Here is a 57,671-nt window from a genome sequence, read left to right on the forward strand (position 1 = left end):
GGTGTTGTGGTCTTTAATACGCTCGTTGCTTTGCGCGAAGGTAGTGGTCTGCAGCAGGGCAGGGCTTGCAAGTGCCCAAACCAGGCACAGGAGTATATAGCGTGCTTTCATACGGCTAAAGTTGGCACACTAATTCTTAAACTTCAACTGGAATACTAATTCAACAAGTGTTATAGGGCTGCACGATTCGGCTTATTAGCGGTGCCTGCCCCGGATACTCAACTGCCTTCCCTTGCCTGCTCATCCGTTACAAAGAGCCGCTGTGCAGGCAGGGCAAATCCTTTGCCCGTCGTATGCACCACCTCCAGTATTCCTAAAATCAGCTCCTCCTTAACCTCCAAGTGCTCGTTAAAATCGCTGGTGAGGATGTAGGTGAAAACATCTACCTGCAGCGCGTCTGTGCCGACCGCCGTCAGGCGTACCCTGTTGCTTGCCTTGTCTAGCTTTGGGTGGGCGGCTAAGAGCTCGCGTAGCGACTGCAGGACAGCCTGTGCCTGCGTCGGCGCAGTGTCGTAGCGCAGCCGGAGGCTTGGGTTAAACAGAAAGCGGTCCCGGTGCGCGTAGTTCTCGATCTTTTGGGAGGAGAAATCGCCGTTAGGAATCGTGACAATAGTGCGTTCTGCGGTTCGGAGGCGGGTGGAGCGCATCCCGATCTGCTCCACTGTGCCGGTTGTGTCGCCTACCTTGCAGAAGTCGCCAACCCGGACAGGCTGGTCGGCAAGCAGGGTGACACTGCCAACAAAGTTCTCCACTGTTTTCTGGGCCCCAAGTGCCAGTGCAATACCACCTATGCCCAGGGCAGCCAGGCCTGTCGTCACATCAAAGCCCAAGGTGCCAAGTACGGCTATCGAACCCAGTACAAGGAGGGCTACCTTTGCCCCCCGGCGCAGGAAGAGCACGATAGAGATACCGGACATGCTGCGGCGCTCCGTCAGGCGGCGCTGGCTAAAGCTAGCGATAACATCCACCAGCCGCCACAGCAGCAGGAGCACGGCAACCAGCCCTATGATTATGGTAAGCTCACTTAAGCGCTGCCGCACAATGATGGAGATGCCCACCCTTTGGCTTAGCGCCACCAGAATCCAAGTGGCCAGGTACAGCCGTATTGGCAGGGAGAATGCCTTGATAATACCGTAAGTAGGCTCCTCGCGGGTTTTGCGCCAGATAAAACGAACCAGCGCAGCAGCGGCTGACGTAATGCCCCAGGCAATAAGGTACGAGGTCACGGCCACTGCCAGCATGGCCAGCCAATGACCTATGGGCACTCCTCCCCACTTGTTTTCCTGCAGTACGGTCGGTAGCAGCCTGTCCGTGATGGTGACGGGGGCTTCCTCGGTTGCGGTAGGTAACTTTTGGATCGTTTGGGAAGAAAACAGCCATATGGGACCCCCGTCAGGGCCTTCTGTCTTCTCTAAAAGTATATCGAACGACTCCCCGTTAACGGTAGCCGTACCCACGCGGTCCAGGTTTTGCCCAAGGTCATCTTTCTGGTAACCTGAGGGATCGTCGCTGATCCAGGCCCTGGGCAGCAGCCTGCTGCTTTGGTCCAGTAGCCGCTGCAAGGCTCTTGCTGTTCCGGCACCGTCTTTTACAGCGCCTGATGGGGTGTTTAGATCCAGATAGAAGGCAGCTTTCGTGTAGTCCTGATCGGCCACGGCCTCAATAAAACCGTTAACCGTGCCACGGGGCGTGCGCCTGCCCAGCGTGTCCTCGGGCCAGGTGGGCGCAGCCGCTTCCACTGAGTCCTGCACTGGCTCCTGCCCGAAAGAGGCAGCAGGGAATGCAACCGCTAACAACAGGATGCCGCAAAGGAGCAGCTGCCGGATGCCACCTGAAAGAGTGGGGTAGATAGTAAGGTTTGGCTGATGGTGCATGGTGATGCTATGGTGCTTAGGCCTGAGATAAGAGCAGGTCGTCTGGTTTAGCGAAGGTGTTTACCGGAGCGGAAGCCTCTGCCAATACCATCAACTGTAACGGCTCCACAGGGATGGGGTTACGCATACAGTGCGCTGGCGCAGGCGCAGGTTCCCTGGAGCAGAGGCAGCCTTGGGTAAAATGCGGCGGGCCAGAGGCAGTACACCTGCTGCCTCTGGCCCGCCGCCCTATCTATCCCTGTTGCGCCACGCTACTGCATCACAAGCACGGCCAAATATGCCACGTATAGCGCCAGCAGTATGCCGCCCTCCCAACGCGCCAGCTGCCTGCCTCTTCCGGTAAAGATGAAGACAAACAACAACAGCCCGGCGAGTATGTTCACGGAGATATCCATGATAGAGCTTGGCTGCACCGTAAGCGGAGTAACTATGGTAGATATGCCCAGGATAAAGAAGATGTTGAAGATGTTGGATCCAACAACATTGCCAATGGCGATGTCTACGTTCCGTTTGCGCACCGCCACCACCGATGTGGCCAGCTCGGGAAGGGAAGTGCCTATGGAAACAATCGTCAGGCCGATCAGGCGCTCAGACATGCCGAAGAGCTGCGCAATGCTGACAGCGCTCGTCACGATCAGCCTGCCACCAATAACCAGGCCTGCAAGGCCTATGATCAGGAAAATGAAGGACTTGAGGAAGGTATACTGCTCTGCGGGTGTCTCCTCCTGGTTCGCCCCACCCACGGCCAGGGTAATGTTGTACACCAGGAAAATTGAAAAGAAGAGCAGCAGGATCAGCCCGTCTGTTCTGGATATGGCACTGGTGGCGCTGCCATCCAGGAAAGCATCGCTGGCAGTAACCAACACGGCCACAGCCGCCAAGAAGCTTAGGGGCACCTCTAGCCAGGTGGTGTTATTTTTTACAGAGAGGGGGTAAATCAAAGCCGAAATGCCCAGGATGCCGAGCACGTTGAAGATGTTACTGCCCAGTACGTTGCCGAGTACCATCTCCGTGTTGTTGTTGATGGAGGCAAAAAGGTTAACCACCAGCTCGGGGGCTGAGGTGCCGAAGGCTACAATCGTCAGGCCTATAACGATGTTCGGAACGCCAAGCCTAGAGGCGAGGCTGGAGGCGCCGTCCACTAACTTGGAAGCGCCAAATATAAGGGCAACAAAGCCCACAAGGAGTAAAAGAAGGTCTAGCATGGTATGATCAAAAACCTCATAAAGTTAGGTTGAAAACAGGGATTTACAACCAGGGGAGCGGGGAAACAGGAAATTACTACAGCGCCTGAGTTTACTTAATACCTGATGCCTTCCGGCGCAGGAAAATAGATCCGTGAAGTATGGCAGGGAGGAAACAGCCTAAAACAAGAGGCAGCGGCTGTGTTTAGTAAAATAAAAAAAGCCTCTCAGCGTAGTGCTAAGAGGCTTTTCGGTGGTCACGAAGGGACCATCATGAATCTTACGATACGTTTTACAAAATGTCATAAATCTTAGGTTGCGTTCAAACTAGGCCGATTTGTCATTTTACAAAAATTTGTTGTTTTGTATTTTAATGGTGAAATTTACGAATGTATGGTGAATGGGCGTGGTGCATGGATAATCTCAAAATTGAACGACCTTGATAGCAAAAGCCAAAATTTACAAGGGGTATGTCTACATCTGCGCCTCCCGGAAACAGCAGCATATCCGCGTTCCCGCTGGAATAAAAATTGACCGCCTGAACAGCAGCGGCTTACTCCATAAGTCATGCGGGCTGGATGATATCGATGAGAAGAACAGGCACATTCGGGAACTGACAAAGAAAGTGCAGGCCGCATTGGACGACCATCCCAAGCTGACAGCTAAAGAAATTGCTACTTACGTGAAAACTGGCGCTCTGCCCGCTGCACGTGAGGCACCACGGCAACTCACTTTTATAGAGTGCTTCGAAAAGTTCGTAGCCGACAGCAAGTCTGGCGCGCGGGCGAACGACAAGGGTGTGAAGTTATCGGTCAACACAGTCAAATCTTACCAGTCTGTCCTTTCAAACCTCTACAAGTTCCAGAAGATGCATTCATTGGATTGGGACCAAATTGATGATTCCTTCTACCACAAGCTCTGTGACTACTACTGGACCACGCTGGATTGCTACGACAACCACACAGGTAAAGCAGTAAAAATTATTACCACATGCCTGAACTGGGCTTATGACAGTGGGCTCATTCCGGTGGCTGTGAACACCAAGAAGTGGAAGGTCTGGAAGGAGGATATCGAGATACTTGTTCTGTATCCAGATGAGATAAAGCTACTGCACAAAATGCCTACTGAGGACCAAAAGGTAGAGCGCACGAAAGACACCTTTCTGATGGGCGTATTTACTTGCCTTCGAGTCGAAAACCTGCTGGGCCTCACGGAGAAGGACTTGCAAGTGCTGAATGGCGAGTACTTCATCCATACTATCGTCCAGAAGACGAGGAAGCCAATCAGGATAAAGCTGAATCCCGTTGCTGTGGCCATCATTGAGAAGTATCGCCACCAATACAGGACGCTCTTGCCGGCCATCACGAGCGTGAAGTTTAACGAGAACTTGAAAGACATGGCCAAAGCATTTAAGAAACACCTCGACCAGTTGAAGGAGCAGGGACAACTGGATATCATCGGGAACAACTGGCATACTGATGTGAAGAGAGTACGAACGAAAAAGGGTCAGCACCACTATGAGTTCGTAAAGCCCGAAAAGTTCATAAGCTCTCATTGCATGCGCAGGAGCGGGATTACCAGCTTCTTGATGCTGGGTATGACTCCTCTCGAAGTGCAGGAAATCTCAGGCCATGCGAGCAACTCTAAAGACTTCTCCAAGTATGTAAAGCTCGCCAAGCAGGTGGTAGAGCAGAAGAGCGTGGACGTGTGGTCAAACGCCTTAATATGATATGATGTATACAGACGAACAGTTAGAGGAAGAACGCATCAGACGGAAGCAGGTGCTCCGCATGGTGCGAAGCTTAGAAGGCAGCATGCGAACCATCTCCCACGTCATCACGACCTGTAGCGAGGCGAATAGCGCTGAGTTGAAGGAGGTAGGGTATTTGGTGGAAGAGTGGGTAGACAACCGGCTGGCCCTGAGGAGTCGGAAGAACTCCGATGCAGAGGAACTGGAGTTTATACTTCGGGGGCTTGACCGATTCCACAAAATGATGGAATCGGTTGTGAGCAACAGACGACTGGCCATCAGTAGGAACCATGGTAAGGCGATTGACTTTACCCAACCGATGTATAAAATTCAAACCGTAGCCGATATCCTGAAAGTAACCAAACCTACCGTCAATAACTGGACCCACAGCCGGGGCGGTTACATCCGGAGCTTTGAGTATCCCGGTATCGCGAAATTTATTCTGGAAGAGGACCTCAGCTTAAAATACGAGGAGGTCGTTGGAAGGACCCTGTTGATAGATGATGGATTCCGAGAACAGTACGCATATAAACCTGACCCGAAGAAGTTGAAAGCTATATTATAGTCGCTGTGGTCGACAGGGAGCCTCGCTCCCTGCCGGTATCAGAAAGATTCGTCATGCCCCGCAATCGGTAACTCGCCCACACCATATGAAAATAATAAAATACAGCCAAGCATCATCCCTTTGGCTGGAGTACCAGAAGGCGTTGACGGCCTACATCGTCAGCCGGGTAAAGGATGTAGACGCAGCAAATGACATCATGCAGGAGGTGCTCATGAAGGTCTACAATGCCTGCTGCTCGGACAGGGAAATCCAGAAGCTGGACTCATGGCTGTTCCAGATTGCCAACCATGCTATCGTGGACCACTGGCGCAGGCAAAAGAAATTCACCGATGAAATGCCCGAGCCGAGCCATGAGGAAGACAACATAGTATGGCGTGAACTGGCTGAGTACGTGGAGCCGTTAATCAACCTGCTACCCGAGAAGTACGCGCGTCCCCTGTACCTGTCGGACATAGAAGGAGTGAAGCAGGCCGACATTGCCGAGCAGTTGAATCTGGGTCTGAGTGCCGCCAAGAGCCGTATCCAGCGGGCAAGGGAAATGCTACAGAAAGAGATACAGACCTGCTGCACGATAGACACCGATGCCAGCGGCAACGTCATTGGGTTCAGCGTGAAGGAGAGCTGCGAGCAGTTGCAGCGCCACAGAAAAAAAATCGAGTAAACCCTGCGTCTTTTTCGAAGCTGGTCAGTCTTCCTTACAAACAAGAACTAAACGCAAGATTGACACAGCCATGAAAAGATTTCACGTACACGTCAGAGTAAAGAACCTAGCCGAAAGCATCGCCTTCTACAACGCCCTGTTCGGCACGGAAGCCACCGTGGCTAAGCCCGACTACGCCAAGTGGATGCTGGAAGACCCCCGGGTGAACTTCGCCATCTCCACCGGCCATGCCGAAATGGGCATCGAGCATCTGGGCTTACAGGTGGACACCGATGAAGAATTACAGGGCGTCTACGCCAACATGCAGCAAGCCAAAGGCACCGTGTTCGAGGAAGGCGAGTGCACCTGCTGCTACTCCAAGAGCCAGAAATCATGGATAACAGACCCGCAGGGAGTGGACTGGGAAGCCTTCTACACCCACGGCACCGCCACCGTGTACGGGGAGGGCATCAACGCCAGACCCGCTCCTGAGGTGATGGAGCAGTGGGACGGGAACGATGGGATAGATGCCCGCGTGAGCGAGGCAGTTAACGAACCAGCCTGCGATGGAAGCTGCTCTATAAAATAAACATACTGCTAACAGTGATTTGCCAGAGGGGCGGTGCGCAGAGTACCGCCCCTCTGGCTTTTTTACTGGTGCATGTAAAAAAAAACGATGGAACTGTTCTTCGTATTGGAAAGTTAATCGTAATATTACGATGAAGCAATTGGGAACTATGGGACTAACCAAAACCGAGAATTATACAGAAGCGCAGAACAAGACGGCCATGCTGTTGAAGGCGCTGGGCCACCCCGCGCGGGTGGCCATCATCGAGCACCTGCTCAAGGCAAAGGCCTGCGTGTGCGGGGACATCGTGAGCGAGCTGCCGCTGGCGCAGGCAACCGTCTCCCAGCACCTGAAAGAACTCAAAAACGCTGGCATCATCAAAGGCACCGTGGAGGGCAACTCCGTCTGCTACTGCCTCGATGAGCGTGCCTTCGAGTACCTTGACGGTTACTTCGCCACCGTGCTGGAAGGCGTCAGGAGCCAGAACACAACCTGTTGTTAAACATCAAATCCGAATACCATGAAACTATCTGAAGTAAAGAGCATCCTGCAAACCGCTGAGGCGGTGAATTTCGTGCTGGATAACGGGGCGATGGTGCCCGAGCATTTCCATGTGACCGAGGTGGGCGTGGTGACCAAGCATTTCATCGACTGCGGGGGTACCGTGCGCAACGAGAAGGTAGCCAACTTCCAGCTCTGGGACGCCAATGACTTTGACCACCGCCTGAAGCCGCAGAAGCTGCTGGGCATCATCGCACTCTCGGAGAAGGCGCTGGGCATGGAGGACCTCGAAATTGAGGTGGAGTACCAGAGCGATACCATCGGCAAATACGACCTTGGCTTCAACGGCAAGGATTTCGTGCTGCTCTCCAAGACCACCAACTGCCTTGCCCCGGATAAGTGCGGCATCCCGGTCGAGCAACTGAAAGTAGTGTCAACGGGCAACGCCTGCACACCGGGAGGCGGCTGCTGCTAAGCGGCTACTCTGCTTCATCAATCCATCCTATACAATAGACTCTATGAGTAAGATAGCGCTCTTTAGCGACATCCACGCCAACTTGCCCGCCTTGGAGGCGTTCTTTGCCGATGTGGACAGCCGGAAGCCGGACTTCATCTACTGCCTCGGGGACCTTGTGGGCTACAACATCTGGCCCAACGAGGTGATTGACGAAATCCGTAGGCGCAACATCCCGACCATTGCCGGGAACTACGACTTCGGCATCGGCAGGGCGAGTAACGAGTGCGGCTGCGCCTACAAGACCGAGGAGGAGAAAGCCAACGGGGCCGTCTCCATCTCCTTCACCAACGACATCATCAAGCCCGCGCAGCGCCAGTACCTGCGCACGCTGCCAGCGCACCTCAAAATAGAGTACCAGCTCAACGAGGACAAGCTCAACCTGCTGCTCGTGCACGGCAGCCCGAGGAAGATAAACGAGTACCTGTTCGAGGACCGCGATGAGAAGAGCCTGCTGCGCATCATGAGGGACGCGGATGCCGACATCCTGTGCTTCGGCCACACCCACAAGCCCTACCACCGCATACTGGACTCGGGGGACGAGGGTCAGCCCCACTACCGCCACGCCATCAACATCGGCTCGGTGGGCAAGCCCAAGGACGGAGACAACCGGGGCGGCTACGTGATGCTCACGATAAACGACAACAGCTCGGTGCTGGACAAGAATAGCATAGAGGTGGAGTTCATCCGCTTCAAGTATGACTACGAGAAGGCCGCCCGGGCAGTGGAGGAATCTATTTTGCCAAACGCCTACGCGGAGAACCTGCGCAAGGGCTGCTAAACGGAGAGAGATATGAGTGCTACCAACTGCGCCCCCACCCACCAGCGGAAAAAACTCAGGTTCTTTGACCGCTACCTGACCCTGTGGATATTCCTCGCCATGTTTCTTGGCGTGGGCATCGGCTACTTTTTGCCCGAGTCCTCCGGGTTTATCAACTCCCTGTCCAGCGGGACGACCAACGTGCCGCTGGCCATCGGCCTTATCCTGATGATGTACCCCCCGCTGGCGAAGGTGCGCTACGAGAAGATGGGGGAGGTGTTCAAAAACGTCAAGGTGCTGACGATGTCGCTGCTGCTCAACTGGGTCATCGGCCCACTGCTGATGTTCTTTCTGGCCATCCTTTTCTTCCATGACCAGCCCGAGTACATGGTGGGCCTGATACTGATTGGCATCGCCCGCTGCATCGCCATGGTCATGGTCTGGAACGAGCTGGCGGAGGGCAACCGGGAGTATGCCGCAGGGCTGGTGGCGCTCAACAGCGTCTTCCAGATTTTCTTCTACAGCCTCTACGCCTACCTGTTCATCTCGGTGCTCCCGCCCTACTTCGGGGTGACGGGGTCTGAGATTAACATCACCATCGGCCAGATTGCCGAGAGCGTGCTGATTTACCTTGGCATCCCGTTCTTCGCTGGCGTTGTGAGCCGCTACGGGCTGATAAGATGGAAAGGGCTGGACTGGTTCAACAACAAGTATATCCCCTTCATCTCGCCCATCACGCTGATTGCGTTGCTGTTCACCATCGTGCTGATGTTCAGCCTGAAAGGGGAGCTGATAGTGCAAATTCCGTTTGATGTGGTGAAGATAGCCATTCCGCTGTTGCTCTACTTTACCATCATGTTTGTGGTCAGCTTCATCCTCGGCAAAGTGTTGGGTGCTGATTATTCCAAGAACACGGCCATCTCCTTCACCGCCACGGGCAACAACTTTGAGCTGGCCATAGCCGTTGCCATCGGCATCTTCGGCATCAACTCAGGTCAGGCGTTCGCTGGCGTGATTGGTCCGCTGGTGGAGGTGCCAGCGCTGATATTGCTCGTGAACGTGGCCTTCTGGTTCAAGCGAAAATGGTACGGGAAGGAAGAGGAACTCGTCACCTCCTAGACATGTGCCTATAGTTACATGAGCTGTCCAGTAAAATGGGCGTCTACCTGCGCTTGTTCATGAGCTGACGGAGGTGGAGAGGCAGGGGAGGAGCATGTGGAATTACGGTTGGGGTCCACAGCGGACTACAACAAGTGCTCATTCTGAGGAATATTGGCGTCTTTTTTCAATATGCACCATAAAAACTACCCATATTTAAGATTTATAGGTGTTTTAGTAGCCCTTCGAGCCTGTCTTACCTGCGTATGGGAGACAGGCTCAAAGGGATTACTTTGCCAACTTTAGAATCCTGAACGCCCCCCGGATGACGACCACGAAGACGATAGCGCCTACTATCAAGTCAGGCAGGGCGGAGTCCGTGAGCAGCACCAGCACGCCAGCTAGAATCACGCCCCCGTTGATGATGATGTCGTTCGAGGTGAATATCATGCTTGCCTGCATATGCGCCTCCTTGCTCTTGCCCTTCTGCAACAGGTACAGGCAGACTGCATTGGCTACCAGCGCAAGGATGGAGACGACAATCATTGTTTCGAAGTCCGGCATAGGCTCGTCCCCGATGACCCTTCTCGCCACTTCCAGAAAGCCAATGGCGGCCAAGGTAAGCTGAAAGTAGCCGCTTGCCTTGGCAATGCCCTTCTTTCTGGCCATTGTGCTGCCCACTGCAAACAGGCTCAGGGCATACACCAGTGAGTCGGCCAGCATGTCCAAGGAATCGGCCACTAGCCCCATCGACTTGGAGATGATGCCGGTGGCCATCTCCACCACAAAGAAACCGAAGTTAATCGCCAGCACGGTCCACAGGAGCCTCCTCTGGGCTTGGGCATCCTCAACAGTTGCTTCCTGCTCCGTTGCCTCGGTGGACAACAGCGAGGACCCTAAACCAAGGGAGTGGATTCTATCTTCTATAGTCGCTAGTTCCCCGGAGTGCAGCACGGTCAACTGGCGTTTCTGCAAGTCGAAGTCCAATCCCTTTACTGCCTGTACGCCTTCGAGTTTCATCCGCACCATACTCTCTTCGGATGCGCAGTCCATCTGCTGTATCTTAAAAGTTGATTTTTCCATTGTCATTGTTTACAGTAAGTTAAGTTTGATACCCCCGTTGATGACCCTGCCGTCCACAGGGGCGTATATTTCGCTGAACTTCGGGTTTCGCATGCTGCCAGTGTAGATGCTGCCGAACTTGCTCTGCCTCGTGTCAAAGATGTTCTCGAAGTTAAGGAACAGGGAGAAGCGCTCGAACATCTTCTCTAGCATCAGCCCGTTTATCCAGTAGTCACGCCCCCAACTGCCATCAGTTAGTCGCTGTGGGGAGAAGTAGTACGCTTCCAGCCCGATGCGGAAGTTGTCCTCTTTTTCCAGCATCAGCACCGTGTTCACCCGGTGCTTGGGCGTGAGTGGCATGTCGGCCACGGTGCCGTTGTAGTGCTGCCGGGCATCGGTGTAGGTGTAGCCGAGGAAGAGCTTCACCCACTCGTAGCCGAACTTCATGTTTGTCTCCACGCCCTTGGAGTCCACGTGCCCGCTGGCGTTCCGGAATTCATACAGGTTGTCGGGGCGCAGGGTAAGGATAAGCGGGTTGTCGAGGTAGGTGTAGAAGAACATATGGTTGACACTGAACGTGAGGTCCTCACTGATAAGGGTGTTGAAGTTGAGGTCAGCGTTACCGCCTATGGAGGTTTCTGCCTCCGTCTGGCTGATGTTCAGCGGAAGGATGTTGCGGAACGTGACATCCTCCGCCTCCTGTGTGAAGATAGTCGGGGTCTTGTAGCCCATGCCGCCCCCGATACGGGAAGTCAGCCGCTCGCTTATCCTGAACAGGGCTGAGACCCTCGGAAGCACGAACAAACCTTTGCTCTTGTTGGCTGGAGTAGGCGTCACATAGTCGGTCCTCAGCCCGGATTCCAGCACGAGCCATTCCACAGGCGAAAAGGTGTTCTGGGCAAAGGCACCGATGATGGTGTAGTCGTAGTCCCTCGAACCAGTTACATCCGCCTTCTGCTCCGAGAACTTGTCCGTCCAGAGGTTGGCCCCGATGACCCAGTCTGACTTGCCACTGTTTACACTGTAGGCTACCTCAGTGAAGCTGGCGGTCTGCTCCCCTTGAAAGTCGTAGCCCGGCACAGCAATGTCCCGGTCAAAGAGGCTCAGGCTGTTCTTCACCGATACCATGGCGCTGTCGGAGAGCCGATGCTCGAAGCTGAGCTGTGTGGACAGCCTCTCGGTGCTGTTCTCCTCGAAGTAGAAGTCGCCCCCGTCCCCGTCAATGTAGCGCAAATCACCTCCTAGCCTGTCCTCCTTGGAGGCGTTCACTCCGAAGGATAGCTCGGTGCGCTCGCCCGGGTAGTAGTACAGCCTCGGATTCACTGTGTAGCGTTCAAACTCTGGGATAGCGGAGAAGCCGATGTCGGCAGGGTCGTAGGCTCTGTTGGCGTTTCGGGACGCAAACACTGTGGCCCCCAGCTTGCCGTAACGTTTGCCGTAGAAGCCGCTCAGGTCAAGCCCGCCCGCACTGGTCACGTTCGCCATGAGGGAGAGTTCACCCTCCTCTGTGGGCCTCTTGGTAATCAGGTTCACCAGCCCGGCTATGGCACCGCCACCGTAGAGCGTGGACGAGCTGCCCTTGATGACTTCCACCTGATATAGGTTCAATGGGGGAATCTGCATGATGCTCAGCCCGCTGGAAAATCCGGAGTAGAGCGGGAGACCGTCCTGCAGAATCTGGGTGTAACGGCCATCAAGACCCTGAATGCGGATGTTGGCGTTGGCACTGGTGGCCGAGGTCTGCTGCGTCAGGATGCCTGTGCTCTCGCTGAGCAGCATCCGGATGTCACCCGGCTTCATGTTCGCCTTCTCTCCCAGCTCTTCTGATGTGATGGCCTCCACTCGGGTGGGGATATCCTCGATGGTACGGCTACTGCGGGTGGTGGAGATGACCACCTCTTCCAGCTCTTCCCCGCCCTGCTGCATCAGTACCACAATAGGCGCAGTCTGAGAGAGGGGGAAGTTGAGCGTGTCCAGCCGGTCCTCGTAGCCCACGTAGCTGAACCTGATGACTTGCGTTCCTACCGGGATGCCCGTGAGTTCGACTGCCCCGGTAGCGTCCGTGGCTGCCCCTATGGTGGTGCCTGTTACGGCTGCCGTGGCTCCAATCAAGGGCTGCTTGGTAGCGCCATCTCGGACGATGGCTCTGAGTGTGTGCTGGCTATACGCCAGTGTGCTGCCCATGAGCATGAGCAGCAGAAAGATATACTTCTTCATTTTGGAAAGTCTAATGCGATAAAGGATTACGTGCAGGCACAGAAATGTGCCGCAAGCATGGTGACAGCGTCACGGAGAGGCATTAGGCTATCTTGGGAGGTTGCCAGATGGCATACATGGGCTGGGGAAAGGGGTGCTGGGCGTAAGCCGTAACGTGGCTGCTCGGCTTTATTGAAAGCGTGACTGGCCCAGCATAGAACCCGGATATGGTGAAGCCCACGCAGGCAGCGCAGCTATAGAAGGGTGAGCATGCTTCTGTCTTGTCCGTGTGGCTGTCGCTCTGCTCGGTGGTTACCTCACCCATGGAGCACCCCTCATCAGGGCAGCACGGCATGGTGGAGAGTGCCATAACCAAAATAGCTAATATGATAGTCAGAGCTTTCACTACACAAAGATAACAAGATGACTCCGAAGGAACAAGGTGGTAGGGGGATGCGTCCGCAGGGGACTCGAACAAACCTCTGTTACAAGTAGTGTAGCAGAGTTTTTATAAAATGCACCATATTAAGTACCCACATTCAGTATTTCTAGGCTCTTCTTTCACCAAAAGAGATGTCTTTAGGCTCACCGCGCGCCCTACTCCTCTACCGTGAGGGCCACCGAGTTGTATTCGGGTTGACCTGACCTAAACCAGAGCAGATAATCCCCAGCGGGGACAGCCGCACATCCAGCTAGAACTCCACGGTGCGCACCACACGCTGGCCGACTGATAGGAGCAGCGTGTCCATGGTCACGGTCTGCACCCCGTCCTTTGTCTTCCTCGTGTCTATCACGACCGGCTGTTCGGCCGCGACCTCCACCACCCGCGTAGATGAGTAGTCGCTTCGCCACGTCTCTACTTTCCCGCAGGATTGTTCTCCGTCCACCCCGACCGGTGAGTACACGGTGCTTGCAAAGTAGTCGGAGGTCTTCACCTGCTCTGGATTGCTCAGGCGCAGCTCCAAGAATGCCTTGCGGGGAATGAAGGAATTCACCTCAATGGTGGTGTCGCGCTTCATCTCAAAGAAGGTGAAGCTGTAGTTGTCCTTGCCACACAGCATGTACTGAACGGTGTCAACGGCAATGTCCACGTTGAAGTAGCCTTCTCCCAACTCATCGTCCCTCACCTGAAAGGCGAGTTGGTAGTTTCCGTCCGCGTCAGTCTTGGCGGTTGCCTTCTTCCGGATGGTACCACCAGAGAGGTAGCGGGTATTGACCCATTCAAGGGTGAGAATGGCCGACCCGAGCGGGGCGGAGCCCGTGCCCGTTGTGAGCTTGCCCTGAATGGTGGTACAGCCTGTTAGGCAGACTGGCCCGGTAATGTCTTCCTCTTTATCCAGACACCCGGATATCAACAGTAGCACTAGTAACATAAGGGGTAAGGCAGTTTTTTTCATTGCTCTACATGTTGAGATATGCTGAGGTACGTACTTATGATACGTACACTAATACATTGTGCTACATTAATATAGTGAATCTAGCTTTATATTTTCTTCCAGTCCTTAAGATTGTTGAGGCTGAGCGGGTGCTCTTCAACGGTAGGTGCATCACATTAGGAGCCAGTATATGCAGTAGGGTTGATTCTGATGAGTTGGAGGTGAGAGACTAAGGTTTAACGGCAACTTCTCTTATCATATAAGGATGAGCCTCTCGGGCATAGCGTCATAGGTTCTTCCATTTAGCTGTCTCCCTGCTGCTTTCTTATTCCTCCCGCCCCACTGTTTGAAGAAGAAGGCCACTCTGGCTCTTTCACATTGAGCCTGAATGTCAATCACCCATTCAGCTCTCATGGGTCTGGGGTTTCTTCCGGACTCACCGCCTACTATAACCCAATCAATATTATGAAGGTTAAGATTTGGCAGCGGACCGATAAGAGGCTCCAAAGACAGGAACTTGACCTCTGCACCAGTTCGCCTCAGGTGGTCAACTCTGAATGTTACGGCTTCATCCTCCACAGACACGCCCATCCAAATATTGGGGGTCCAGCTCAGTAAAGGAGAAAGTTCCTCTAATCGTTCGGCTCTTTTGGTGAGTATCTGGAAGGTATGCTGCGGGCACTCGTTCATTACTTTGAAAACCTGCTGCACGAAACTCAGCGGCACATCCTCGTGGAATAGGTCGCTCATGCTATTTACGAAAATCACGGACGGCTTCCACTTACGGGGTTGGTCCAGCACCTCCGGGTGTACAACTACTTTTTTGAAGCCGCTGCTGTACTTCTCCAATCCCATTGCTTGTAGCCTCTTAGTCATAACCTCAGCATAGCAGAACTTACACCCTTGAGATATTTTGGTACACCCGGTTGTTGGGTTCCACGTGACCTCGGTCCATTCTATACTTGATTCTGCCATAGGTATAATGTTTATCGTGTTGAGTACTTCCTGATGATATCATTTGAGATGCGCAGGCCAGCCTTATTGTTGCTTGCACATATGAAATGGTACAGTGTGTTTCTGTTCTTGCCCTTCATCACGTAAGGCCTACTCACGTGTTCCCAGATTTTCCCAAGCTGCTGCGAATATAGCTCTGCTATCTTGTTAATACTATCGTCCTGCTTCTGTAACTGCGTGACCTCGTCTCCAAAAAGGGTCATTGAGGTTGTTGTTCTGTAAAAGTGCATCCTAATATCGGTTTCAGTTAGGCCTAAAAAGCGCTCCAATCTCCCCATCCACGCTTCCGAGATGTTGCCATCCGCAGTGAGCAGCCTGTTGGCGGCAACGCCCGAAGGTAACAGAACCCACAGGTCAATGCCAAGCCCTGCGCATGCAGCCAGCGACTCCCAGTCCAGAGCCATACCAAAGGGGTCTATAAATGCCAAGGCCCTGTGGTTAGGGTTCTTCCTTAAAAAGTCAGCCAAAGCCTTCAACTTTACGTTGCAGTCATTTGAAACACAGAATATGTTTTTGCCCGGAAACCTCTCTTTCAGTGACGTGTCAAGCGTGCTGCACTTCGCGTTATCCAGCTCAACCAAGTAGTATATATCGAACTGCTTTGGGTGGTCGATGCTTAGAACTTTTGCCGCAACACCCTCAATTAACGAGTCTGTCAATCCTAGGTCCAGCTTCGGGCTTTCTGAGGGAGTTGCATCAATCGTACCGCATCCAGCAAACCCATCAAAGTAAACCAGCTCAAATCTGTACTTGTTCATAATGGTGAGGTAGGCGTTCAGGTACTCCATGAAGATGCGAATCTTCTTCTGGGTCCACGCACCACCAAACCTGTTATATCCTTGTGCCATAAATATAAACGTTTATATGCTAGTAATGTTAGTTTTGCTAAATTAATTAGTTGAAGCAGATGATTGAGGTGTAGGTGATTTTGCCCACAGGTCCTCCCTTCTTTGCGTCTCTGATGTCCAACAACCCTTGCTCGCGGAGCAGGCGAAACGCCCCCTTATAGTTCTCCTTGATATAGTTGGTGCCGATGTTATGCCTTTCGAACACATCCTTTATTGAGCATCGGTCATATAGGGCCTTTTTCCTATAAAGGTCCTCCGTAAGTTTGATTATAGAGTAGGGCAAGTACCTGTGGTAGTCCGGTATCAAGAGGCGCAGGCGTTTCTGGTTGGCCCCAAACAATGGGACACCATCCTCTTGGAAGTCACTGTACTGCGCCATGATTTCCTTTATTCTCATATAAGCGATTTTGGCCTTGGTGACAAAGACCAAGTAATGGCTTGTCTGGTTCCGGTGCGGAAAGTTAATCTTGAACTTGAAGGTCAGGTAGTTTCTCTGACGGAAGATTCCTTCGAAGGAGTCGATGATGTAGGCCTCGCGCTTCTTGGGTTTTTTTTCTCGCTTGTAGTATTCTCTGATGTCGTCAATGCGTTCTCCGAAGATTTCCTTCATCAACTCGGTGACGTTTTCGTTCAGTACCGCTGAACGTATCCTGTTCACGTTAAATAGCATAAACAGGTCAGAGCCCCAGTTCTTTACTGACTGCAAAAGCATTTCCTGCGAGAAGCTGTAGCCGAAAGGGTCTATGAAGGTAAGAGATGGATTGCTGCTGTTGAGCAGGTTCACGAGTAGACGCTGGTTGGCCTTTTCGTTAAGCACTAAAGGGGCGTGGTGCAGTTCCTCATAGAATGGCAAAGAACTCAGGTTGGTTTTCAGCTTCTCCACCACCGACTTGGTTGAGTCATTGAAGAAAGTTTTGACACTCTTATTCAGGTCTATCCTTTCACCAGAGCTTCTATGAATGCTCTCCAAAATCTTAATGGGAGTTGAAGGCTGACCATCCTCGTAATACCCCTGACCTGAGTATAAGTCAACGTAAAGTACCGTATCAATCTTCTTGAATCTCTGTCCGTGTAGCAGTATTCCACACCAAGCCTTGAAGTACTTGTTCAGTATCTCGGATTTAATCTCGGACGTGTTCCTTTTTTCCTTAAAGAAACAATGGGGCTGTATAGAAGCCATCGCTTACGGGGTGAATTGGATTGTTCTTTCTAAATATATTAAATTTTAATTTTATATAATGATACGCAGGAAAAATTATGCATGAGTTTGTGTCAAAGTATGACGCCACGTTTGATGAGGATGCGTAGTACTTTAAATCAATGGACTACAGGACTATAGGGTACTAGGCGGAAGCATTATTAATAAGAGGCAGAAAACTAGGAGGGCAAAAAAGGCGAAGCGCTGCGCCAGCGCCATGGTTACTGGTATACCAGTTAAAGCTTCGTTTATTAAAATACTTGCTGCTTTGGTCAGGCTTATGGGTGAATCTCGATAGGAGTCCCCACCGCTACTGCCTCGTAAAGCTCGCTAATCTCATCATTCGTCACGGCTATACACCCTTGCGTCCAGTCCGCCCACCTATGTAACTTGCCAATGACACTAGTGCCATTACGGAGACCGTGAATTTTAATTGCTCCTCCAACTGGTTTGCCCAGCTTCTTTGCATGAGCGATGTCGTCCGCGCTCGGGTAAGAGATGCCCAGATTTTTGTGATAGGCGCTGTTAGGGTTCTTATCGTTGATGGTGTAGGTGCCTTCTGGAGTCCTCCTATCCCCCTCGAATTCCTTACGGCCATCAGGCTTGCGGCCCAAGGATATAGTATAGGTCTTGACTAACTGGTTATCCGCATAGGCCAGCAGCTTCCTCTCTGACTTGTACACTATTAGCCTATCTATAGCCGTGCCGGGAGTTAGCTCTTGCTCAGGGAAGAGGTTATAGGCTAGGAGTCCAACAGTAACAACTGCAAGGGACCATTTAAAGATAGTTTTCATTGTAGGTTGTGCTTGGCAATAGATTTAAATGTCTATCTAGAACCCTAAGATAAAGTTTTTATATGATGTAACACCTCACACTAATGTACCAGAAGCAGTTAAACGCGCACCTGCTGAATCTCCTCTATCCGTGTCGTGTAGCAGGGGGACTTGAAGTCGCTCTTCAACTGCCATGAACTGTCTACCCCCTGCGCAGCTACCCTCACCTTGCTCCTACCGAACCGGTCCGTAAGCCCATCCATGACAGTCATCAACCTCGCGTGCTTCTCCCGGTCGACCGTGTCCAGCAGGTCGAGCTGCAGTTGGTTATCCGGGACAATTTCGGTCACTATCACCCCGGACTTCTTGTACCAGTAACCTTCCCGGTAAATCTCCTTTAAGGCGATGCTGGCGTAGTGAATCAGCTCAATGTCCGAGTTGGTCGCTACCGGCATGCAGATGGTCTTGCTGTTGTAGTACTGCCTGTCATTCTCGGAGAATCTGTTGGTAGTGACGAACACCGTAATGAACCTCGCGCAGGACTTCTGCTGTCGTAGCTTTTTGGCGCACTTGGCGGCATAGGAGGCGGTGGCTTCCAGCAGCTCATCGAGCGTGTTCACCTTCTTACCGAAGCTTCTGGACGTGCAGATGCCTTTCTTGGGTGGCGCGACCTCCTCAAGCTCCAGACACGACTCCCCCCGCAGCTCTTTCAGCAGCCGCACCCCCACTACCGTCATGTGCTGCCGCACCCAGTTCTCCGATAGCTGGGTGAAGTCGTGCGCGGTGTTGATGTTGCGCTTACTGAGGAACTTGGCGTACTGCCCCCCGATACCCCACACATCCTCCACCTTAGTCGCCTGCAGCGCCTTCTGTATGTGGTACGGGTCCGTCAGCACCAACACCCCGTTTGCCTTTGGCGACTTCTTGGCCAGTTTGTTGGCCACCTTCGCCAAGGCCTTCGTAGAGGCCACGCCCAAGCTCACGGGTATGCCTGTCCACTGCGTCACCGTGCGCTTTATCTCCCAAGCGTAGGAGAAGAGGTCGATGTCATAGAAGTCCCCGAGGTCGAGGAAGCACTCATCGATGGAGTACACCTCCACATTAGGGGTGAACAGCGAGAGCGTCTGCATCACGCGGTCCGACATATCGCCATACAGCACATAGTTGGAGGAGAAGGCATGCACATGCCCCCGCTCCACCAGATTCCGGATTTTAAAGTACGGCTCTCCCATCGGTATGCCCAAGGCCTTGGCCTCGTTGCTACGGGCTATCACGCAGCCATCGTTATTACTGAGCACCACCACCGGCTTGCCGTTCAGCGAGGGGTTGAACACACGCTCACAGGAGGCGTAGAAGTTGTTGCAGTCGCAGAGCGCGAAGAGGCTGGTCATAGCCTCACCGGCTTGTGCAGTATCCAGACCACCACGCCCCACACGCGCATGTCCATCTCCTCGGTCACCTCTATGGGCGTGTAGGCTGGATTGGCTGGCATCAGGTAGGCCTTGTTGCCTTCTTTCTTGAACGTCTTGACCGTGAACTCCCCGTCCAGAAAGCACACCACGGGCACACCATCGGATGCCTTCAGGGACTTGTCAATCACCAGTATGTCTCCGTCATGGATGTTGGCATCGACCATGGAGTTACCTTTCACCCGCATCATAAAGGTGGACGTGGGGTTCTGCACGAGGTACTTGCCGAGGTCAATGCGGCCCTCAAGGTAATCGTCCGCTGGGGAGGGGAACCCGGCTGAGACGTAGGAGGCGAATAGAGGAAGTTCTACACCTTCCAAGTAATCGAAGTTCAGGTGCTCCAGCAGGTGGGAGTCAATAGGAATAATCTTTGCGCTGCACATATCAACCAACTCTTAGTCTTAAGCACTAAAAATATTAGCACAATATACGGGCGCAAAAACTATAAAAGCTAAATATATTAGTTTTATTTATTCGCATCCAGCCTGTCTGGGGAGCAGTGACATCTACTCGGGCTTCATGAAAATCACTCCATCCGTGGCTTACCTGTTGAAGGAGAAGAGGAAGAACAGAACTAATATGGTTACAAGTAATGTGTAGAACATAAGCATCTCCTTAGTCGAATAGTGCTTGTCATCGCCTGAGAACAGGCACATGAAGTCGTTGAGCAGTCTTCTCATCTTTCCATGTTATAGTGAGTTCAGCACCTCTGGCACGTTGTTTAACGGGGAGTTGACCAGCGTGGACACCGGGTACTCCTTCATCTGGGCTGCCTCAAAAGGCTTCAACAAAGACAGCAGGTCCTCTTGTGTCTCGTGCTCGTCCAGCCACAGTTCCTCCGCTTCGGGGGAGAGCATGACGGGCATGCGGTCATGGATGGGCCTCACCAGTTTATTGGCTTCGGTGGTGATGATGGTGAAGGTGTGCAGCACCTCCCCGGTACCCTTGTCCGCCCACTCATCCCAAAGCCCAGCGAAGGAGAACAGCTCTTCACTCTTCAATAGGATGCGGTGCGGCACCTTTCCGTGCTCCGTCTTCTGCCACTCAAAGAACCCGTCCGCTGGCACCAAACAGCGCTTGGATTTGAGAAGCGTGCGGAAAGATGGTTTCTCGGTAAGCGTCTCCGCTCGCGCGTTGATGGAGCGCTTGACCGCCTTGGCGTCCTTTGCCCAGAAAGGCTGCAAGCCCCACGAGAAGTACTGTATAGTGTCAGGCTTGTCACCTGTTACCACAGGTAAACTTTGGGAAGGCGCTGCGTTGTAACGCCCTTCCTGCATTCTTTCTGCCAGAAGCTTGGCAACTCGCGAGTCGCCTTTGGCCTTTGGTATAACTGAGTATCTTCCGCACATAAGCTGGTATAAATAATCTGAAGAATCAATACTATTTGAGGGGCAGGCACCGGGAGTAGTTGTCTGTATGACTTGCTATGGAGGTAAGTTCTTATAGTCTTGCTCTACTAGTTCAGCAATATCGACAGAAGTACTACCTGTGCTTCGTACCCTTGTACACAATCAAAAGGCATCGTCTCTAGTTCAAAAGCCCTATTAGCATTCTACGAATTGCAACTCAAAATTCTAGGGGATAAGATTATTTTATACTTATTTTAAATTTAGAATCATTCAAAATAATAAAAAAATGCCTTGGTTGCGTTTAAACGTATAAGTTAGATTTTTATTCCTACATATAGTGTGATGAAAATATTCCTACATTTTATGAATAAACTAATTTTTACCTTTGTAGTAGATAACAAACAAATAATAAAAAACTACTATGAGATTTTACGCACACGTAGGTCCTACAGGGCCATTTCAGACTTACAACGGTAGACCCTACAATACATTTATGGCCTTTGATTCAAAAAAGGAACGTCAGGACTACCAAGATAAAGTGTGGGAAGAAAGCAATCATCAAAGAAATGTTGTTTTCTGTTCCAGAAAGTATGTGGAGAGCTGGTTTGGGAGAAATTTTTATGTTGGCCATGACAAGTTGGTATATCGTTCAGAGGATATTTATGTAGGCAAAAATCTTTATTACGTATATCCCCATTTAAATCCCAACGACTGATTTGGGCCAAATCAGTATCTAGTCTTGCTAACTTCCCTACAATGTGGAGTACAGCGCACTCGTGTCCTCCCCACAATATCCCAAATTTCATTTAATATTCTAAATCTTATATTTTATCTTGTGGCAAAGAACATCTGAGAGAAGATTACCTATACCCATGATAAATTTTAGAGAGTACGCCAACTTCATCTGGTCGGTGGCCGATTTGCTGCGCGGGGACTACAAGCAGGCGGAGTATGGCAAAGTGATACTGCCCTTTACCATCCTGAGGCGATTGGACTGCGTGCTGGAGAAGACCAAGCCAAACGTTCTGAGTCGGTTCGAGTCGTTGAAGCACTCACCTGTACAAAACATCGACCCCATCCTGAATGCGGAGGCGAAGCTCAACTTCCACAACCGCAGCAAGTATGACTTCGAGAAGCTGGTCGCGGACCCGAACAACCTTGCCGCTAACTTGAGGAACTACATCACCGGTTTCTCTGAGGGCGGACGGGAAATTATGGAATACTTCAAGTTCGAGGAGCAGGTGAACAGGCTGGAGGAGGCGGACCTGCTTTTTCTGGTAACAAAACGCTTTCAGGAGATAGACCTGCATCCGCAGAAAATCAGCAGCATGGAGATGGGCTACATCTTCGAAGAGTTGATACGCAAGTTCGCGGAGATATCGAACGAGACGGCAGGGGAGCACTTCACGCCACGCGAAGTGATTCGCCTGATGGTAAACCTGCTGTTCCTCAATGACAGGGAGATACTCACACAGGAGGGCATTGTGAAGACCCTCTACGATGTATGCGCGGGTACGGGCGGCATGCTATCGGTGGCCGAGGAGTACTTGAAAGAGCTGAACCCGAAGGCCCGTCTGGAAGTGTTCGGGCAGGAGCTGAACCCAGAGTCGTACGCCATCTGCAAGGCCGACATGCTCATAAAAGGGCAGACCCCCACGAACATCAAACTCGGTAACTCGCTCTCGAACGATGGGCTGGAATACAACAGGTTTGACTATTGCCTCACGAACCCTCCGTTCGGGGTGGAGTGGAAGAAGGCCGAGAAGCAGATAAAGGACGAGCACCAGAAGAAGGGTTTCGGTGGTCGCTTTGGTGCCGGGCTGCCGCGCATCTCGGACGGCTCGCTGCTGTTCCTGCAGCACCTTGTAAGCAAGATGAAGCAGAACGAGGAGGGGTCCCGCATCGGTATCGTGTTCAACGGCTCCCCGTTGTTCTCCGGTGGTGCCGGTTCCGGGGAGTCAGAAATCCGCAGGTGGATTATCGAGAACGACCTGCTGGAGGCCATCATCGCGCTTCCGGACCAACTCTTTTACAACACGGGCATCGCCACCTACATTTGGATGCTCACTAACCGCAAGCAAAAGGAGCGCAGAGGCAAGGTGCAGCTCGTGAATGCCGTAGGTTTTTATGAAAAAATGCCTAAGAGCCTTGGCAACAAGCGCAACGAAATTAGCCCGGAGCAGATAGCGGATATCACCCAAATCTACGGTGACTTCACCGAGGGTGAGCACTGTAAGATTTTCAACAACGCGGACTTCGGCTACAGCCGCATCACCATCGAGCGCCCGCTCCGGAATGAAAACGGCAATGTGGTGACCGATAAGAAAGGAAACCCGAAGGCGGACGCCTCGCTGCGCGACAACGAGAACGTGCCGCTGACGGAGGACATCGAGGAGTACTTTTCTCGGGAGGTGCTGCCGCACGTGCCAGACGCGTGGGTAGACCACAGCAAGACCAAGGTGGGCTACGAGGTCAACTTCACCAAGTACTTCTACCAGTACAAGCCGCTGCGCTCGCTGGACGAAATCAGGGCTGATATCATGAAGTTGGAGGAAGAAGTGTATGACGAAGTGGCTAAAGTAATTTCCTAATCCAAGTGGTATGATGAAGAAATACGATAGCTACAAGAATTCGGGAGTAGAGTGGCTGGGAGAAGTCCCTGAGCACTGGGAGTTGAAGAAGCTAAAATATGTGGCTAACATCAACCCGTCAAAGGCAGATGTACTAGCAGGTGTAGATGACGAACAGCCTGTGACGTTCCTGCCGATGGAAAAGGTGTCGGAGAACGGTACAATCGATACCGAAATCAAAAAGCCTATAAAAGAGCTGGTGAGTGGTTTCACATTCTTTCAGAAGTGTGATGTGATTGTCGCCAAGATAACACCATGCTTCGAGAACGGTAAGGGGGCGTATCTGGAGAAGCTGGACAGTCCCTTTGGCTTTGGTTCAACCGAGTTCCACGTGCTCCGGGGTCATGAAGAAGTAGTCTTAAACGAGTTCCTATACTACGTCACCAAGTCTAACCTTTTCATGGAGCTTGGTGAAGGAGCAATGACAGGTGCCGGTGGCCAGAAACGTGTACCCACCCCTTTCTTACAAGATTACCTGCTAGCATACCCTTCTTCTCTGACTGAACAGAAGGCCATAGTTGATTTCGTTAAATCTAAGACCTCCCAAATCGACTCCCTTATCCAGAAGAAGCAGCAAATGATTGCGTTGCTGGAAGAGGAAAAGACAGCGGTCATCAACGAGGCGGTCACCAAAGGGCTGGCCCCTGATGCTCCTATGGAGGACAGTGGTGTTGCGTGGCTCGGTAAGGTTCCAGCGTATTGGGAAGTGAAGAAGTTAAAGTATCTAGCCAGCCTGAAAAGTGGAGATAGCATCACATCCGATTCAATAGATAGGGAAGTAGGCGAATACCCCGTGTATGGCGGAAATGGGCGTAGAGGGTATACGGCATCTTATACCCATGAGGGATTTTATATCCTAATAGGTAGACAAGGTGCTTTGTGTGGCAATATTAACTATGCCCAAGGGCAGTTCTGGGCTTCAGAGCATGCCGTAGTTGTTTCAATTTTAGGCCAACATGACACTATCTGGTTGGGCGAGTTACTACGGGCCATGAACCTAAACCAGTACTCTCAATCTGCGGCACAGCCGGGACTAGCGGTTGATAACATACAGAACCTATATGTGCCAGTCCCCCCATACTCTGAACAGCTTGAAATTTCTTCATATATCCAAGGTGAGCTTGGGAGGATAAACACTACAATCACCCATGTTATGAGAGAAATAACTCTTCTCCAAGAGTACCGCACAGCTCTAATATCTGAGGCAGTAACGGGTAAGATAGATGTCCGAGACTACCAACCAGAACCCATCACTTCCACCGCGTTAGCATAAACACACACCAGCTATGGCAACAGGCATCCACACCGAGCAAACGTACGAAGAGGCCATCGAGAGCTTCCTGATAGAGGAGGGCGGCTACATGAAAGGCGACAAGCACAGCTTCAACAAGGAGCTGGCGCTGGACGAGTCGGTCATCTTCTCCTTCCTGCAATCCACCCAACCCAAAGCATGGGAGGCCCTGAGTAAAATTCACGGTCCGGAAATGGAGAAGAAGCTCCTGAACAGGCTCTGCAAGGAGTTGGAACTGCGCGGTACGCTGGACGTGCTGCGCAATGGCATCAGCGACTATAACATCAAGTTCCGGATGGCTTTTTTTAAGCCAGAGAGCAGTCTGAACCCGGAAGCCGAGGAGCTGTATGCGCAGAACCTGCTCACCGTAACACGGCAGGTGAAGTACAGCAAGCAGAACGAGAACTCGCTGGACCTTGTGCTGAGCGTGAACGGCCTACCAGTGGCCACTGCGGAGCTAAAGAACCAGTTCACCAACCAAACCGTGGAGCACGCAAAGCACCAGTACATGCACGACCGGGACCCCAAGGAACTGCTGTTTCAGGGGAAGAAGCGTGCGCTGGTGCATTTTGCCGTAGACACGGACGAGGTGTACATGACCACCAAGCTGGATGGGAAGAGCACCCGTTTCCTGCCGTTCAACCTCGGCCACAACAATGGTGCTGGTAACCCTCCGAATAAGTATGGTTATAAGGCAGCATACCTCTGGGAAGAGGTGTGGGCCAAGGATAACTGGATGGATATCCTCAGTAAGTTTATCCACTTACAGGTGGAGGACTATGAGAGTGGCGGTAAGAAGTATAAGAAGGAGACCATCATCTTCCCGCGCTACCACCAACTGGACGTGGTGCGAGAAGTGTCCAAAGACGCCCGGGAGCATGGGGCTGGAAAGAACTATCTGATTCAGCACTCGGCTGGTTCCGGGAAGAGTAACTCCATTGCATGGCTGGCCTACCGGCTGTCGAGCCTGCACAACGCTCAGGATGAGCGGGTGTTTGATTCGGTGATTGTTATCACAGACCGGAAGGTGCTGGACCAGCAGCTACAGAACACCATCTTCCAGTTCGAACACAAGCAGGGCGTGGTGCAGAAGATAGACAAGGACTCTTCCCAGTTGGCCGATGCCCTCAATGCTGGTTCCAATATCATCATCACCACCCTGCAGAAGTTCCCGTTCATTCTGGACAAGGTGGCGGAGCTGCCAGCCCGCAGGTATGCCATCATACAGGACGAGGCTCACTCGTCAGCGCACGGGGAGTCATCGAAAAAGATAAAGGAGATACTGGCCGCTAAATCGCTGGAGGAGGCCGAAGCTAACGAGGCCGATACCGGGGAAGAGAACGATGCCGAGGATGCCATCCGCAAGTCCATGTTGGCCCGTGGGATGCAGCCGAACCTCAGCTTCTTTGCCTTTACGGCCACACCTAAGGAGAAGACACTAAAAGTTTTCGGACAGGTGGGGGCTGACGGGAAACCGCGCCCGTTCCACCTGTACTCCATGCGGCAGGCCATACAGGAGGGCTTCATCCACGATGTGCTGAAGAACTACACTACGTACAAGACCTTCTTCCAGCTCACCAAGGCCATTGAGGACGACCCGGCCCTGAACAAGAAGAAGGCCAACAAAGCGATAGGAAAGTATGTGTCGCTGCACCCCCACAATCTGGCGCAAAAGACAGAAATCATCATCGAGCACTTCCGACAAGTCACGAGCAAGAAGATTGGCGGCAAGGCAAAGGCGATGGTGGTGACCGGCTCACGCCTGCACGCGGTGCGCTACTACATGGAGTTCCAGCGCTACATCAAAGACAAAGGCTATTCCGACATCAAGGCGCTGGTGGCGTTCTCCGGAAAGGTGCTGGACAACGGGAACGAGTTCACCGAGGTGCAGCTCAACGGCATTGGAGAGAAGGAACTGCCGGAGCATTTCGCCACAGACGCCTATCAGGTGCTGCTGGTGGCCGATAAGTATCAGACCGGCTTCGACCAGCCCCTGCTGCACACCATGTATGTGGACAAGAAGCTATCGGGGGTGAAGGCCGTGCAGACGCTGTCGCGGTTGAATCGCACGGCCAAGGGTAAAGAAGATACCTTTGTGCTGGATTTCGCCAACGAGCAGGAGGACATCCTCAACTCATTCCAACCTTACTACGAACTGACCACCGTGGAGCAGCCCACGGACCCGAACCTGCTCGCGGACCTCAAATATAAGCTGGAGTCCGCGCAGATAATCTGGCATTCGGAAGTGAACGCCTTCTGCGAGGTCTACTTCAAGTCGAGTGACCGGATGAACGCCAAGCAGCAGGCCAAGCTCAATGCGTACATAGACCCAGCGGTTGACCGTTTCAAATGCATTCAAACAGAGGAAGAGAAAGAGGACTTTAAGCATGCGCTCGTTTCTTTTATTCGCCTGTACTCTTTCCTGTCGCAGATTCTGCCCTTTCACGATGTGGAAATGGAGAAGCTCTTTGCTTATAGTCGTCTGCTATACAACAAGCTGCCCCGGAGCACCGGTGGCGGCACCATCCATCTCGATGATGAGGTGGCGCTCGAATACTACCGCCTGCAAAAAATCAGCGAGGGTGGCATAGCGCTCGAAGATAAAGGGGAGTACGGCCTGAAAGGAACTACCCAAGCCGGGATGCGTGGCGGCAAGGAGGAGCAGGCGCAGCTATCGGAAATCATCAAGGTGCTCAACGACCGCTTCGGCACCGAATTCACCGAAGCCGACAAGTTCTTCTTTGACCAGATTAAAGCCGACCTGAAGCAGGACGAGGAGTTGCAACTCCAAGCCAGAAGCAACTCAAAGGAGAACTTCCGTTACGGCTTAGAGGACAAGTTCATGAAGACCACTATCAACCGGATGGAGCAGAACCAAGACATCTTCGCAAAAATCATGGATAATGACGACTTCGCGAGACTGGTGAAGAGCTGGATGTTGGACATGGTCTATAAAGAGTTGAATGAGTAGGTTTGGTACCTTAGGAGGATGATAATGCGTTGGAGAGAGGGACACTATCCTGACTATTGCACTTAAAGTAAAAGGCTGGTACACTACTACCAGCCTTTTACTTTATTCTATTAACTCTAGAAGGCTTGCTATCTTATTCGTCCGCCCGACTGTTCTATTAAAATGTTTCTCGTGAACTAGCTGAAGTTCTATCACCCTTCCTAACAAGGTCACAGGGTTGAGACTGATGAATATAAGGTGCTCGTCCTCAACTTCATACTTGTACAAAAAATCATTGTACTTATGTAAGAGTGCTAACTTGTCGCCAGTATAGACAGTGACTTTATTTGGACTCCGGTCACGCTCTCTAGTTATGACCATATAATCATCATAAACGTCATAATAAACGGTATCGACTATCAGTCCAATGCTTTTGTTTTTCTTTTCCTGATGCTCTTTGATGTTGGCTAATGCTAGTTGAATATTCTGTTGTTGCTCTTGAGCGCCCATTACTATGTGCTTTTATGGTTGGTTCTGCGCATTATAGAAACGGGAAAGTTGAAAGTTTTAAAAACAAAGAAAATTTTTTGAAGTCTCCGTTCGGCTAAGCTGTTAGATGGGACAACGTACTTGCTGCTCTTTATTTTTGTCAGATAGGGAGGCTGCGAACCGCTCAGCAAGGTCGAGGATATCCCTGTGTCTGGCCATCTCTGGGAGCCAATGCGCAATGTCTTCTATCCCCCACACCAATGATGCTATAGAGCTTGTTAAAAATCCGTTGCTATCGGTATCTTCACCTAATGCCACGACTGTGTCCAAGGCATTCTTAAAGGAGGAGGCCCTTAAAACGCTCCAAAGGCTGCATTCGAGGGTGTGCACGCAGTAGGGAGAGCTGTAGACCTTGTCCTCTTCCAAACCGGGTATTATGCCTTCCAAGACCCGGTACAAGGCGCTGATGTCTTTCTGGCTGAATGAGGTGGAGGGGAGGTGCGCTTTGACCAGTTCGTTGGCTGCATGATAGGCATCGAGTCTATCCATGATGAGGACGTGCTGGATGTAGACGACATAGTAGAAGGCCGTGAGTATGGCGACCGGGTGGCGGTGCGTGATGCTGCTCACCAGCATGGTGTGGCGGAATATTTCATCCGGGGTCATCCTCAGCGTGTAAAAGGCGAGGGCAAGGCTCCGGGTAACGCCAGCATTGCCTGCGCTCATGGGGTGGTCATCCCCACACAACTCTGCTCTCATGTGGCAGGCTGCATATCTTTTGAGAGACTTGGCAGTTGTTATTCCCACATCGAAAATTTCGCCTCGGGCTGACCAGTAGGCGGTGGCGGGGTCATGCCACAGGCAGAAACGATGGGCCATGTCCTCCACGTCAAAACCACCAATCAGTGATTCGGTAGCGCAAAACAGGAGGCTGGAATCGTCCGAGAAGGTGAGCGGAGGCTGGTTAAATGCCATGTAGCCGAGCGGTTCTGTGATGACCGGATACTCCTCCCGGATGTAATCTCTGGAATAGAACTCCACGGGCAAAGCGTATGCGTCCCCGAATGAAGCGCCCTGATAGCACTGGATGATTTTCTGTTGCAGAAGCTGATGTTCCATATACAAAGATAGCTCTTTGCTAGCTCACCTACATTACTCAAAAAAATGATGGCCGAGTCCTGCGCAGCGGGCCTTTTGTATGATATATACTTACAGCCTGACACTGGGTGTGTCTGTGCTGGATTCAAAAAAAATTACAGATATGAGAAAATACGCGATGGACAGAGGGGCCAAGCCCTTCGACCTACGAAAAGAGTATGAGAAGGAGATGCATGCTGATACGTATGATGAAACATACCATTTCCCGTTCACAGAGCTGGCCGAGGCGACACCCCTCCACATACTAGAAATGCTGGGGCAGGCTAGTCCCGCAGCCTCACTACCAGCAAAGAAAAAGTCGTGACCCGAAACGCTATGGGGGATATGATTGGACCAGCCTCCGATAGGAGATGTACGGTATTGGCGTAGTGCTAATCTAATGGCCACCATGTGCTCTGTGTGGGTTTGCAGCAGCCGAGGCGGTTTACAACACTGACTCCTCAGATTGCCGTTGCTGATAATCTAACTCAGTGAACTCCACCTGCACGGTGTTGAGGTGGACGAACAAACCCAATGCATCAGGCGAGAGCACGCACAGGTGGTACACCTCGAAGTCGTGGATGAGGACCAAGCTGCTCAAGAACTCTTCGAATCGGGCATCGAAGTCAGCCTTGTGAAACAGTGCCTTGTACGCAGGCCTGACCTCATCTGTAAGCAAGAATAATCTCACCCTGTAGCTCTTGCTCGCCCTAGAGGTGAACCATGTCACAGCCTTGCCAGTCCTGAGGAGTTTATTCACATCCATCCTCATCTCTATTCTTCATTTTCTCTAGCATTATACCCAGTCGTGTAACGGCAAGGTCTAGCGCCTGTACCTTGCTTAGGCGGACACCGTGCGCGATGAACACGCTGTTCTGGATGTAGCTGAGCGTGTACGCGGTGCGGTCGTACAGCTTGACGGACTTATAAGTCGGGGTCATATCGGTGGTTTGTTTACAGTATATATAAATCTTCCACCTGCTTTCTACCAACATGGCATTACAGGGATGGTGGCACTGGATGTGGCGCAGCGCAGGTCTTGTCCTCCCCAGTGCTGCCTACCGTGAGGGGTATGCTAGAAGACAGCGGCTCCACGTTGATAGTCGGGTACACTCCCTGCGCTGCGAACTCGTCAAGCATAAGCTGCCGCACGTAGTCCGCATGGCCCTTTGTGACGACAAGTGAGTCGTGTATGGACAGAGCGAAGATGTTTTGCCCGAGGTCCGCCAGATGCTTCACTACACGGTCTATCATCAGTTCCGACTCCGCCTGCTGCATCTTGATAGAGAGGTTCTTGTAGTTCCCCTTCTTCTCCTGTACAATCACCTTGAAGCAGTTTGGAAACGCTTTTTTGAATGCCTTGGCATCTTCGTACTGGTAGTGGGGGTTATACCGGCAGTAGAAGATATGGGCGAAGCAGGCCTCCTTGAAGGGCTTACGAATCTTTTCCCGGTGCACCGGGCAAGCCGGGACCCCCATCAAGTCCATCATATGCTCGTAGAACTGGCCGGTCTCGCATAACTGGATGTACTTGGCCACATCCTCGGGCATGGTCCCCGGATAGTGGTGTTTGAGCACAAGGGAGAGCAAGAGCGGTTGGGAGTTACGGATGTCTAGGTTCACTAAGGCCTCACCGGATGCAACGCGCAAGAACGGCCTCAGGCGCTTTGGAAAGCTCGTGAGGTTATTGTGCACCCGGTTAACCACCATGTCCCTGACCATGAAGAACTCCCCGTTCTTGATTTTAAGAATGGCGAGGGTGTCGATGTTGTGCTGCTCCACCGTATACTCCGAGTCCGTAGCCAGCATCTCATCTATCATTGCAAGAGCGCCCTCGTGGTCTATCTGCAAGTCAAGTAAGTTGAAGTGGAGGAACTGCAGGTGAGGTGTGGCCACGATGGTCTTTTTCATAGCCTCGTGCTTCTTCCGGGTAAGCTTGGCCTCGAAGGCGGCATCGACCACCATCATCTGCCTTGCAACGTCCTGCCGGTAAGGCTGGGTGAGCCGGTACCAGTAGCACTTGGGGTCATAGATACCCATATCTCCTCCGTTGCTGTATATCCCGTCTCGCTCCACGATGTTATTATCCAGCAGGAACCGTATGATATGGGTATACTGCTGTGGCGTCACCACTTCCCGCATAGCCTCTGATGATATACTGACATAGCCTTGACGGTTGTCGTTCATCTTGTTGAGAATCCGCTCCTCGAACAGCTTATGGATAAAGTAGTGGTACTTGTCAATGTGCTTGTGCCTCTTCTCGGGCAGCATGCTCTTCAAATCTAGGTTAGTGGGTACAAATAAGTATTTCGTCATTCTCGTTATGTTTCCATTTATGGAATCGAGAATCGAAAAAGTTTTAAGCTTGAGTTAAATATTTTTAAAACCCTTACCACATAAGAGAGAAATACTTGGTTTTGATGGGTTATAGGTTGATGATGAAGTGAAAGGAGAACCTCCCCCCCCCCCTCGCAGAGGGGAGGGGCTAATAGGGAGTGTACAATACATCAATAGAGAGTTGGAGGGGCTTGATAGGCCTAGATATCGACTGTGTTGGGCCACTCCTGTCATGAGTGAGTTTTTCAGTGTGCTAGGTAGATGGTCGTGGTATGACTGCTCGAGAATTTGTTAGAGGTGAATAGACCGGGTGTCAATGTTGTCGTCAGCTTAACCTTCAAAGTCGCTGAATCTAGTTGCGATGTAACCATGTTGTGCTGGAGTAGACTCTGCCTTGGTTGACGCCTGCACCTCTATCTCCAGACTGGAGAGCTGGTAGACTGGCACCTGCTGTACCGGGACCTCTAGCGCAGGAAGCTCCTCGACCATACACGCGGAGAAGGAGGTGCGCTGCTGCTCGGAGTTAATGGTGCGCTCCAGCATGTTGAGCACGGCATCGCGGATGTCGGAGGCTGGGAAGACGTAGTTGTAGTACTCCTCTCTCCTCGTCACCACGCGGATGGTGATGGTGCAGTTATGGTTTTTGTAGTTGGTAGAGTAGGTACAGCTTCCAAACTGGAAAAGAGAATCTAGAGCGTCAATTTGTGCTTCCATGGCGAGGTTTTTTTTCTTATATATCGTAGACGCCTTGCTATGTTTTGAGTCACCGCACAGGGAGTGAGTACGCTGCGACACTAAACTCGGGTAGAGAGTATGAGCTGAATCCTGTGGGGTAATATGCGGGAGGCTTCGCAGACGATGAAAAGGAGGTGAGGCGTGTATGTGGGAATATTCTTTACAAAATGTAAAGATTGTAAAATGGGACTCTAGTTTGAGGCTGTGAACAGGCGGTTATGGTGCATCGGAACGGTGCATGGGCATAAAAAAACCGCTAAGTTTCTGATTCTTAGCGGCTTTCCTTGTAAATTGGTGGTCACGAAGGGAGTCGAACCCCTAACCTTCTGATTCGTAGTCCTAATATTGCTTCTACACCTGATAATATCTGTTTTCCTATACTTGCCTGAGTGAGCAAAATAAGCTGTTTTTCCTGTCACCTAGTGATATCCGGTAGGATGTGTTTTCCGGATCCGTATGCAAATCGTATGCAAATGGCTTTTGGCTGACCTCCTGGGACGCATCGTTGAGGCAGGCCAGCCGCTATGGATTCACCTCGGCCTGCGCTGCCTCCTCCCCAACACTGAAGTCCATCAGCTTGTCGGCTATCTCCCGCTTCACGCTCTCCTCAAAGCCGCTCCAGTAGTGCATCGTGGTTTTGATGTCGCTGTGCCCCAGGCTCTCCTGGATCATCTCCAGGCTCGCGCCGTTCCGCACCGCGTTGGTAGCGTAGGAGTGCCTAGCCCAGTAGGTGGAGATGTCACCGGTCACGCCAGCCGCCTTCGCCAGCGCTTTGATGTGCTGGTTTATGAAGCGGGTGAAGTTCTTGACGCACCTGTCCTGCTGCTTTGCATCCATTCCCTTGGATAGTATAGGAAACACGTAGTTGTCCCGGCTCCTAGTCTTGTTTCCGTACTTCTCTATCACAGATAGCGGGAAAGAGGATAGCGTTACGAGGATGGGCTTCTGATTGGCCTTGGAGGTATCCACCGTCTTGGCCCGCGTGAACACCAGCCTGTCCTCCTGCAGGTCGCCGTACCTCAGGTTCGCAATGTCCTTTATGTTCATCCCGTTGCAGGCGTAGCTAAAGAACCAGAAGTCCCGCGCCTTCGCCTGCTCGGGCACAAGGGGCTCAAACGAGAAGAGCTTTCCCAACTGCTCCCTGCCCAGCGCCTTCTTCAGGTTGCGCCCCGCCGGGATCTGGTACTTCCTCTTGCCAAACGGGTACGTTTCCTTCGTCAGGTCCCCCTCCTCGATCGCCAGGTTAAAGATACACCGCAGCGGCCGCAAATAGATCCCCACGGTCGTTCTGCTCTTTCCCTTCGAGAGCATCCACCGCTCATACCGGTTCAGAAAGTCCACAGTGATGCTGTCAAAGAACAGGCTCTTGGTTTCCTTTCTCCCGTGGCTGTTGACAAAAGATAGCAGGCTTTTCAGGCTCAGGTCGTAGTTGGAGGCGGTGGTGACCTTTCCCGCAGCCTCCAGCTTGCCGATGTAGCTCCGGTAGTGGTAGGCCGCGTCGCTGGCGGCGTACTTCTCCCTGAAAAGCTCCCGCTCGAACCTCTCGAAGGTGAAGACCCTCATACCGTCCAGGATCTCATAGGCATGCTTCTCCTTGGCGGTCAGCTTCAGCTTCAGGTCTTTAAAGTCGCCCCTTGGCTTCGGCGCCAGGTAAGAGCGCTCATAATCCTCTATGGTCAGGTCCATACCCAGCGGATAGAGTTTCTGCCTGCGCTGCTCGCCACTGCTCAGGTATACCCGAAGCTTGATGGGGTACAGACCGTTGCTCTTTGCTCTCCTTGTGTCCTGGTAGATGTTTATGATGGGCTTCAACATGACGTTTGCTATTTTGAGTATATACTGTCTTTAACCTCGTCCTGGGTCTTCTTTCTTCCCGCCTCTACCCACTTGGTCAGCTCACCGCGGTCGAAGTACAGCTTGCTGCCCTTCTTTCGGCACGGCACCTCCCGGTTGCTCACCCGCTTGTAGAGGGTGGACATCGATATGTCAAGATACGCAGCAGCCTCCTGGGCTGACATCGGTTTCTCCGACGACGCCTGCGACGCGACACAGGTGACGTTATGGATAGCTCTGAAGATTTCCTCAAGTATACCTTCCATTCTTTGCTGGCTTGAGTACAGGGTTTCAAAAGGGTTTTCCATTTTACTGGTTAATATTGAGTTAGTATTGATTTAGATACGGCTTAGAATCTCATTCTATTGATGAGTTCAACATCTCCGAGCAGTAGTTCTTCAGATTTTATCCAGGCTTTTACTAATTCTCCACCTAGTTCAACAGTTTCTATCATAGAACAAATGACCCAGATTGTGCCATATCTTCCTTTAGATGAGGTCACCAGTACTTGATGATATTGGTACTGAACATCTGAATCTCCTCGCATACCAAGATAGTTTAACCTGTATGTGCTTATTGATTTAATACGGCTTGTCCCTCGTCTATACGATGTTATATAAGGCAGTCTAAACGAAAACGCCAAAGTTAGAATCTCAAAATATCCAATACTCTCCTGTATGGCCTTGTACTTTTCTACGTCGTTTATGCCATGGAATTCTAATGTTGCTACCATCATGTGTTCCCAATCAGTGTAAAACTTCATTTTTTGCTTTTAAAGTTTAAAGTTTAGGCAACACTCAGCCCACCTTGTCGCTCCATGGCTGCGACAAGGCAAAAACCCCCGGTGACCCCACGGCTGCGGCGCCTAAAGTTGTCCCGGAAGAGATATGATTGCTGAGAAGAATGTCTATATGGTTATATAGACATATTGTTGTCTTGTAACCTATTATACTGATTTCAGAGGAAAATGTTACACCGCTCTTCGGGAATTTGCGAATGGAAATTAAGGCGTTGAATATTAGCGTTTTTGTAGAGAATCTGCTCTTTGGGCGCAGCAGTTATCAATAGGAAGCAAGCCAAGTGTAGGACTACGGGCCAATCTGGATAGGCAAAACCAACAAGGACACCAGACTTGTCGAAGCACAGCCAAGTCACTCCTCAGGCCTTCTGAACGACCAATTAGCCCTGCAGTCACCGGCTCTGACCGGCCGGTTGTTCACTTACATCATAGGATACCTGTAACCGGTGCGGGAGCGGTACAGAGCTAGAGGAAGCAGTGGTTGTACTTTGGCAGGGCCACAAGTACGGCTCGCACTGCCTTATGCCACAAGGGTGATAGTGGCTTGAATAGGTTAGGGTTAAGAGAAATGCACCTGCAGCCCACCTTGCTCCAAGGCAAGTAATATGCTGTCGGTTATGGACCTGTAGTTAGGGTGTGACGGTGCTGTAAGGTAACGCTCCAGGTCGCTGATGGTGGTGGCGCCGGTGTCGCCCTCGAAGAACCTGAGCCACAGCTCTCCCTCGCCCGCCTCCTCTACCTGGCGCAGCCCTTCTAGGAGCGCCTGCGTGTCGTGTGTTTGCCGGAAGTCCTCTAAAACGGCTCTTACCGCCTCTGCATGTGGTGTTTCTCTTTCCATGCCGTAAGATAGCTTTTTTCTAGTATTCTTCATCCGGAAAATAAAGGCTCCCCTCCATCTCCAAACCTAAGTTTAAACTTGCACCAAGTATACTATTTTTCCTATCTTGTTGTACCTTGTAATGAAATCATTTCATACCATACCGAGTACACTTTTAGCTTACCCATGTCTGAAAACCACAAACGACAAATAGAACAACAACTCTGGAATATCGCCAACACGCTGCGCGGCAAGATGGACGCTGACGAGTTCCGGGACTATATACTGGGCTTTATCTTCTACAAATACCTGTCGGAGAAGATGGAGCTGTACGCTAACAAGATACTGGCCGAGGACGGCATCAGCTATACCGACATCAGCGAAAGCACCGAAGAAGGGCAGGAGTACCTGGAGGCGATAAAAGAGGAGGCGCTGGCCAGCCTGGGCTATTTCCTGAAACCGACGGAGCTGTTCAAGGAGCTGGCACGCAAAGGCAACTCCAACAGCAAAGAAGAGGGCGCGAGCAACTTTATACTCGACGAGCTGACGCAGGTGCTCAGGCACATCGAGCAGAGCACCATGGGCACCGAGAGCGAGGATGACTTCAACAAGCTCTTCGAGGACCTGGACCTGACCTCTACCAAGCTGGGCCGCACCGAGGCTGCTAAGAACGATTTGATCGCGAAGGTGCTGGGCCACCTGGACAAGATAGACTTCAAACTAGAGGACACTGAGGCCGACGTGCTGGGCGATGCCTACGAGTACCTGATCGGGCAGTTTGCGAGCGGTGCGGGCAAGAAAGCGGGAGAATTTTACACACCACAGGAGGTATCGAAAGTGCTGGCCAAGCTGGTGACCACCGGCAAGGACAAGCTCAAGTCGGTGTACGACCCTACCTGCGGCTCGGGCTCTTTGCTCTTGCGCGTAGCCAAGGAAGTAGACGAAGTATCTAACTTTTACGGGCAGGAGCTAAACCGCACCACCTATAACCTGGCCCGCATGAACATGATCCTGCACGATGTGCACTTCCGGAAGTTCGACATACGGCAGGAGGACACGCTCGAGCACCCGCAGCACCTGGAGCACCGCTTTGAGGCGATTGTGGCCAACCCGCCTTTCTCGGCCAACTGGAGCGCCAGTCCGCTGCACCTCTCCGACGACCGCTTTAGCCAGTACGGCAAGCTGGCCCCAAGCTCGAAAGCCGACTTTGCCTTTGTGCAGCACATGATCCACCACCTGGCCGACAACGGCACGATGGCCGTGGTGCTGCCGCATGGCGTGCTGTTCCGTGGCGCGGCCGAGGGGCACATTCGCCAGTACCTGATCGAGGACCGCAACTACCTGGACGCCGTGATCGGACTGCCGGCCAACATCTTCTACGGCACCTCTATCCCTACCTGTATCCTGGTGTTCAAGAAGTGCCGCGAGCAGAACGACAACATCCTGTTCATCGACGCCAGCCAGCACTACGAGAAGGCCAAAACGCAGTGCTACCTGCGCGACACCGATATTGAGAAGATCATCACGACTTACCGCGATCGCCGCACCGAGGACAAGTATAGCCATGTGGCCAGCCTGGAGGAGGTGCGCGAGAACGACTACAATCTGAACATTCCGCGTTACGTGGACACCTTTGAGGAGGAAGAAGCGATAGACCTGAACGAAGTAGCCGCCGCACTCGCCCAGCTGGAAGACGACATGCAAAACACCGACACCACCATCGCCGCGTTTTGCGACGAGTTGGGTATAGCCAAACCGTTTTAACTATGGAAGCAACAGCAGAAATAACAGCAGCCGTGAAGAACGTGCCTGCGCTTCGCTTTCCGGAGTTTAAGGGGGAGTGGGAGAAAGTACCATTAAAAGATAGGATGGATATTTTTCGTGGCGCAAGTCCAAGACCTAAAGGAGACCCACGATACTATGGAGGTAGTGTTCCGAGGCTTATGATTCAGGACGTTACCCGTGATGGTAAATATGCTTATCCTTGTATAGATTACTTAACAGAAGAGGGAGCTAAACTAAGTCGTTACTTAAAAGCTGGCAGTGTTGTTTTAAGTTGTTCAGGAACGGTAGTAGCTATTCCCGGAATCTTAGGTATAGACGCTTGTATACATGACGGATTCTTAGGGTTTAGAAATTTTAAAGAGACCTTTGATGAATACCTCTACTACCTTTTTGTGAAGTTGCATGAAAAACTTCAAGGAGAAGCTACCACTGGAGGTGTATTTAACAACTTAACTACAGATATTGCAAGGAACCTTATAATGGGATTTCCTTCCCTTGCTGAGCAGCAAAAAATAGTACTATACTTGTCTACAGTCGACGACAAGATTCAGCAGTTGAGCAAGAAGAAAGAGCTGTTGGAGAAGTATAAAAAAGGGGTGATGCAGCAGCTCTTCTCCCAGCAGATCCGCTTCAAGGACGACAACGGCAACGACTTTCCGGAGTGGGAGGAGAAGGAGCTAAGCCAGGTTGCCAAGAGAGTAACACTCAAGAACAAGAAGAACGACATTAACTTTGTGCTTACCAACTCGGCCACACAAGGAATAGTTAGCCAGCAGGACTACTTTGAAAAAGACATTGCCAACCAGGAGAACCTGGAAGGCTACTACGTGGTGGACGTAGACGACTTTGTTTACAACCCGAGGATATCAACAGCCGCACCTGTAGGACCGATCAAGAGGAACAAGCTGGCTAAAGGTGTCATGTCGCCTCTCTATACAGTATTCCGGTTCGAGAAGCAGAACCTGGAGTTTCTGGAGTTCTTCTTTGAGACAACGGTTTGGCACAGGTATATGAAGAGCGTCGCCAACTACGGTGCACGTCACGACAGGATGAGCATCACCAATGATGATCTTCTAGGGCTACCTATACCTATACCATGTAGAGCAGAACAGCAGAAGATAACCGCATTCTTATCTGCAGTTGAAAACAAGTTATACTTTACCACCACCCAACTGGATCAGGCTCAGCTATTTAAAAAAGGCTTGCTTCAGAAAATGTTTGTGTAAAACAAAATGTCTGAAAAAAACTCAGGGGACGAAATTCTTGATGCATTTATGGCTCAAGCAGGTCCAAATAAAGTCGGGAAAGGATTTCTGAGAAATAAGTTTGAAGCACTTTATTTATCAGTAGTGTTTCTGCCATTCTTCTTGATTTTGTTCGATAACGCTATTATGAATTGGTTTTTGTTTGGATATGGAGTTTTGATGATTTTGGCTTTCTCTGTCTTCATAGGTATTATGAAGACTCTGATGATGTACGTACTTAACCCTTTCGATTATGTATTCTTTCAATTTACCAATTTTATTGTTGTAGTATTATTGTTCAGTTGCCAGTTTTACCTGCTGTACTTAGTGGACATAGGAAATTATTCCGGACATATCTCTGAATTGAACCTTGTTGACTTCATCTACTACAGCACCGTAACTATCTCGACCTTGGGATATGGTGATATAGTTCCTATTTCAAGGTTAACCAAAATGGTTGTAACAGCAGAGCTCTTTTTTGGAATGTGGTTTTTGATTACAGTTATACCAGTTGCAATTTCCCTACAAGCAGAACGCGGGTTTCATTTTGGTAATGCCAGGCAAAACCTATTTGATAAGATCAATGAGGGAATTAAAAGTGGGGCGTTAGTACCTGGCGAGGTGTTTCATACTAAGAAAGGTAAGGGTAAGGTATAGGAAAATAATTAATCTGCGGGAACAGCTAACAGCGATACTACTATACTATGGGAACACAACCGGAGCAGGTACTCGAAGACAACCTGGTAAAGCAGCTGCAGGGGCTGGGCTATACTTACGTAAGTATAAAAGACGAGCGCGACCTGCTGGCCAACCTCAAAGCGCAGCTGGAGAAGCACAATGGGGTTGTACTGACCGAGAAGGAGTTTGAGCGCGTCCTCAACCACCTCAACAAAGGCAACGTGTTCGACCGCGCCAGGATTCTGCGCGACAAGATGCAGCTTACCAAAGACAATGGCACGAGCGTGTACCTGGAGTTCCTGCAGCAGGAGCACTGGTGCCAGAACCTCTTCCAGGTAACCCAGCAGGTAACGATGGAGGGCAGCTACAAGAACCGCTACGACGTGACCTTGCTGGTGAACGGCCTGCCGCTGGTGCAGATCGAGCTCAAGCGGCGGGGCCTGGAGCTGAAAGAGGCCTTCAACCAGGTGAACCGCTACCACCGCCACTCCTTCGGGGCATCGCATGGCCTGTTCCAGTACGTGCAGCTGTTTGTCATCAGCAACGGCGTCAACACCAAGTACTACGCCAACAACCGCCACCAGTCCTTCAAGCAGACCTTCTACTGGGCCGACAAGGATAACAGGCTCATCACGCAGCTGGAGGCCTTCGCCAAGGCTTTCCTGGAGCCCTGCCACATGGCCAAGATGGTAACCAAGTACATCGTGCTCAACCAGACGCACAAGATCCTGATGGCGCTGCGCCCCTACCAGTTCTATGCCACCGAAGCCATTATTGACAAGGTAAAGAACTCGGATAAGAACGGCTACATCTGGCACACCACCGGCTCGGGCAAGACGCTCACCTCCTTCAAGGCCAGCCAGATTCTCATGCAACTGCCCAAGGTGCACAAGGTTCTGTTCGTAGTGGACCGCAAGGACCTGGACTACCAAACCACCAAGGAGTTCAACAGCTTCTCAGCCGGCAGCATCGACGGCACAGACGATACCCGCGCCCTGGTGGGCCAGCTCGCCGGCGATACTAAACTGATTGTTACCACCATCCAGAAGCTCAACAACGCCATCGGCACGGCCCGCTATTCCGGCAAACTGGAGCATCTTCGGGAAGAGCGGGTGGTGTTCATCTTCGACGAGTGCCACCGCAGCCAGTTCGGCGAGACGCACAACCGCATCAAGAGCTTCTTTACCAAAGCCCAGCTATTCGGCTTCACCGGCACACCCATCTTTGCCGAGAACGTGATCAAGAACGACCTGGGCAAGCGCACCACCCGCGACCTGTTCGACGAGTGCCTGCACAAGTACCTGATCACCGACGCCATCAAAGACGAGAACGTGCTTAAGTTCTCCGTGGAGTACGTGGGCAGGTACAGGGAGAAGGAGGGCAGCAATACTGAGATCGACATAGAGGTGGAGGACATCGACACCAAAGAGCTGCTGGAGGCCCCGCAGCGCCTGGAGAAGATCGTGGACTACATCATCGAGCACCACCCGCGCAAGACGCACGGCAGGGAGCTGACCGGCATGTTCTGCGTGGGCAGCGTGGAGACGCTCATCACCTATTACGAGCTGTTCCAGCAGCGCAAGGCCGAGGGAAAACACAACCTGAAGATCGGCACCATCTTCAGTTATACTTCCAATGAGCAAGACAGGGAGGCCACCGGTATACTTCTGGACTTTGACGAGGAGGTGCTGACGGCGGCAGAGCCCAAACTAGCCTATGTTGCCAACAGCCATACCCGCGAGAAACTGGATGCCTTTATCGCCGACTATAACACGATGTTCGGCACCAAATTCTCCACCAAAGATAACCAGGGCTTCTACAACTACTACAACGACCTGTCGAAGCGGGTGAAGAACAAGGAAGTGGACATCCTGCTGGTGGTGAACATGTTCCTCACCGGCTTCGACTCGCCGCCGCTCAACACCCTGTACGTGGACAAGAACCTGAAGTACCACGGCCTGATACAGGCCTTCAGCCGCACCAACAGGCTCTACACCGAGCAGAAGTCGCAGGGCAACATTGTGGTGTTTCGCAACCTCAAGCAAGCCACCGACGAGGCCATCGCGCTTTTCTCGAACAAGGAGGCAAAGGATAAAATCCTGATGGCGCCATACGAGGAGTACGTGGCCAAGTTCAACATGGCCTTTGCCGAGCTGCTGAAAGTAGCGCCTACCGTCGGTAGCGTGGACAGCCTGCCAAGCGAGGAGGAGGAGCTGGAGTTTATAAAGGCCTTCCGTGAGCTGATGCGCCTCAAGAACGTGCTCACCACCTTCGCCGACTTCAGCTTCAGTGACCTGGCCATGTCGGAGCAACGCTTCGAGGACTATAAGAGCAAGTACCTGGACCTCTACGATAAGGTGAAGACAGTCACTGTAAAGGAGAAGGAGTCGATCCTGGATGACGTGGACTTCGAGCTGGAACTCATCCACCGCGACGAGATCAACGTGGCCTACATCCTCAAGCTGCTGGCCAAGCTGAAGACTGCCAGCAAGGAGGAGCAGGAACGCCAAAAGCAGCAGATCATCGACACGCTCACCGGCGAGGCCACCCTGCGTAGCAAGCGCGAGCTCATCCGCAAGTTCATCGAGGAAAACCTGCCCCACATCGAGGACATCGACGACATTCCGGAGGAGTTCGAGAGCTTCTGGGCCCGCGAGCAGCAGCTGGCCTTTCACGCCATGGCCACCGAGGAGAAGCTGGACCCGGTGAAGCTGCAGGCCGTGCTGGGCAACTACCTGTTCACCGAGCGTCAGCCTCTCCGCGAGGAGGTGCTGGACATGCTGCCGGCCAAGCCGAAGCTCCTGGAGCGCAAGCCGATAGCTGAGCGCATCACGGCCAGAATGCTAGGCTTTGTGGAGACGTTTATCAGCGGGATGGGACTGAGGTAGTGGGTAAATATAGCACTATAGGCAGTAGTTTATAAGTGGGGAGATAACAGTAGCAATGCCAAAGGCGTATCCCTTCAAGAATTATTTCGTACCTTTGTAGCAATGAAGTACCTGACAGTCATATGGGCAACTTTAATCTTGGCCATGGCGTGCTTGCCATGCTCTGATGAAGGCGCAACCCTTGCCCAAAGCAAGGTGACGACAGTTCAGGCCGATGATCTGCACCAGGACGGCGCGCAGGACGAGGACCTGTGCTCGCCGCTGTGTGAGTGCAATTGCTGTGGCGGGATTACGCTTACCTCGCGGATAGCCCCACCGTCAGAGCCACTTCCGTATCCGCAGAGCACGTACCTCAGCGCGTATTTTGATGACGCGGCTTATTCGCCTGCATTCCCCTTCTGGCATCCGCCTAAGGTTTAACCTACTCTTTTCCATTTAAGAAAACACGCTCTGTTGCATTGCCAATGCAACTAAGAATGGCGTGCGCATATACTTTACTATATGTGGATTATTGGGTTAAATCAATCATTGTAGTGTTAGATAAAATCATTCATTTTTCCATCTACAATAAGCTCATCATCGGCATCTTGACGCTGGGGCTTATTGTATGGGGCGGCTATTCCCTGACGCAGCTGCCCATCGATGCCGTCCCGGACATCACCAACAACCAGGTACAGGTCATCACCACCAGCCCCTCGCTCGCGGCCCAGGAAGTGGAGCGGCTCATCAGTTTTCCCGTGGAGCAGACCATGTCCACCATTCCGGACATTGAGGAAGTACGTTCCATATCCCGATTCGGGCTCTCCGTGGTAACCATTGTGTTCAAAGAGAACGTGGATGTTTACTGGGCGCGACAGCAAGTGGCGGAGCGGCTCTCGGAAGCTTCCGAGAACATACCGCCAGGCGTCGGCAGCCCCGAGATGGCGCCTATCTCCACAGGACTGGGCGAGATTTACCAGTATGTGGTGCACGCCAAGCCGGGCTATGAGCAGCAGTACTCTGCCATGGAGCTACGCACTATCCAGGACTGGATCGTTCGTCGGCAGCTGCTGGGCACGCCCGGCGTGGCAGAGGTGAACAGCTTCGGCGGCTACCTGAAGCAATACGAAATCGCCATAGACCCTGACAGGCTCAAGGCGCACAGCCTGAGTCTCACGGATGTGCTCACAGCCCTGGAGCGCAACAACGGCAACACTGGCGGGGCCTACATCGACAAAAAGCCTAACGCCTACTTTGTGCGCAGCGAGGGGCTGATCGAGAGCCTGAGCGAAGTGGAGAAAGTGGTCGTCAGCAACACCTCTGACGGCACGCCGGTCCTTATCTCAGACATTGCCCAGGTGCAGTTTGGCACAGCCAACCGCTACGGGGCCCTGACCGACGCCCAGGGCGAAGCGGTGGGCGGCATTGTGATGCTGCTGAAAGGGGAGAACACCAACCAGGTGGTGGAGCGGGTAAAAACGCGCATGGAACAGATCCGAAAGACCCTGCCAGAGGGCGTGGCCGTCGAAGCCTTCCTGGACCGGAGTGAGCTGATCGGAAGAGCCATTAGTACTGTGGAGCGCAACCTGATCGAAGGGGCTCTGATCGTGATCTTTGTGCTCGTGCTCTTTTTGGGGAACCTTCGCGCCGGTCTGGTGGTGGCCTCGGTCATACCCCTGGCCATGCTGTTTGCCATTATCCTGATGCGCCTGTTCAACGTGACGGGTAACCTGATGAGCTTGGGTGCCATAGACTTCGGTATCATCGTGGACGGCGCCGTGATCATTGTGGAAGCCACCATGCACCACCTGGGCTTGCGTGGCGATAAGAGGCTTACCCAGGCCCAGATGGATGAGGAAGTGTACGAGTCGGCCCGCAAGATCCGCACGTCGGCTGCCTTCGGTGAGATTATCATCCTGATCGTGTACCTGCCTATCCTGGTGTTGGTGGGAATAGAGGGAAAGATGTTCCGGCCCATGGCATTGACGGTATCCTTTGCCATTCTGGGTGCCTTTATACTTTCCCTGACGTACGTGCCGATGATGTCAGCACTGGTGCTGAGCAAGAACACCGCGCACAAGCGTAACTTCTCCGACAGGATGATGGACTTCTTCCAGCGCCTTTACAGTCCCGTTATCAAGGGGGCCTTGAGGATGAAGGCACTGGTGCTGTTGCTGGCTGTCGGTTTGTTTGCCATAGCCCTGCTGCTCTTCTCCCGCATGGGCAGCGAGTTTATACCCACGCTGGACGAAGGCGACTTTGCGCTGGAGACCAGGCTGCTAACGGGCAGTTCCCTGTCCGAGACCATCGAAAAAGTATCTCTGGCATCCCGCATCCTGAAAGAGCGGTTTCCGGAAGTAAAGGAAGTGATCAGCAAGATCGGGGCCGCCGAGATACCGACAGACCCGATGCCGATGGAAGCGGCGGACGTGACCATTATACTGAAGGACAAGGACGAGTGGACCAGCGCCGACACCCGCGAAGAGCTGGCCAGCCAGATGACCGAGGCCCTGGAGGCCATTCCGGGTGTCACCTTCGGCGTTTCCCAGCCCATACAGCTGCGCTCCAACGAGCTGATTTCGGGGGTGCGCCAGGATGTGGGCATCAAGATATTCGGAGACGACCTGCAGGAACTGACGCGCCTTTCCCAGGAAGTGGGCCGTGTGGTTTCGGCGGTAGAGGGGGCGGAAGACCTGTACGTAGAGCAGGTGTCGGGCCTGCCGCAAATCGTGGTGGACATTAACCGCGATCAGCTCGCCAAGTTCGGGCTGGATGTGGAAACGGTGAACCAAGTCATCAATGCAGCCTTTGCCGGGCAGAGCGCCGGCATGGTGTACGAGGGCGACCGCCGCTTTGAGCTGGTGGTCAGGCTCACGCAGGAGGAGCGGCAAAGCATAGACGACGTGCGGCAGCTCTATGTCACGGCACCCAATGGGGTGCAGGTTCCGCTGGAGCAGCTAGCCAGCGTGCAGTACCAGCAGGGGCCGAACCAGATTCAGCGGGAAGACGCCCAGAGGCGCATCATCGTGGGCTTCAACGTGCGGGGCCGCGATATTGCCAGCGTGGTGGAAGAAGTGCAGGCCAGGATCGACCGCTCTGTGCAGCTGCCAACCGGGTACTTTGTCACCTATGGCGGGCAGTTTGAGAACCTGGAGCAGGCCAACCAGCGGCTCTCGGTGGCCGTGCCCGCTGCCCTTGCGCTTATCTTTCTGCTGCTCTACCTAACGTTTAAATCCGTGCGCTTCTCGCTGCTCATCTTCACGGCCATTCCGTTCTCGGCCATCGGGGGCGTGCTGGCGCTGTGGGTGCGCGGCATGCCGTTCAGCATCTCCGCCGGGGTTGGTTTCATTGCCCTTTTCGGCGTGGCCGTGCTGAACGGAATCGTGCTTATTGCCGAGTTTAACAGGCAGCGGCGGGAAGAGGGCTTGCAGGACCTTCGCGATGTGGTGCTGAACGGCACATCCATCCGCCTGCGCCCGGTGCTGATGACGGCCACCGTGGCGTCATTAGGCTTTCTGCCGATGGCACTCTCCAGCACGGCGGGCGCGGAAGTACAGAAACCTTTGGCTACGGTCGTGATCGGCGGTTTGATCACCTCAACCCTGCTTACCCTGATCGTGCTGCCCATACTGTATGTTTTACTAGAAAGTTATTATATGAAATATCAGCGAAAGAAAGCAGGCGGTGGCGGGCTCTCAAAGGGTACGGCTTTTCTCATAGTGCTGGCAACCTTAGGCGTACTGTCGCTTGCCGCACCGCAGCAGGCAAAGGCGCAGCAAGGCGTAAAGGTTTATACGTTGCCAGAGGCGGTTTCGCAGGCACTTGACCGAAATCCGGGTGTAGGGGCTGCCAGGCTGGATATAGAAAGGACGCAGGCACTCAAAGGCTCGGCATGGGGCATAGATAAAACACGACTACAGTATTCCACGGGCAAGCTCTCCACGGGTGCATATGACAGGGAGCTTTCCGTGTCCCAGTCGCTCCCCTTTCCCACGGTGTACGCCCGGCAGGCGAAGCTGGCGGAAGAGCTCACCGAGGTAAGCCGGCTTAACCTGTCGCAGCGCCAGCGGGAGATTGTGCGGGATGTCAGGCTGAACTACTACGGCCTTGTGTATACCCTTTCGCAGCTGCGTTTGCTCCGTTACCAGGACAGCCTGTATGCGCAGTTCCTGAGGGCAGCCCAGGTCCGGATGCGAACCGGAGAGACGAACCTGCTTGAAAAGGTAACAGCCGAGGCACAACTCTCGGAAGTGCGCAACAACGCCTTTCAGGTAGAGGCCGACAAAGCCATTTTTCAGGAGCGGCTTCAGGCTGTTTTGGCTACCGACTCCCTTATTGCCCCGGCAGACACAGTTTTGCAAAAGCTGCCATTCCCCGAGGTGACTGAAGAAATCCTGGAGCAACACCCACGGCTACAACTGGCCCGGCAACAGGTAGAAGTTAGGCAGGTCGAAACAAAGCTCGAACGGGCAAGGCTGCTGCCAGACCTACAAGTAGGCTATACCAACCGCACCTTAGGCGGGGGCCATGAAGGCACAGCCGCCGATGTGGAGCCGCCGCAGGAAGTATCGTTTGGCGTGGCCATACCCCTTTGGCCCAAACCGCAGCAACGCCGCATACAGGCCGCCAAACTGCAGGCCGATGCCGCCAGCCTGGACCTGCGGCAAACCCGCAACGAGCTCTTGGCCGATGCCGAAGCGGCGCTGCAGCAGGGGTTAAAATTGCAAAGCAGCCTGGCCTACTACGAGGCCACCGCACTGCCACAGGCAGAGCTTATCATCATGCAGGCCACAAAAGCCTACCGGGTAGGGGAAATCGGTTACCAGGAGTATGCGCTGAGCCTGAACAGAGGGCTCTCCATCCGGGCTAACTACCTGGAGACGCTCCACGCCTACAATCGGGCCGTGATTGAGCTGCAGTTTCTTATCGAAAATCAAACAAACAATTAAATCGACTACATCCGAAATGAAAAGGATCAGCTATATACTATACCTTACGGGATTATTACTCTTCTCTGCCTGCGGCAACGAACCGGAAACCGCGCAGGAGCCCGAGCACCAGGAAGAAGACGATGCCCGTGAAGGAGAGAACCCGACAACTGCCGAGCTAACGGAAGAGCAGTACCGGGTGGCAGGCATTGCATTAGGAAAACCGCAGCTGCGCAATTTAACCAACACGCTTACGCTAACGGGCAAGCTGGACCTGCCGCCGCAGAACATGGCCTCCGTCACAGCGCCCCTTGGCGGGTTCATCCGAAAAACGAAAGTGCTGGAAGGCACACACGTTAAAAAGGGCGACCTTTTGGCTACGATTGAGAACCCTGAGTTCGTGACGCTGCAGGAAGAATACCTGAAAGAAAAGCACCGCCTGGATTACCTGGAACTGGAGTACAGGCGCCAGCAGGAACTGTATGAGGAGCAGGTGTCCTCTGCCAAGACCTACCAGCAAACGGTGGCCGAGTACAGAAGTGTGCAGGCACGGGTACAGGCCCTGCAGGAGCGGCTGGCCATTATCGGTATAACGAACGGCTCCCTTCGAAGCGGAAAAATCAAGCGCATACTTCCGCTCTATGCGCCTTTAGAAGGCTATATCACCTATGTGAGTGCAGATGTGGGGCAGTATGTGGCCCCCACGGATGTGCTGTTCCGCATCGCCGACACCGACCACCTGCACGTGGAGCTAACCGTGTTTGAGAAAGACCTGACTTCGCTCAGGAAAGGGCAGGTGGTGCGTTACTCCTTGCCTGGGGAAAGGGAGGCCCAGCGCGAGGCCACCATCTACCTGATCGGCAAAGAAATCAGCCCGGAGCGCACCGTGCAGGTGCACGCCCACATGGAAGAGAAAGACAAGGACCTGGTTCCGGGCATGTACGTGCAGGCCCAGGTGGCACTGGACAATAAGCAGGTACTCGCCCTGCCGGAGGCGGCGGTGGTTCAGGAAAACAATGCTTCATTTGTCTTTCTCTACACAGGCCAGGAGCAGGAAGGAGAGGCCCTGATGAAGAAGTTTAGAATGGTACCCGTTGAGCGAGGCGTGGAGCAGGCGGGCTTTGTGCAGGTGGCGCTCCCAGCCGGTGTGGATACGGCTACGGCAAATTTTGTAACCACAGGGGCCTACTCCATACTCTCAAAGCTGCGCAATGCTGAGAATGAGGGAGGCCATGGTCATTAAGAATGAACGGGAATGGATATACTGAAATCATTGGTTTTTTTCTTGCTGGCGGGCCTGTGCGAAATCGGCGGGGGCTACATGGTGTGGCTGTGGCTGAAGGAGGACAAACCGCTGTGGTACGGTACCCTGGGGGCCGTTGTCCTGGTGCTGTACGGGGTGGGGGCCACCTGGCAAACGGCAGGCTTTGCCAGGGTCTATGCCACCTACGGGGCGTCTTCATCATCATGTCGCTGGCCTGGGGCTGGAAAGTAGATGGCCACAGGCTGGACAGGTGGGATATTGTCGGGGCCCTGGTCGCGCTCTTGGGCGCCTGTATCATCATTTACATGCCTAGGAAATAAAGAAAACACTCACCAAATACGAAGCCATGTTGCAGAAACTGGACAATCTCCTGAAAGAAAAGCAAATCAAGCCCACGGCCATGCGCCTGCTGGTGTTGGACTTTCTATCAAGGCAACAGGCGACTGTCAGTCTGAACGACTTGGAGGCGGCTTTTCACCGGGCGGACCGCATTACCCTGTACCGCACCCTGAAAACCTTCGAGGAGAAGGGGGTGGTGCATAGCATCACAGACGGCACCGGTGCGGTAAAGTACGCGCTCTGCGAAGAGGGCTGTGAATGCGCCCCTGAGGATATGCACGTGCATTTCTTTTGCAATGAATGCCAAGAGACAGTTTGCCTACCCAAGTCCCGCATCCCGGAAATCCCCCTGCCGGAGAAATTCAGGCAGGAAGAAGTTAGCTTGGTGATCAAGGGAACCTGCGGCAACTGCACCTAAACAATGCAATGCGATTGCAGGCAGGCCAGCTGTAGCTTTGTGTTATAAACGTAAACAAGCGAACTATGAAATTTAACTGGAGCATGCCCGCTGGGCTTCAGGGTTATTACCGGCAGGAGCTAACCTCTTACCGCACACTATGGCAAAAAGGGCTTGCTGCTGAGGCATGGAGACACCTGGAACGGGCGCACGTTCTGGGTCAGCCATACCCTATGGAGCACACTGCCGTACATTGGAAGATGCTTTTGTTTGGCTTTAAAACGAAGAACGCAAAGGAGATACTGGGGCAGCTGCCGCGACTGCTAGTGGGAGGAGTTAAGTCCTGGGCAGGGATGATACCAGTCGGTAACACCGGTGGTGCCAACGTGCCGCCGCTCCGGCCTATGCCGATCCCGGAGGACCTGCAGCGGGTAATCAGCCATGCTCACAAACCATAAGTATAAGCACTATGGATAAGAATACAGATAAAAATATAGAAGAAGACTTTAAGCCGCTGGAAATCACCTCGCCCCGCACGGCCGAGGCGCCGGGTCCAAACGTGGGCGCAGAGTGTTGCGCTGCAGACGGTAAAACGAAGTTTGCAGGAGCCGATGAACATGATCATGCCGAAGAAGAGGCGAAGTCCTCCTACATCCCTACGGCCATCAGTCTTATCCTGCTGCTGGGAGGAATCCTTTTAGACTACCTCGACACGCCTTGGTTTACTGGTTATGTGCGGCTCATTGTGTACGGCATCGCCTACGTGCTGGTGGGTTGGCGCGTGGTGTGGCACGCCATCAAAAGCCTGAGGAGCAGCTTCTTCAACGAGTTCTTCCTGATGAGCATGGCCACGCTGGGTGCCTTCTACATCGGCGAGTATGCCGAGGGTGTGGCTGTGATGCTGTTCTATGTGATCGGAGAGCACTTCCAGGAGGCGGCCGTGCTGCGCTCCCGCCGCTCCATTAAGGCGCTGATCGACAACCGGCCTGACGAGGTGGGGCTGGTGACGGACAATGGTATAGTGACGGTGAAGGCCAAAGAAGTACAGGTAGGCGACGTGGTGCAGGTAAAGGCAGGCGAGAAGGTGGCCCTGGACGGGGAGCTGCTCTCCGAGCGCTCCTCCTTCAATACCGCTGCGCTTACGGGGGAATCAAAGCCCGACACGAAGAAGAAAGGCGAGACCGTGCTGGCGGGTATGATCAACCTGGACCGGGTAATTGAGCTTCAGGTAACCTCCGCCTATGAGAATAGCGCCCTGTCCAAGATCCTAAAGCTGGTGGAGGAGGCTGGCAGCCGCAAGGCCAAGACACAGCAGTTCATCACCCGGTTCGCCAAAGTATACACGCCCATCGTGTTCTTCCTGGCTGTGGGCCTTGTGTTCATCCCATACTTTTTCGTGGAGACCTATGACTTCAATCAGTGGCTGTACCGGGCGCTGATCTTCCTGGTGATCTCCTGCCCCTGCGCCCTGGTGATCTCCATTCCGCTCGGCTACTTTGGCGGTATTGGGGCAGCCTCGCGCAACGGCCTGCTGTTTAAGGGCTCTAATTTCCTGGACCTGATGACGCAGGTGGACACGGTGGTGATGGACAAGACCGGCACCCTGACCGAAGGGGTGTTTAAAGTACAGCAAGTGGAGACGGTCTTGGATGACAAATCTTGGTTCCTGTCGGCAGTGGCCGCCCTGGAGAGCAAATCCACCCACCCGATCGCGCAGGCCATCGTGGACGAGGCCGGAGATAGGTACAGGCAGCACACAGTTAGCCAGGTGGAGGAAATATCCGGGCATGGGCTGAAAGGGACCGTCGACGGCAGGCAGCTGCTGGTGGGAAACGGCCGGCTGCTGGATAAATTCAATGTGCCGTATGACCCGAGCCTGAAGGAAATCGTGGAAACGATCGTGATAGTGGCTGTGGACGGTACCTACGCCGGCTACATCACCATTGCCGACAAGGTCAAGGAGGATGCGTCGCTGGCCGTGAACCGAATGCGGGAACTGGGCGTGAAAAGGTTGGTGATGCTCTCGGGTGACAAGGACTCCATTGTGCAGAAGGTGGCGGGCGAGCTGAAACTGGACGAGGCCCACGGTGGCCTGCTGCCGCAGGATAAGGTGAGCCAGGTGGAGAAGCTCAAAGCGGAAGGCCGCATGGTGGCATTCGTAGGGGACGGTATCAACGATGCGCCCGTGATCACGCTGGCCGATGTGGGCATGGCCATGGGTGGCCTAGGATCCGATGCGGCCATCGAGACGGCGGACGTCGTGATCCAGACAGACCATCCTTCCAGAATCGCCACGGCCATCAACATCGGCAAGAAAACGAAGCAGATCGTGTGGCAGAATATCGCCCTGGCCTTTGGGGTGAAGGCGATCGTGCTGATACTCGGTGCCGGCGGACTGGCCACCATGTGGGAGGCTGTGTTTGCCGATGTGGGCGTTGCCTTCCTGGCTATACTTAATGCCGTGCGGATACAGCGGATGACGTTCAAATAACCTACGGTTTGAGGCGGTACTATACCTGAGTTATTGCCTAAAAGTCCATTATCCTTATCAATGCAAGTAGAAAGACACGGATATCTAGTATGCGGGTTCATCCCTTTCTTTATCTGCTTTCCTGCTTGTGCTCTTCTGGCTGATGTAAAGGATTAGCGGAGCCGGTTTTTTTAACATTAAAAGTTAGTGCGCCGTAGTTACCCAAGTCAACAACTACACAAATTTATGGCACATGCACATGTAGTTTCCGCAGGCAGTCAGAACAAGAAACGGCTTAAATTGGTGCTGGGGATGACTTTTCTGTACCTCATAGCTGAGGTCGTCGGGGGGCTGCTGACCAACAGTTTGGCCCTGCTGGCTGATGCGGGCCACATGCTGACGGACGTGGGGGGACTCGCCTTCGCCCTGATTGCCATCAAGCTGGCCGAGCGGCCCGCCTCGCCAGAGCGTACCTACGGCTATTACCGGGCTGAGATCTTGGCTGCCCTGGCCAACGCCGTTGTGTTGATCGGCATCTCCCTCTATATCCTTTATGAGGCTTATGAGCGCTTTCTAAACCCTCCGGAGGTCGAAAGCAAGGCCATGCTTCTCGTGGCGGCGGTGGGTCTGGTGGTGAACTTGGTGGGCATGTTTATCCTGCGAAAAGGATCGAAGGAGAGCCTGAACATGAAGGGGGCCTACTTCGAGGTGCTCTCCGATATGCTCACCTCTATCGGCGTGATCGCGGCGGGCGTGATCATGTGGACCACCGGCTGGTACTACGCAGACCCAATTCTTTCTGCCGGTATCGGCCTGTTTATACTTCCGCGCACGTGGGTGCTGCTGAAGGAGGCGGTAGGCGTACTGTTGGAGGGAACACCCGCCGACGTGAACATTGAAGAGCTGCGCAGGTGCCTGGCAGGCGTGGCCGGGGTGGAGGAGGTGCACGACCTGCATGTGTGGTCGCTGACTTCCGGTGTGAACGCCATGAGCGCGCACGTGGTGGTATCACCTGATAGTTCAGAAAGCTATGATCAGCTTTTAACCAAGTTAAACAAAGCGGTTACATCCAGTTTCAAGATTTCGCACACTACCATACAGCTGGAGGGCAGTGGATTCGAGGAGGGCGAAACGCATTTGTAGAGTAAGTTAGCTTCATGAAGCAGTTGCTGGCATGTTAGCAAAGAGCTGTGGCGCGGGAAAGCACACTTATCTGTTACTTGCCCCGACAGTGACGGTAAGCAACTACTAAGTTTTCGCCTTAATTCATGAAGCGACCAAGTTGCTGCGCTCGTTCATCTTGACCCACATGCACGAGCTGGTCAGCCAAGGTTGTTCTTACCTGGACGCATTAGGGCCTTTTACGCTGGCAGTGACGAGCAAGAACTTGGGCGAGTCAGAGGCCCGGGTATGGGCCGTGCACAACCTAAATATGAGAGGAGAGGGAGTGTCAGCGCTACGCTATTTCGACTTTAGCATCTGTATCTATAGAGTTAGTTTTTATAATTTTTTATACTCATTGAGTACGCCCCCTGAAATTTGACCTCAAAAAATTTTCTCCCCCCTGCGTGCGTGAAGGGGGGAGACCTTCTTAAGTTCAGAATCCAAAATTTTGCCAGGTCCGATGAGCGCAGTCACCTGAGAGTTTACACCCCTTAACCCCCCGGGAGGGGTAGGGGGATCCCTGGGCAGAGATCCCCTCCATAAAGGTCCTAAACAAAGCTTTATTACCCTCTATAAGGTCATTTCGGTACCGATAAACCTAGGTTATGGTACGCATAAATTTCCCCGCCTCAACTGCCTTGAAAGCCCCTGCAGGGGCCCCTGATGGGCATCCAGGGGCTTTCCTTGCCCGACAGCGGACAACAGCCTTCGATACGGCACCGAACCATAGCCGCCCTGTGTGTAGGAGGGGAGGCCGACACGTCTATAAAAGCGGGGCTACGCTGCGGTACCTCGCTTGCAATTTCCTCTACCGTGTCAAACTCCCCCACCGGCCACACTGTGGGCATAGCTTCGGCAGGTGCCGTATCCTCAGTCACCAGGAGCCTCATGGCGTAGTCCATTCGCTCCAGTACCTCCGTAGTCCTCTCTAGGCTGCACCAGTCGATGCACTCCTGCACCAGCAACCTGATTTTCTCCTGGTTTTGCTGGGTGTTTCCCCCGTAGCCGTATTTCTGGCTGTAGCGGGTAACCGGCAGGAGCCTGTACTTCCCCTCACGGATGTCACGATGCAGGGAGTGTATACTTTCAGGGTCACCCTCGGTCAGGTATCGCTCAACACGCTCCCGGATCTCCCTCCGGTCTGCCCTGATTCTCCTGTCCTCGTCGGAAAACCCTGCTGTCTCCCTCGGCTGGAGTTCCTCCACCTCGAAGAGGTTTTTGTTCAGCAGGCTGATAGGCTCAGACGTATAGTTAGGAAGGCTGCGGTTACGCTTGCTGTCCTTCAGCTTGAAGTCCAGGTTCTTCCCCATCGCATGGATGAAGATGGACCACAGGAACCCCGGCTCGACCAGCCTGTGAATAGGTATGTCGAGCTTGCCCAGAAACTGGCTCCACATCCTTATCTCAAATCTGGTTATACCCCTCTTGTCACTCAGGTCGTACCCGATGCGTTCGTAATGGTCCGGTATCCACAGCTTTTCGTTATCCCTAGCCTCCTTTACCTTGTCTGCATACACAGAGATGACTTTCCCAGTCTTCTGGCTTCCGATAATGATGGAATTCTTGGATTCTGTGTATTTCGCCTTCCCACACTTGCGGAAGATTCGCCAGGTGTTTATCTTTTTACTGTAGTGCAACAGGAACTCCAGGATTTTAAACTTGCCGTAGCTGTCGTAGGCGATGTCGAGGCGGTGGAGGCTGTGCTCCACCAGCCCCAGCGTCTCGGTGATCAGCATGTAGTACTCCAGCCAATCACCGTACAGCAGCTCGTTCTCCATCTTGAGCTTGACAAGGTCCTTATTCCATCTTATCGGCTCAATGCTCAGCCTGGCCACGCGTCGGCCGTCACAGCTGACCTGGAGCACGTACCTGTAGTTCTCTCCTTTCTCTGCCTCACGCTGTAGGCTCAGGTGCATCCTGTCGTTCACGCGGAACTCGTTCGTCAGCACCTGGCCCTCCTGCTGGTATCTTTCTCGCAGGCTTGCCAGGGTGAGCTTTCCCACCAGGGATGTCAGGTTGATCTCCAGCCAGTCCAATACACAGGCTGCTAGGACATCATTTATGTAATGCTTCCCCAGGAGAATCGCCTGGAGCTGTTTGTTGAACTTGTTATCCGTCAACTCACATGTCAGTATGGGTTTGGCTATAACTAGCCGGCTACCCTTGGAGCCCTGAGGTTATTTGCGCATCCTGGTCCGCGACTACGCCGGATCCATGACAGGAAAGGCATGCTGCGCGACAGACGCACCGCTCCGGGGCTGCGCAACGGCCCCAAACCTTTCTTTCTTGACGAACCTATGTTTATTAAATGAGATTTGTAGCGATAGCCCGGAAGAAACAGTAGAAAAAACGGGAGGCTAACTGTAACCGGTTGATTATGAGCCTGAAATTTTTTTGAGTATTTTCGGCATCTTAAGGACCGTAGCAAGGGCTCTATGGCCGCATGGCCTCTAGGGACTATGCCGCCTGACCGACATGGTGCTCGCTATGGAGCCATGCCCCTAAGGGTATGCCATAAGCTCTTACACTGGCTTTCTCGATAAGTTGACCATGTGCGTCAGTCGCATAACCTTTAAGTGCAGGTTGTACTCAAGCCTCTATAAGGCTGCTCTTTTAACAGGGGCTCTTCCTCTCTGGAGGAACATAGTTTATATGGTAGACTATACTCTAGTCTCTAACATAGTCTCTAACATAGTCTCTAGTATAGTCTCTAACATAGTCTCTAACATAGTCTATAGTATAGTCTATAGTATGGGGAGAACAGGTGAGGGAGGCTCCTTTTCCTGCTGTTCCTCTCTCTTCATGAAGGGTGAGAAGGGGCACCTCCTTACACTAAGGCGGCACCTCCCTTTTCACAACTTTGGCGGGGACACTTTTTTGCTTAAAAACTATGCTTAATAGTATGAGGAAACTACCCTCGCGCGGGGCGGCTACAAGCCCACTTGCCCCGCATGACCGCTAACCTTTTCCCTGCCCTTCCGGTATGATGAGGATGCCGTATATTGCGTGCACGAGTCACCTCAGGAAGCCAAGCATGCCCAAGCCCCTACTATCCCTCTATAGAGAGTTCCCTACCCGACGGGTACGTCCACACACCGCCACAGAGCGGCGCTTCGTCGAGTTGGGCTTTTGCGAGGCGGGTGTCGGGTGGCTCTGGGTCAATGAGGAGCATGGCCTGGTCATCGAGGTGTTCGGAAGCTTCTCCGGCACGGTATTCGACGGGGTTATACCCAGGTGCCTGCTTTACCACAAGGGGCAGCGGGGAAGCCTTTACGGCTTTGAGGGCATCGCCAGCGGCAGTGAGAAGGAAGTAGCCGCTGTAGCCGAGCGTATAATGGAGGAAAGACGCCTAGGCTAGATCCAAATATTGTTTTACCGAAGGCCACGTAAGAAGCTGTCTTTTGCCAAGGGCGCATGGTGGTGCTCCTTATTCTTTCAATACTTCATCAGTATGGGTGCGGTTGACGCTGTCTCATCTAAGACGCGGCAGGGAAAAGTGAAGTCGCCGGTTTGCCAAAAGCAGCATTTCGAAGCGTTTGTATGCAAATCGTATGCAAATAAAAAAAGCCACTTAGCAGTTTTACCTGTAAGTGGCTGATTCTAAGGTGGTCACGAAGGGAGTCGAACCCCTAACCTTCTGATTCGTAGTCAGATGCTCTATCCAGTTGAGCTACGAGACCATTCCGTTATTGTGATGCAAAGTAACAGCGTTTTTTCTTTCTACGCAAGACCTGTGTTAAAAAATTATTCACTTTTTGCCGCTGCTTTGCGCAGGGCGCGCTTTAAGGCCCTGTCGAACAGGAAGTAAAGCCCTCCGATAGAAATCACAATTAAGGCTACCATTAATATTTGACCGCCTTTTCCGCTGTCTGGGTCCTGCAGCGCCTGCACCACATCACGTGCCTGCGTGCCCACCCAGAAGAAGAACAGCGTGCGCGGCAGCATGCCCACAATACTGGCCACAAAGAATTTGCGCTTGTCTATCTGCAGCAGCGAGAGCACGAAGTTCATCAGGGCAAAAGGCAGCACCGGCGAGATGCGCGTCAGGAAGATCAAGACCCAGCTCTCGCTGCGCAACTCCTGCATCAGGGCGCGCGCCTTGTCGAAGCGGTTCAGGAAGCTCATCATTTTACCGTGGTCCACTAGCTGCGCGATGCTGTAGCCAATAAGCGCTGCAATGCCATACGACACCACAATGCCCGCAAAGCCGCTCCAGCCCAGGTAAAAGCCGCTGATGAGCGCGATAAAGGTGGTAGGGGTAAGGGCTAGCGCCATCGTTACGGAGATCACGGCAAAGTAGAGCAGCATCTCCCACACCGACAGCCCCTGCAGCAGCTCTTGGTAATTGTAAAGCACTACCGCCGCAGTAGAGCTTACCACCACCGGCACCACCACCAGCAAAAGCATGGAGAAAAACGTGGAGGCATTTTCGCGTATAAAGGTTCTCAGCAGGGGGAGAGATTTCATGCAGTAAGTATAAATTGCTTTTGTCTGAAGATAGACGAGAGACAAAGGACAAAAGATTTTTGCGGCTTTGAAAGTATAAACAGGCCGACTTGCCGTTCCTTCATACTTCAGCGGGATTTTTTTAGCTTGCAACAATCGCTCTGCCTCTTGGTTAGATACTGCAGAAGTTGGTGTCAGGCCTATCGGGCATTCAAAATATTTTCCAGCATATAAAGATTACACATGAAGTTCGGAACCAAAGCTATACATGCTGGCGTGGAGCCAGACCCGGCAACAGGCGCCATCATGACGCCGATTTACCAGACATCCAC

At 52.8% G+C, this 57,671-nt stretch carries 51 protein-coding genes, 1 tRNA gene and 1 pseudogene (2 of these 53 cut by a window edge); 26 read left to right on the forward strand and 27 right to left on the reverse strand.

Annotated elements, in window-relative coordinates; translation table 11 throughout:
- The 3 genes from PXG97_RS11450 to PXG97_RS11460 form a co-directional block, all read right to left on the reverse strand.
- Window positions 1–111, reverse strand: partial view of a DUF2490 domain-containing protein gene (locus tag PXG97_RS11450; protein WP_276497883.1) — the start only. 648 nt of this gene lie to the left of the window's left edge; only the first 111 of its 759 coding nucleotides appear in the window; its start codon is at window positions 109–111; its stop codon lies beyond the left edge, outside the window.
- Between the two features lie 107 nt (window positions 112–218).
- A complete protein-coding gene (locus tag PXG97_RS11455) occupies window positions 219–1,874 on the reverse strand; it encodes a mechanosensitive ion channel family protein (RefSeq protein ID WP_276497884.1) in 1,656 nt (551 codons plus the stop codon).
- A 251-nt stretch (window positions 1,875–2,125) separates the two neighbouring features.
- Window positions 2,126–3,079, reverse strand: a complete 954-nt coding sequence (locus tag PXG97_RS11460) for a calcium/sodium antiporter (RefSeq protein WP_276497885.1) — start codon at window positions 3,077–3,079, stop codon at window positions 2,126–2,128.
- 661 nt (window positions 3,080–3,740) lie between these two features.
- Here PXG97_RS11460 and PXG97_RS11465 point away from each other — a divergent pair.
- The 8 genes from PXG97_RS11465 (at window position 3,741) to arsB (ending at window position 9,475) form a co-directional block, all read left to right on the forward strand.
- The gene (locus tag PXG97_RS11465; protein ID WP_276497886.1) at window positions 3,741–4,787 is read left to right on the forward strand and encodes a tyrosine-type recombinase/integrase; all 1,047 of its coding nucleotides are present in this window, start codon (window positions 3,741–3,743) and stop codon (window positions 4,785–4,787) included.
- A 1-nt stretch (window position 4,788) separates the two neighbouring features.
- Window positions 4,789–5,373, forward strand: coding sequence for a hypothetical protein (locus PXG97_RS11470; RefSeq protein ID WP_276497887.1), 585 nt, complete (start codon window positions 4,789–4,791; stop codon window positions 5,371–5,373).
- An 85-nt stretch (window positions 5,374–5,458) separates the two neighbouring features.
- Window positions 5,459–6,034: a sigma-70 family RNA polymerase sigma factor gene (locus PXG97_RS11475; RefSeq protein WP_276497888.1), complete on the forward strand. Its 576-nt coding sequence runs from the start codon at window positions 5,459–5,461 to the stop codon at window positions 6,032–6,034.
- A 70-nt stretch (window positions 6,035–6,104) separates the two neighbouring features.
- On the forward strand, window positions 6,105–6,602 hold the full coding sequence (locus PXG97_RS11480; protein WP_276497889.1) for an ArsI/CadI family heavy metal resistance metalloenzyme: 498 nt from the start codon (window positions 6,105–6,107) through the stop codon (window positions 6,600–6,602).
- A 148-nt stretch (window positions 6,603–6,750) separates the two neighbouring features.
- Window positions 6,751–7,083 carry an ArsR/SmtB family transcription factor gene (locus PXG97_RS11485; protein ID WP_276497890.1) on the forward strand — a complete coding sequence of 111 codons (333 nt, stop codon included), beginning with the start codon at window positions 6,751–6,753 and terminating at the stop codon, window positions 7,081–7,083.
- 18 nt (window positions 7,084–7,101) lie between these two features.
- Window positions 7,102–7,557: a DUF6428 family protein gene (locus tag PXG97_RS11490; RefSeq protein WP_276497891.1), complete on the forward strand. Its 456-nt coding sequence runs from the start codon at window positions 7,102–7,104 to the stop codon at window positions 7,555–7,557.
- 43 nt (window positions 7,558–7,600) lie between these two features.
- The gene (locus tag PXG97_RS11495) at window positions 7,601–8,377 is read left to right on the forward strand and encodes a metallophosphoesterase family protein (RefSeq protein ID WP_276497892.1); all 777 of its coding nucleotides are present in this window, start codon (window positions 7,601–7,603) and stop codon (window positions 8,375–8,377) included.
- Between the two features lie 12 nt (window positions 8,378–8,389).
- The gene (arsB, locus tag PXG97_RS11500) at window positions 8,390–9,475 is read left to right on the forward strand and encodes an ACR3 family arsenite efflux transporter (RefSeq protein ID WP_276497893.1); all 1,086 of its coding nucleotides are present in this window, start codon (window positions 8,390–8,392) and stop codon (window positions 9,473–9,475) included.
- A gap of 267 nt (window positions 9,476–9,742) precedes the next feature.
- Here arsB and PXG97_RS11505 read toward each other — a convergent pair whose 3' ends face one another.
- The 11 genes from PXG97_RS11505 to PXG97_RS11555 form a co-directional block, all read right to left on the reverse strand.
- Window positions 9,743–10,537, reverse strand: coding sequence for a cation efflux transmembrane domain-containing protein (locus PXG97_RS11505; RefSeq protein ID WP_276497894.1), 795 nt, complete (start codon window positions 10,535–10,537; stop codon window positions 9,743–9,745).
- 9 nt (window positions 10,538–10,546) lie between these two features.
- The gene (locus PXG97_RS11510) at window positions 10,547–12,733 is read right to left on the reverse strand and encodes a TonB-dependent receptor (RefSeq protein ID WP_276497895.1); all 2,187 of its coding nucleotides are present in this window, start codon (window positions 12,731–12,733) and stop codon (window positions 10,547–10,549) included.
- An 82-nt stretch (window positions 12,734–12,815) separates the two neighbouring features.
- Window positions 12,816–13,082 (reverse strand): hypothetical protein, encoded by a 267-nt coding sequence (locus PXG97_RS11515; RefSeq protein ID WP_276497896.1) that lies wholly within the window; start codon window positions 13,080–13,082, stop codon window positions 12,816–12,818.
- 322 nt (window positions 13,083–13,404) lie between these two features.
- Complete coding sequence (locus PXG97_RS11520) at window positions 13,405–14,085, reverse strand: hypothetical protein (RefSeq protein WP_276497897.1); 681 nt, start codon at window positions 14,083–14,085, stop codon at window positions 13,405–13,407.
- Between the two features lie 258 nt (window positions 14,086–14,343).
- Window positions 14,344–15,063 (reverse strand): DUF5131 family protein, encoded by a 720-nt coding sequence (locus PXG97_RS11525; RefSeq protein ID WP_276497898.1) that lies wholly within the window; start codon window positions 15,061–15,063, stop codon window positions 14,344–14,346.
- Window positions 15,064–15,074: 11 nt separating this feature from the next.
- Window positions 15,075–15,950 (reverse strand): three-Cys-motif partner protein TcmP, encoded by an 876-nt coding sequence (gene tcmP, locus PXG97_RS11530; protein WP_276497899.1) that lies wholly within the window; start codon window positions 15,948–15,950, stop codon window positions 15,075–15,077.
- 46 nt (window positions 15,951–15,996) lie between these two features.
- Window positions 15,997–17,130 carry a three-Cys-motif partner protein TcmP gene (gene tcmP, locus PXG97_RS11535; RefSeq protein WP_276497900.1) on the reverse strand — a complete coding sequence of 378 codons (1,134 nt, stop codon included), beginning with the start codon at window positions 17,128–17,130 and terminating at the stop codon, window positions 15,997–15,999.
- Between the two features lie 296 nt (window positions 17,131–17,426).
- Window positions 17,427–17,942 carry a L,D-transpeptidase family protein gene (locus tag PXG97_RS11540; RefSeq protein WP_276497901.1) on the reverse strand — a complete coding sequence of 172 codons (516 nt, stop codon included), beginning with the start codon at window positions 17,940–17,942 and terminating at the stop codon, window positions 17,427–17,429.
- Between the two features lie 98 nt (window positions 17,943–18,040).
- A complete protein-coding gene (locus PXG97_RS11545; protein ID WP_276497902.1) occupies window positions 18,041–19,312 on the reverse strand; it encodes a Y-family DNA polymerase in 1,272 nt (423 codons plus the stop codon).
- Window positions 19,309–19,773 carry a LexA family protein gene (locus PXG97_RS11550; RefSeq protein ID WP_276497903.1) on the reverse strand — a complete coding sequence of 155 codons (465 nt, stop codon included), beginning with the start codon at window positions 19,771–19,773 and terminating at the stop codon, window positions 19,309–19,311. Before PXG97_RS11550 ends, PXG97_RS11545 begins: the two co-directional genes overlap by 4 nt.
- Window positions 19,774–20,079: 306 nt before the next feature.
- Window positions 20,080–20,739, reverse strand: a complete 660-nt coding sequence (locus PXG97_RS11555) for an SOS response-associated peptidase (protein WP_276497904.1) — start codon at window positions 20,737–20,739, stop codon at window positions 20,080–20,082.
- An 872-nt stretch (window positions 20,740–21,611) separates the two neighbouring features.
- On the opposite strand from PXG97_RS11555, the gene PXG97_RS11560 reads away from it, so the two are divergent.
- The 3 genes from PXG97_RS11560 to PXG97_RS11570 are packed head-to-tail and all read left to right on the forward strand — an operon-like array spanning window position 21,612 to window position 27,631.
- Window positions 21,612–23,330, forward strand: a complete 1,719-nt coding sequence (locus tag PXG97_RS11560) for a type I restriction-modification system subunit M (protein WP_276497905.1) — start codon at window positions 21,612–21,614, stop codon at window positions 23,328–23,330.
- A 10-nt stretch (window positions 23,331–23,340) separates the two neighbouring features.
- A complete protein-coding gene (locus PXG97_RS11565) occupies window positions 23,341–24,642 on the forward strand; it encodes a restriction endonuclease subunit S (protein ID WP_276497906.1) in 1,302 nt (433 codons plus the stop codon).
- 13 nt (window positions 24,643–24,655) lie between these two features.
- A complete protein-coding gene (locus PXG97_RS11570; RefSeq protein ID WP_276497907.1) occupies window positions 24,656–27,631 on the forward strand; it encodes a type I restriction endonuclease subunit R in 2,976 nt (991 codons plus the stop codon).
- 102 nt (window positions 27,632–27,733) lie between these two features.
- On the opposite strand, the gene PXG97_RS11575 is transcribed toward PXG97_RS11570, so the two are convergent.
- Both PXG97_RS11575 and PXG97_RS11580 read right to left on the reverse strand, forming a co-directional pair.
- Window positions 27,734–28,120: a hypothetical protein gene (locus PXG97_RS11575; RefSeq protein WP_276497908.1), complete on the reverse strand. Its 387-nt coding sequence runs from the start codon at window positions 28,118–28,120 to the stop codon at window positions 27,734–27,736.
- Between the two features lie 102 nt (window positions 28,121–28,222).
- Window positions 28,223–29,218, reverse strand: coding sequence for an ADP-ribosylglycohydrolase family protein (locus PXG97_RS11580; RefSeq protein WP_276497909.1), 996 nt, complete (start codon window positions 29,216–29,218; stop codon window positions 28,223–28,225).
- Window positions 29,219–29,360: 142 nt separating this feature from the next.
- Between PXG97_RS11580 and PXG97_RS11585 the strand changes: the two genes are divergently transcribed.
- Window positions 29,361–29,561 (forward strand): hypothetical protein, encoded by a 201-nt coding sequence (locus PXG97_RS11585; protein ID WP_276497910.1) that lies wholly within the window; start codon window positions 29,361–29,363, stop codon window positions 29,559–29,561.
- A gap of 120 nt (window positions 29,562–29,681) precedes the next feature.
- Here the strand turns inward: PXG97_RS11585 and PXG97_RS11590 are convergent, their stop codons facing one another.
- From PXG97_RS11590 to PXG97_RS11625, 8 genes are all read right to left on the reverse strand, one after another.
- Window positions 29,682–29,927: a hypothetical protein gene (locus tag PXG97_RS11590; protein WP_276497911.1), complete on the reverse strand. Its 246-nt coding sequence runs from the start codon at window positions 29,925–29,927 to the stop codon at window positions 29,682–29,684.
- A gap of 61 nt (window positions 29,928–29,988) precedes the next feature.
- Entirely contained in the window at window positions 29,989–30,177 is a 189-nt protein-coding gene (locus tag PXG97_RS11595) for a hypothetical protein (RefSeq protein ID WP_276497912.1), read from the reverse strand.
- A 58-nt stretch (window positions 30,178–30,235) separates the two neighbouring features.
- Window positions 30,236–31,552 (reverse strand): hypothetical protein, encoded by a 1,317-nt coding sequence (locus PXG97_RS11600; RefSeq protein ID WP_276497913.1) that lies wholly within the window; start codon window positions 31,550–31,552, stop codon window positions 30,236–30,238.
- A gap of 351 nt (window positions 31,553–31,903) precedes the next feature.
- Window positions 31,904–32,287 (reverse strand): hypothetical protein, encoded by a 384-nt coding sequence (locus PXG97_RS11605; protein ID WP_276497914.1) that lies wholly within the window; start codon window positions 32,285–32,287, stop codon window positions 31,904–31,906.
- 543 nt (window positions 32,288–32,830) lie between these two features.
- Window positions 32,831–34,123 (reverse strand): tyrosine-type recombinase/integrase, encoded by a 1,293-nt coding sequence (locus PXG97_RS11610; protein WP_276497915.1) that lies wholly within the window; start codon window positions 34,121–34,123, stop codon window positions 32,831–32,833.
- 8 nt (window positions 34,124–34,131) lie between these two features.
- Window positions 34,132–34,449 carry a helix-turn-helix domain-containing protein gene (locus tag PXG97_RS11615; protein WP_276497916.1) on the reverse strand — a complete coding sequence of 106 codons (318 nt, stop codon included), beginning with the start codon at window positions 34,447–34,449 and terminating at the stop codon, window positions 34,132–34,134.
- 41 nt (window positions 34,450–34,490) lie between these two features.
- On the reverse strand, window positions 34,491–34,904 hold the full coding sequence (locus PXG97_RS11620; protein WP_276497917.1) for a hypothetical protein: 414 nt from the start codon (window positions 34,902–34,904) through the stop codon (window positions 34,491–34,493).
- 595 nt (window positions 34,905–35,499) lie between these two features.
- Window positions 35,500–35,778 carry a hypothetical protein gene (locus PXG97_RS11625; protein WP_276497918.1) on the reverse strand — a complete coding sequence of 93 codons (279 nt, stop codon included), beginning with the start codon at window positions 35,776–35,778 and terminating at the stop codon, window positions 35,500–35,502.
- A 165-nt stretch (window positions 35,779–35,943) separates the two neighbouring features.
- Between PXG97_RS11625 and PXG97_RS11630 the strand changes: the two genes are divergently transcribed.
- The 12 genes and pseudogenes from PXG97_RS11630 to PXG97_RS11680 all read left to right on the forward strand — a co-directional run bounded on the left by PXG97_RS11630 (window position 35,944) and on the right by PXG97_RS11680 (window position 52,872).
- Window positions 35,944–37,521: a type I restriction-modification system subunit M gene (locus PXG97_RS11630; RefSeq protein ID WP_276497919.1), complete on the forward strand. Its 1,578-nt coding sequence runs from the start codon at window positions 35,944–35,946 to the stop codon at window positions 37,519–37,521.
- Window positions 37,522–37,523: 2 nt separating this feature from the next.
- Window positions 37,524–38,768, forward strand: a complete 1,245-nt coding sequence (locus tag PXG97_RS11635) for a restriction endonuclease subunit S (RefSeq protein ID WP_276497920.1) — start codon at window positions 37,524–37,526, stop codon at window positions 38,766–38,768.
- A gap of 6 nt (window positions 38,769–38,774) precedes the next feature.
- The gene (locus tag PXG97_RS11640) at window positions 38,775–39,443 is read left to right on the forward strand and encodes a potassium channel family protein (protein ID WP_276497921.1); all 669 of its coding nucleotides are present in this window, start codon (window positions 38,775–38,777) and stop codon (window positions 39,441–39,443) included.
- Between the two features lie 47 nt (window positions 39,444–39,490).
- The gene (locus tag PXG97_RS11645; RefSeq protein WP_276497922.1) at window positions 39,491–42,352 is read left to right on the forward strand and encodes a type I restriction endonuclease subunit R; all 2,862 of its coding nucleotides are present in this window, start codon (window positions 39,491–39,493) and stop codon (window positions 42,350–42,352) included.
- Window positions 42,353–42,454: 102 nt separating this feature from the next.
- Entirely contained in the window at window positions 42,455–42,772 is a 318-nt protein-coding gene (locus PXG97_RS21490) for a DUF6660 family protein (protein ID WP_420851779.1), read from the forward strand.
- 113 nt (window positions 42,773–42,885) lie between these two features.
- Window positions 42,886–47,280 carry a CusA/CzcA family heavy metal efflux RND transporter gene (locus PXG97_RS11650; protein ID WP_276498267.1) on the forward strand — a complete coding sequence of 1,465 codons (4,395 nt, stop codon included), beginning with the start codon at window positions 42,886–42,888 and terminating at the stop codon, window positions 47,278–47,280.
- Window positions 47,281–47,296: 16 nt separating this feature from the next.
- Entirely contained in the window at window positions 47,297–48,502 is a 1,206-nt protein-coding gene (locus tag PXG97_RS11655) for an efflux RND transporter periplasmic adaptor subunit (RefSeq protein ID WP_276497923.1), read from the forward strand.
- Between the two features lie 78 nt (window positions 48,503–48,580).
- Window positions 48,581–48,843, forward strand: a pseudogene (locus PXG97_RS11660) (YnfA family protein).
- Between the two features lie 26 nt (window positions 48,844–48,869).
- Window positions 48,870–49,280, forward strand: a complete 411-nt coding sequence (locus PXG97_RS11665) for a Fur family transcriptional regulator (protein ID WP_276497924.1) — start codon at window positions 48,870–48,872, stop codon at window positions 49,278–49,280.
- 65 nt (window positions 49,281–49,345) lie between these two features.
- Window positions 49,346–49,717: a DUF3703 domain-containing protein gene (locus PXG97_RS11670; RefSeq protein WP_276497925.1), complete on the forward strand. Its 372-nt coding sequence runs from the start codon at window positions 49,346–49,348 to the stop codon at window positions 49,715–49,717.
- A gap of 11 nt (window positions 49,718–49,728) precedes the next feature.
- The gene (locus PXG97_RS11675) at window positions 49,729–51,750 is read left to right on the forward strand and encodes a heavy metal translocating P-type ATPase (protein WP_276497926.1); all 2,022 of its coding nucleotides are present in this window, start codon (window positions 49,729–49,731) and stop codon (window positions 51,748–51,750) included.
- Window positions 51,751–51,975: 225 nt separating this feature from the next.
- Window positions 51,976–52,872, forward strand: a complete 897-nt coding sequence (locus PXG97_RS11680; RefSeq protein ID WP_276497927.1) for a cation diffusion facilitator family transporter — start codon at window positions 51,976–51,978, stop codon at window positions 52,870–52,872.
- A gap of 650 nt (window positions 52,873–53,522) precedes the next feature.
- Here PXG97_RS11680 and PXG97_RS11685 read toward each other — a convergent pair.
- Window positions 53,523–54,929 carry a hypothetical protein gene (locus PXG97_RS11685; protein WP_276497928.1) on the reverse strand — a complete coding sequence of 469 codons (1,407 nt, stop codon included), beginning with the start codon at window positions 54,927–54,929 and terminating at the stop codon, window positions 53,523–53,525.
- Between the two features lie 1,085 nt (window positions 54,930–56,014).
- Here PXG97_RS11685 and PXG97_RS11690 point away from each other — a divergent pair.
- Window positions 56,015–56,251 (forward strand): hypothetical protein, encoded by a 237-nt coding sequence (locus PXG97_RS11690; RefSeq protein ID WP_276497929.1) that lies wholly within the window; start codon window positions 56,015–56,017, stop codon window positions 56,249–56,251.
- A 248-nt stretch (window positions 56,252–56,499) separates the two neighbouring features.
- On the opposite strand, the gene PXG97_RS11695 is transcribed toward PXG97_RS11690, so the two are convergent.
- Both PXG97_RS11695 and PXG97_RS11700 read right to left on the reverse strand, forming a co-directional pair.
- Window positions 56,500–56,573 (reverse strand) — tRNA-Arg (locus PXG97_RS11695).
- A 64-nt stretch (window positions 56,574–56,637) separates the two neighbouring features.
- Entirely contained in the window at window positions 56,638–57,360 is a 723-nt protein-coding gene (locus tag PXG97_RS11700; RefSeq protein ID WP_276497930.1) for a TVP38/TMEM64 family protein, read from the reverse strand.
- Window positions 57,361–57,582: 222 nt separating this feature from the next.
- Here PXG97_RS11700 and PXG97_RS11705 point away from each other — a divergent pair, with 222 nt between their 5' ends.
- Window positions 57,583–57,671 carry the start of a cystathionine gamma-synthase gene (locus tag PXG97_RS11705; RefSeq protein WP_276497931.1) on the forward strand. It continues 1,051 nt past the right edge of the window, so the window shows 89 of its 1,140 coding nt (coding positions 1–89); it begins with the start codon at window positions 57,583–57,585; the stop codon falls past the right edge of the window.

The sequence above is a fragment of the Pontibacter litorisediminis genome (assembly GCF_029360645.1).
GTDB classification, from domain to species: Bacteria; Bacteroidota; Bacteroidia; order Cytophagales; family Hymenobacteraceae; genus Pontibacter; species Pontibacter litorisediminis.

Bases quoted from the DNA above. Each gene is read 5' to 3' on its own strand.
- PXG97_RS11670 (WP_276497925.1), top strand. From the start codon at position 49,346: ATGAAATTTAACTGGAGCATGCCCGCTGGGCTTCAGGGTTATTACCGG.
- PXG97_RS11585 (WP_276497910.1), top strand. From the start codon at position 29,361: ATGAGAAAATACGCGATGGACAGAGGGGCCAAGCCCTTCGACCTACGA.
- PXG97_RS11495 (WP_276497892.1), top strand. From the start codon at position 7,601: ATGAGTAAGATAGCGCTCTTTAGCGACATCCACGCCAACTTGCCCGCC.
- PXG97_RS11615 (WP_276497916.1), bottom strand. From the start codon at position 34,449: ATGGAAAACCCTTTTGAAACCCTGTACTCAAGCCAGCAAAGAATGGAA.
- PXG97_RS11630 (WP_276497919.1), top strand. From the start codon at position 35,944: ATGTCTGAAAACCACAAACGACAAATAGAACAACAACTCTGGAATATC.
- PXG97_RS11605 (WP_276497914.1), bottom strand. From the start codon at position 32,287: ATGGAAGCACAAATTGACGCTCTAGATTCTCTTTTCCAGTTTGGAAGC.
- PXG97_RS11620 (WP_276497917.1), bottom strand. From the start codon at position 34,904: ATGAAGTTTTACACTGATTGGGAACACATGATGGTAGCAACATTAGAA.
- PXG97_RS11545 (WP_276497902.1), bottom strand. From the start codon at position 19,312: ATGACCAGCCTCTTCGCGCTCTGCGACTGCAACAACTTCTACGCCTCC.
- PXG97_RS11680 (WP_276497927.1), top strand. From the start codon at position 51,976: ATGGCACATGCACATGTAGTTTCCGCAGGCAGTCAGAACAAGAAACGG.
- PXG97_RS11575 (WP_276497908.1), bottom strand. From the start codon at position 28,120: ATGGGCGCTCAAGAGCAACAACAGAATATTCAACTAGCATTAGCCAAC.
- tcmP (WP_276497899.1), bottom strand. From the start codon at position 15,950: ATGGCACAAGGATATAACAGGTTTGGTGGTGCGTGGACCCAGAAGAAG.
- PXG97_RS11675 (WP_276497926.1), top strand. From the start codon at position 49,729: ATGGATAAGAATACAGATAAAAATATAGAAGAAGACTTTAAGCCGCTG.
- PXG97_RS21490 (WP_420851779.1), top strand. From the start codon at position 42,455: ATGAAGTACCTGACAGTCATATGGGCAACTTTAATCTTGGCCATGGCG.
- PXG97_RS11480 (WP_276497889.1), top strand. From the start codon at position 6,105: ATGAAAAGATTTCACGTACACGTCAGAGTAAAGAACCTAGCCGAAAGC.
- PXG97_RS11580 (WP_276497909.1), bottom strand. From the start codon at position 29,218: ATGGAACATCAGCTTCTGCAACAGAAAATCATCCAGTGCTATCAGGGC.
- arsB (WP_276497893.1), top strand. From the start codon at position 8,390: ATGAGTGCTACCAACTGCGCCCCCACCCACCAGCGGAAAAAACTCAGG.
- PXG97_RS11475 (WP_276497888.1), top strand. From the start codon at position 5,459: ATGAAAATAATAAAATACAGCCAAGCATCATCCCTTTGGCTGGAGTAC.
- PXG97_RS11520 (WP_276497897.1), bottom strand. From the start codon at position 14,085: ATGTTACTAGTGCTACTGTTGATATCCGGGTGTCTGGATAAAGAGGAA.
- PXG97_RS11470 (WP_276497887.1), top strand. From the start codon at position 4,789: ATGATGTATACAGACGAACAGTTAGAGGAAGAACGCATCAGACGGAAG.
- PXG97_RS11560 (WP_276497905.1), top strand. From the start codon at position 21,612: ATGATAAATTTTAGAGAGTACGCCAACTTCATCTGGTCGGTGGCCGAT.
- PXG97_RS11525 (WP_276497898.1), bottom strand. From the start codon at position 15,063: ATGGCAGAATCAAGTATAGAATGGACCGAGGTCACGTGGAACCCAACA.
- PXG97_RS11625 (WP_276497918.1), bottom strand. From the start codon at position 35,778: ATGGAAAGAGAAACACCACATGCAGAGGCGGTAAGAGCCGTTTTAGAG.
- PXG97_RS11600 (WP_276497913.1), bottom strand. From the start codon at position 31,552: ATGACGAAATACTTATTTGTACCCACTAACCTAGATTTGAAGAGCATG.
- PXG97_RS11640 (WP_276497921.1), top strand. From the start codon at position 38,775: ATGTCTGAAAAAAACTCAGGGGACGAAATTCTTGATGCATTTATGGCT.
- PXG97_RS11700 (WP_276497930.1), bottom strand. From the start codon at position 57,360: ATGAAATCTCTCCCCCTGCTGAGAACCTTTATACGCGAAAATGCCTCC.
- PXG97_RS11570 (WP_276497907.1), top strand. From the start codon at position 24,656: ATGGCAACAGGCATCCACACCGAGCAAACGTACGAAGAGGCCATCGAG.
- tcmP (WP_276497900.1), bottom strand. From the start codon at position 17,130: ATGGCTTCTATACAGCCCCATTGTTTCTTTAAGGAAAAAAGGAACACG.
- PXG97_RS11515 (WP_276497896.1), bottom strand. From the start codon at position 13,082: ATGGCACTCTCCACCATGCCGTGCTGCCCTGATGAGGGGTGCTCCATG.
- PXG97_RS11550 (WP_276497903.1), bottom strand. From the start codon at position 19,773: ATGTGCAGCGCAAAGATTATTCCTATTGACTCCCACCTGCTGGAGCAC.
- PXG97_RS11540 (WP_276497901.1), bottom strand. From the start codon at position 17,942: ATGAAAACTATCTTTAAATGGTCCCTTGCAGTTGTTACTGTTGGACTC.
- PXG97_RS11510 (WP_276497895.1), bottom strand. From the start codon at position 12,733: ATGAAGAAGTATATCTTTCTGCTGCTCATGCTCATGGGCAGCACACTG.
- PXG97_RS11635 (WP_276497920.1), top strand. From the start codon at position 37,524: ATGGAAGCAACAGCAGAAATAACAGCAGCCGTGAAGAACGTGCCTGCG.
- PXG97_RS11655 (WP_276497923.1), top strand. From the start codon at position 47,297: ATGAAAAGGATCAGCTATATACTATACCTTACGGGATTATTACTCTTC.
- PXG97_RS11460 (WP_276497885.1), bottom strand. From the start codon at position 3,079: ATGCTAGACCTTCTTTTACTCCTTGTGGGCTTTGTTGCCCTTATATTT.
- PXG97_RS11610 (WP_276497915.1), bottom strand. From the start codon at position 34,123: ATGTTGAAGCCCATCATAAACATCTACCAGGACACAAGGAGAGCAAAG.
- PXG97_RS11505 (WP_276497894.1), bottom strand. From the start codon at position 10,537: ATGGAAAAATCAACTTTTAAGATACAGCAGATGGACTGCGCATCCGAA.
- PXG97_RS11490 (WP_276497891.1), top strand. From the start codon at position 7,102: ATGAAACTATCTGAAGTAAAGAGCATCCTGCAAACCGCTGAGGCGGTG.
- PXG97_RS11555 (WP_276497904.1), bottom strand. From the start codon at position 20,739: ATGTGCGGAAGATACTCAGTTATACCAAAGGCCAAAGGCGACTCGCGA.
- PXG97_RS11455 (WP_276497884.1), bottom strand. From the start codon at position 1,874: ATGCACCATCAGCCAAACCTTACTATCTACCCCACTCTTTCAGGTGGC.
- PXG97_RS11565 (WP_276497906.1), top strand. From the start codon at position 23,341: ATGATGAAGAAATACGATAGCTACAAGAATTCGGGAGTAGAGTGGCTG.
- PXG97_RS11595 (WP_276497912.1), bottom strand. From the start codon at position 30,177: ATGACCCCGACTTATAAGTCCGTCAAGCTGTACGACCGCACCGCGTAC.
- PXG97_RS11665 (WP_276497924.1), top strand. From the start codon at position 48,870: ATGTTGCAGAAACTGGACAATCTCCTGAAAGAAAAGCAAATCAAGCCC.
- PXG97_RS11485 (WP_276497890.1), top strand. From the start codon at position 6,751: ATGGGACTAACCAAAACCGAGAATTATACAGAAGCGCAGAACAAGACG.
- PXG97_RS11645 (WP_276497922.1), top strand. From the start codon at position 39,491: ATGGGAACACAACCGGAGCAGGTACTCGAAGACAACCTGGTAAAGCAG.